Here is a 57671-nt window from a genome sequence, read left to right as displayed (position 1 = left end):
CAGATTGCTAAGAAGTTCCTAAAAGTGAAGGAGAAGGAAGCTGAGAATAGAGCTGAATTACTAGCAAAAAGAGTGGAATTAAGTAGTATAAGTGATAGAATTAAGACTCTCCTTAATGAAATAGGAGAGAAGAGGAAGCTTATCAGTTCTTTATCTCAGGAGAGAAAAAGACTAATAGAGGAAGTTAATTCTATAAATAAAGAAATAGAGGAGATTTCTAACCAAATAGAAGATATAAAGGCTAAGATAACCCAGGCTAGAAATGAACGTGATAAATTAAATCAACAACTGAAGAGCATGAAAGAGGGACTCTTACCTAAGTTACCTAATAAGGAGATTCTAGAGAAGAAGAAGAAAGAAGCTGAAGAGAAGCTTAAACAGAAGAAGAGATTATCGTTTGAAGAATTTTATATACTTTACGGGGAAATAGATAATACAGATGGTAAGGACAATAGTGATTTACATTGATATAGATGATGATATAGGAGAATTAGGTTTCTCTACTCCAGTTATAGGAGAAGAGAAATGTAAGGTCGTAATAGATAAAGCATCTACTATGATTCCTACTGATTCGGATTTTAATTCCATGGTAGTGGCTTATAATGTATATAAAAGCCTGAAAAATAAAGGTGAAGATGCAGAGATAGTTTTTATAACTGGCTCTAAGCAAGGTGGTTTGGAGGCTCAAATTGAATTTTCTAGAAAATTAGACGAAATAATCTCCGAGCTTATGCCTCAGAATGCAGTGGTCGTTTACGATAGCCCTGAAGATGCTAGTGTTATACCAATAATTCAATCTAGACTTAAGATCTTAGCTACTCAGCAGGTTATAGTAGAGCAATACAGGGGGGTTGAAGAGACTTATGCATTACTAAGTAAGTATATAAAGAAGGCATTAACTGAAGAACGTTATGCAAGAATCTTCCTAGGAGTACCCGGTGTAATATTAGCATTAGCTGGAATATTGTCAGCATTAAATCTCTCCGTTTATATAGAACCTGCTGTTTTGATTATTTTAGGAGCAGCTATGGTATTAAAAGGCTTGAAAATTGATGAAGCGATAGAGAATTGGTGGGAAAATTCTACCATAATGGTAATTAGTGCCACTATTTCTATAGTAGGAATTTTAATAGGCTTTATAAATCTATATTTTCAATTACAATTTAACAAGTTTTCCCTCCCAGTGATTGAGGCAGCATTCATAATACTGCAACTATTACCTTACGTAACATTTTCTGCTATAGTCTTATTTGGAGGTAAGGCTATTTCTAAGGCTTTAGAAAGAGATATTAAAGTATGGCATGATATAATTAGGATCATAAATATAATATTTATATATTTTGTATTGTTTAAAGTAATTAACAGCATAATAAATGATAAGTATTACTTAATTACACAGTCTCTTTATACGCTCATAATAGCATCAATTGGAATAATATCGGTATATATAACGCTTAATACGTTAGAAAGACACGGAATTTTAGAAAGAGTTATAAAAAATAATTAGTTATTTTATCTCTAACTTCAATGGGCAAATTATCCAGTTTAACTATTTCTACGTTTCTTGGTCTATATTTCGTAACGAATCTGGTTAAAACATATCTATCTGGTGAGTTCTCATCTCTGCTCTTAAGCACTCTAACCTTCAAGTATTTATTTCCTAGGTCTACATAAATATACTTTCCATGCTTTAGCATCGTATTGCACCAATTTTTATGTGAATTATTCCCTTATATTATTTATGGAGTATCTTCTAATAGATGCAGGTGGTACGTCAACTAAAGTATATTTTTATGATGGAAAAGAAATAAGTAAAGAACATAGGTTCCCTCCAGCGAGCGTAGCAACAGTAGGTATTCATAATTCCGTTTCACGACTTACTAATATAATATCTTCATTTAATAGAAAATTTGATGGAATTGCCATCTCATTGGCAGGCATAGATACCAATACTATAGCCAGACAAGTTAAAGGAATTCTATACAGGAACTTATCAGATTATTCAGACAAAGTAATAATAGAACATGATGCCCATGTAGTTCTATTATCTAATGCTCCAACTGGCTGTATAGTTATCTCTGGAACTGGAAGCATAGTTTATGGATATGATGGGAAGAAGAAGATAATAAAAGGAGATAGAGGTTGGTTAGTAGGTGATATCTGCTCAGGATTCTGGTTAGGTAGAGAGTTCCTAAGATACGTTCTGAACGAATTTCAAGGACTATCACGTAGAAGTTTAATTCCTTACTCTAACTTCAAAAATGAGGAGGAGTTGGTCAGATTTCTGTACGAGAACTCTTGTGATCAGGCAAAAATAGCTAATTTTTCAAATAATCTACTAAAAGCTGTAGAGAATAATAATAGAAAGGCTATCAATATACTAAGTAGTTGTATATCATCACTGTCTAGTATTGTTAGAGTAGTTTGTAATTCTGTTCATTCAAACACTGTATATTATTTCGGCGGGATGTTTAATTCAGAAATTTATACTTCATTCTTCACTAGAGAAGTTGAAAAAAGAGGTATAAAGGGGGTTAAGAGCAAAAATGTAGTAAACGGTTTAATTAACCTACTAAAGCTCTAATTCTTCTTCCTCTACCGGTTTTATACAGTCAAGTTCACTTAATCTGTCGAAGATTCTTTTTACAGCCTTGGATACTTCGTCTTCTCTCTTAGCCCCTGTAATTACCATCTTACCGCTACTGAATATTAATAGAACAACTCTGGGTTCATCCATTCTGAATATTAAACCGGGGAATTGTTCTGGTTCATACATATTGTTCTCTAGCAAATAGGCAGCTTTATCTAGGTTTACGTGAACATGTAAGTTAGCTGAGGCTACGATATTTTGTATTTGTATCTTAGGCTTACCTATAATTTTTATACCATATTTCTTGAGAGTTTTTATAATTCTTTTTACAGCTTTTATTAACTCCTCTGTACTCTTGGCTCCAGTAACTACCATTTTCCCTGACTTAAATATTAACGCAGTTACTTTAGGTTGTTCAAGTCTGAAAATTAATCCAGGAAATTGATCCGGATCGTATTCTATATTTGGAATGCTTCTTTCCATGGCGTATAGGTCTAGATTTTGTTCCAATGTCACCGTGGCTACAATATTTTCAATATTGACGATAGGCTTATAGCTAGGCGATGAGTTTGAGATATGGAATCACCTTAAAAACTTTTTTATTCTAAACTTATAAATCCCTCTTTTAAATAAGTATGTTCTTGAGAAGCCCTAATTCAGGGAATTCCATTATGCCTTCTCCTTCTATTATTACGTAAGGTTTTGCTTTTTCTAATATCCCGTGCTCTTTTACCAAATTACTTAAATAATTAGAATGTATTAGTGATATATCATTTCCAGCTTGATAAATCCCAATCGCTGGTAAAACTAGGATTTTAGAATTGACTTTTTCTTTTATTGGCATCACTAAGAAGGACTGAAACTTTCTAGCAAAGCCTAACTTATCTCTAATAGATATTCTAGGATGTTCATGACCTATAATATACGTAGTTTCCTCCCTTGGTTCTATCTGCTTATGACCATGTGTGATAAAGATTTCTCCTAAATCTATATCTTCAACTAAGTCAACATTATCAAACTTCTCTGTGATAAGGCTTATGTAATTATCATGATTACCTTTGACTATTCTCACATTAATTTCATTTTCCTTTAAATAAGTTAGAATTTCAGTTAATTCATCTCTCTCTTGTCTAGTTAGCCTTTCGAATGTATGCTTAAAATCTCCATTTATTATAAGGTTTCTCGCTTTAAACGTAGATATCGCTCTATTTAGAATATTCAAAAATCTCTTCTTCTGTATTCTAGGTATATATATTCCCTTCTTTGCCATTTCTTCTTCATAACCTATATGAATGTCTGACATTACTATACTGTTAATTCCTTTAATGTATATTACCGGTAAATCTTCTGCTATATAAACATCTTTAACTATCTCTAACACTAATGTTAAATGGATTATGGCATATATTATTTTTTATGGGAGTGTTGAATTTAGTTGGTTTAGGTCTAGCCAAGAAGTTTATTACGAAAAGTGCAGTGGATGCTCTATTGAATTCTGATTTTATATTTTTCGATAGATATACTTCTAAGTCTTGTGATATAAATACAGATTCATTGAAAGAGATACTAAACGGCAAAGATGTCATTGAGGCTAATAGAGATTTATTAGAAAATAATTCCAAAATCATGCTTAATTACTTAGATAATAATTATAAAGTAAGTATCGCAACAATAGGAGACGCTTTAATAGCCACTACTCATGTATCTTTAGCTTTAGATGCGAGGAAGAGGGGTCATATAGTTAATGTTATACCCGCAGTATCAGTTCATTGCTATATTGTATCTAAGTCATTCTTATCTTCATATAAGTTTGGGAAATCGGTTACAGTGACATTTCCGTACGATAATTTCATAGATTATGGTCCTTATCATGTTATTAGGGATAATAAAGAACGTGGACTACATACAATTATTTACCTTGATTTAAAAGATGGTAAAGCTATGACAGCAAATGATGCATTAAATATATTGTTATCGATGGAGGATAAACATAGGATGAACGTGATATCTAAGTCAAATATTGTTATTGTAGGTGCTAGATTAGGATGTGAAAACGAAAAAGTTATAGCGATGACGGTGGAAGAGGCCCTTAATTATGATTTTGGCGATACTCCTCATATTATAATAATCCCGGGGACTCTTCATTATATGGAGGCTGATGCTATAAAATGGATGCTAATGACTTGAGAACTCGTATAGAAAAATATATCAAGGGTATGGAAGAAAGATTAAAGAATATAAATATTAATGACGAAAAATATTCTAAGGTAATAGAGTTAGCTAAGCTTTATACTGAAGATTCCAAATATTATTTGGGGAAAGGTGATTATATTACTGCTTTAGTTGATATAGTATACGCTGAAGGTCTTTTTGACTCAATTAACATTATTAACGAAAAGGAGTTCAAATCAGATGTTTCCAAGAAAGTTTTTGTAGCTGGAACTTTTGATATAGTTCATCCTGGACATATTGAATTTTTGAAAGAGGCATCTAAGTATGGGAGGGTCTATGTGGTGGTAGCTAGGGATTCTAATTCCGAGAGAATTAAAGGTAGGAAGCCAATAAATGATGAAAATGTTAGATTAGAAGTGATAAAAAGTATAAGGTATGTTTATGACGCAATATTAGGTGATAAGGAAGATTTCTTAAAAAGCGTTGAAAGAGTAAACCCTGATATAATCTTCTTAGGACCTGATCAAAACGTAGATGAGAAGAAGTTATCAGAAGAGCTTAAGAAAAGAGGTCTTTCTCCGGAGATAATAAGGTTAAGAGAAAGAATTAAGAAATGGAACCACTCAAGTACTACAGATATTATAAACGAGATTAAAAAAAGATATTGTAATTCATAAATAATAGGTTAGACATATGCTTCTATTACTATTTCGTCGCCATCTTTAAGATTAAGTTTCTCTCTAAGATAATACGGTGATATTATTTCAACTACACTTTTTGGATGTGTAGTCCTTTGTGGGATAACTACCGCTGCTGGTTTTAGAGAATTTACGGATGCAGGATATAATTTGACTGCCCCTAACACTCTATCCTTGTATTTATATTCTGGTACCAGTAATGGAGGAGATGATTCAAGCATTAATCTGTTTTCTATAGACTGCCTGTCATAAATTACTACGTTTAACGTTCCGGGATATGGTTCGAAGCCAAGTAATTTACTTATCTGAGTTTTATAATATTCCATCGATAGAAATATTCTTCCTTCCCCTAATCCCGAAATGATTTTACCTTTGATTTGTATGGTATGCAATGTTAATATCGCTTCTTTTAAATCACTTAAGCAAGAATTTAAGATCTTTTCTCCCTCTTCACTAAGCCGAATTATTTCTCCTTCTTTAGAAATTATCCTAACTATTAATTTATCTTCTTCCAATTCCCTAAGTTTTCTCGAGACAGTTTGCTGAGAAAGGTTTAATATCCTTGCTAATTCAGACTGCGTAATGTAGGATTTTTGCTTCGAAAAGGCTAATATTTTGGCTAAAATACAAACGTTTGACTCATCTTTTCAAGTTGATCCCTCAGTACATCCTAGTTCTGCTTCCTTATATTCTCCGTTTATATCATCTTCTATGTCAACGGTTCTCCAATCCCATCTTTCATTCCATGCGTTTCCTATCTTAATTGGCTCATCTAACTTACTTAATAACACTATTCTACTAGGTACGTGTTCTGAAAGTATTTTATAGCCAGTATAGTTTGAGAGAAGTTTTGCAAATTCTCTTATCTCATTATGTCTAGGCATCGCATCCTTACTTAACCTATACGTGGAAGGTCCAACATGCATATAAGCTTTAACTTCAATATAGGTTGGCATAGCTATTTGGAAAAGTTTTGCAAACTCTTTAGCGTCTTCATCACTCATATTATACCCCTTTATCATTGTAAGCCTAATCACAGTTGGAGAACTAAAACTTGGCAGTATCTCTAGGGTTTTCATCAACAATTGCCAAGAATTAGCTACGACTGGCCTATTTATCATTTTATGCTTGATCTCATTTGGAGCTTGTAGAGATACGAAAAGCTGAGTAGGTTCTTCCTCAAGGCTAGCTAAGATATCTGGTCTTATTCCGCTTGTCACTAAAAATGTAGTTAGTCCTCTCTTATGGTATTCCCTAATTAACTCACCTAATTTCTCATATAAAGTTGGCTCTCCAGTCAAGCTGATTGCTACGTGAGCCGGTTTCATCGCATCTTTAACTTTTTCTAGCTTAACACCTTCCCTCCCAAAATAACCAGAAACTGCCCTCTTATGTTCCTCAATACTTCTCTCAACTATGTATTCCGGATCATCATATGCTGGCATTTTAGTATCGTCCCATTCTAATCCTATATCCTCTGGTTCTAGTCTCCAACAATGGATACACCTAAACCAGCACCATGCAGCTGTAGGTGTCATTTGTACACATCTGTGACTTTCTATCCCGTAAAACTTTCCCTTATAGCAGGACCTATTCGTTACTAGTGATTCATGAGTCCAATGGCATTTTTTATATGCACTATGCGTCCCGACTATGTGGTATTTCTCTTTCTTCAACTCCTTGTAAATTTCGCTTAGGGTGTCAATTCTAATATTGCTTTGCATTGCTAATATCAGTTTACTTAACCATGTTAAGATTAAAAATTTAAGCACTTATAGTCGCGGTTAAGTCATATAGTTTTGTTACGTTCTTCTCTATATAAGACGCTATCTCAATTATCTCTAAATCAGATAAATATTTTCCCATAATTTGCAACCCTATAGGTAGGTTATTGTAGAATCCAGCTGGCATCGATAATGCCGGTATGGCCGATAAATTAGCTATCACTGTATTAATATCCATAGCATACATTTTCACTGGGTCATTTATTACCTCACCTATCTTTGGAGGGAGGATGGGCATTGTAGGCGATATTAAAATGTCATATTTTTCAAAAAGACTATCAATACTCTTTTTGATTAAATTTCTTACTTTTAAAGCTTTAATATAAAATTCCTCATAATAACCCGCACTAAGTATGAAACTACCTAACAATATTCTTCTCTTGACCTCGAGGCCAAATCCCTCACCTCTATTTTTAGCATAGACTTCTTTCCATGTACCTTCCATATACTTACTAAATCCATACCTTACACCATCATATCTAGCTAAATTAGAACTAGCCTCTGACATTGCTATAATGTAGTACGCTGGCAAGGCGTATTCAGCATAACCAAGCTTAGTATCCTCTACTATAGCGCCTTCATCACTCATTTTGTTTAAAATATCTTTTATGGCTGAGACAATAACCTTATCAGAAGCTTCTACAATATCACTTAGCACACCTATTTTCAGTTTTTTGATGTTCTTTTCATCAAAAGTATTTAAAGGATTAAACTCTATGGTAGTAGAATCTTTATCATCTGGCCCGGCTATTATAGAATAGAGTATTCCTAAATCTTCAGCGTTTTTAGCCATAGGCCCTATCTGTTCCAGGCTGTTCGCATAAGCCACTAAACCGTACCTACTGACTGTTCCATATGAAGGCTTTAAGCCAAAACTAGCTGTATAAGCTGCAGGTGCTCTTATAGATCCTCCCGTATCGCTTCCTAATGCTAAATCGACGTAGCCAGCAGCCAGTGCCGCCCCACTTCCTCCAGATGATCCGCCGGGGGTTCTATCTAAATCCCATGGATTCCTTGTTGGTCCAAAATAACTTGTCTCTGTTGTTGATCCCATAGCAAATTCATCCATGTTAGTTTTGCCTATTATTACTGCACCTTCCATTTTTAGTCTCTCTACTACTGTTGCATCATAAGGGGGTATGTAGTCTTCTAACATCTTTGAAGCACAGGTAGTTCTGATGCCCTTAGTAGATATATTGTCCTTTATAGCTATTAATATTCCAGATAGTCTCCCATTATTATTCTTTAATTTTTCTTTTACTTCGTACAAAACTTCATCTTTGTTTCTAATAGTTATGAATGCATTAACCTTTTTCTCTAGCCTGTAAATTTTTTCAAATGTTTTTTCAACATATTCAGTAGGATCTAAATTACCGCTTCTTAGACTGTTTACTAGGTCTTTAATCATTCTAATCACCATACGTTTTTGGACCAACGATATATCCTTTTTCCTTTCTCTTTACATTGCTCAGAGCGTCATCATTGCTTAAAGGTTCTCTAGGCACATCTTTTCTTAATTTACCTTGAGAAAGGGGATGGAACAATGGTTCAACATTGCTTAAGTCTAGCTCATTAATTTTGTCAAAAAAATTCAGTATTGATTGTATACTCTCCTTTATTATTTTCTCTTCATCTGATGTTAGTTGAATTAAAGATAAATCTTCTAAATGTTTAATTAGCTTATCATTAACTTCTATCTTCATCTTTATAACACATAGAGAGTCATAGCTTATATTATTCACTCTATCCTAAAATCCATAGTATTCTGCTAATAGACAGTTTTATATCATTATCAGTGTTTTGTTAAAAAATCAATTAGCACACCTAATATATTAAGATATATTTCTGAGTATGGAAAAATTTACGTCTAGATACTCTTACTTGTTCGTGAATGATTGTAAATATTTTTAACTTTTTCTCTCTTATTTGACAAATTTAAATTAACGTTTAGATAAATATTATATAAAAACGATTAATACAAATATAATTCGATTTCGGCTGTTAACTGTTAAATTGTAATTCGTAGTTATTAGAATCTAACTAAAAGAGCTAAACTACGTGATTTATCTTCCCGTGTTGGTTCTAGTTATAGCGTAGATGATATAAATTGGGTTCTAAATATATGTTAAGTGTGAATATTGATACTCTCATAAAAAGTTTACCCTGGTACGGGTTGAGAGAAGCCTTAGAATATGGTATTTCAGAGGCGGAGACACTTGGTAAAGATCTTTTAGGTCTCACTTTAGATAATGGAGATGGATTAATATTGTATATTAATCCTTATAATGCAAATATATACCAAATATTCATGATGAGTAAAGCAAAATATAATTTGAGATTGATAGGTAATTTCACTAGATTCGATGGTAATACCTTTTTTATTTACGAAATAGATAATCCTTCAGAGCTTATAAATACATTTGGTGCAAATGTTAGGGTTGAGTACGTTGAAGTGATTAAGGATGTACTCGAGGACTTTCTACATCAAGCAATGGATAGATGAAGAGGATTTTAAAAGATTGTTATTGTTTTCTCGTTATTTGGGAAGAGATACTAATGGATCTCAATTCATGATTGATTTAGAAAGGGCTAAGAGAAATAGGATAAAACTTGATGATATTGTGGAAACATTGGAAAGTTTGAATGTAAAACTTTCACAAGAAGATTTAAATAAATTAAAAGATAATTTAATTGATGCTAGATTTGAAATAGTCGGGGATAAAATAGTATTAAAGCCATATGTATATTTAGCCGATATTTTAAAAAATTTTGTAGTAAAGTATGACAAAGCTAATAAGAGGTTTATTATAAGACCTATGGACTATTTCGATATTCTAAAAAAATTGAAAGAGAATGGATTAGAAGTGATGGGATTAAATCTGGCATTCCAAGATTTTGATATTGAATTCACCGGTAATTTAAGGTATTATCAAGAAGAAGCAATCAAAAGTTGGGTTGAGAATAACTATCGGGGAGTAATAGCACTGCCTACTGGAGCGGGAAAAACTATTATAGGCGTTAAAGCCTTAGAGTTAGTTAGAAAAAATTCAATTATAGTTACATTTACTAAGGAGCAGATGTTTCAATGGCGAGAAGCTATAATTAGGTTTACTAAAAATAGGCCAGAAATAGGCTTATATTATTCTGAGGAGAAAAAGATAAGACCGATCACTATTACTACGTATCACACGGCTTATAGACACATTTCTGAATTGAAGGATAAATTCTATTTACTTATAATCGATGAGGCACATCATTTACCTGCGGATAAGTTTAAAGTCATCGCTGAAAATATCGTAGCACCTGCTAGAATGGGTTTATCAGCTACTCCCTACAGAGATGATGGAAAACATGAAGAATTATTTAAGATAATAGGTGGAGTAGTTTACTTCAAGTCAACTTACGAGTTAGTGAAGCAAGGGTATTTAGCTTCGTATGACATAATTCAAAGAAAAGTGAAGTTAACCATTGATGAGAGGAAAAAATATCTAGATTTATTAAATAAGTTTAAGAAACTGTCTAATGGCAGGAAAGTTAGCGAATTAATTACTCTGGCTAAGCAAGGTAACGGAACTGCGATAGAGGCAATGAAAATTTATAATGAAATTAAGAAAGTAGTTAACTTTGCTTCAGGAAAAATTAAGGAATTGGAAGAAATACTTAAAAATGAAAAGGGAAAAATATTAATATTTACGCAGTACGTCGACCAGGCGGAAGAGATTGCGAAGAAGTTCAATACGTTACTGTTAACTGGAAAGATGAGTAAGGAAGAGAGAAAAAGAGTTTTGAATACTTTTAAGAATATGAGCAGTGGAATTTTAGTATTAACCACTGTAGGGGATGAAGGAATAGATATACCAGATGCTAACGTAGGGATAATTGTTACTGGTACGGGTTCAAGGAGGCAATTCATTCAAAGACTAGGGAGGATATTACGACCTTATGATGGTAAACGAGCTAAGTTATATGAGATAATCGTTAGTGGAACTTCAGAAGAGTATCAAGCAAGGAGAAGGAAGGAGACTGAAATTTTGAGCTTTGATCAATCAGATGAACTGGATGACATGTAGTACAATAAGGAGTAACCAAATAATCTAAACAGAATATCTTCATCGCCTAATAGTCTTATTCCGATGTATACTAAACCATTCCTTATACCAACTATGGGTATTTTATTTACATTTATTATTGGAACACCTTCCGCTTTTATAATCTTAGCCTTTCTCAACTTTTGCCCCAGAAGGCTCTTAAGTGTATACGCTGAGGCTACTTGGGGCTCTAAAATTTCAATGTCATTAAACTCAATATCCTCTTTCGGGTCTAAATAAATCACTTTATTAATAAGCTCATCATCAATTCTTATTCCTTCTACCCATGTTAAGGTTCTTATTATGTGTTTACATTTTTCACTTATTAACGAAAGTGGAGGAAAAGTAAGTATTCTTCCATCGATATTTAACGTTGCTGGCTGTGTAACTATTATATCTCCTTTTGCTATATTTTTTACTTCATTAGGTCTGCAAATTCTGCTATTCTCATCAACGTAAGTCATATAAACTAACCTATGTTAAACATATATTAAAGATGAATGCACTTGTAAGGTCTGATCTCTGATGAGTAACCAGGCTAATGAGGTAGTATAGATGAGATGGTTAAAGAAGAGAGAGGTCATAATCTATTTCCTACTATTTAAGAAATTCAAATATGATAAGTTTAACCTCGGCGAAGCTTTAGACGTTTTAAAGCCTTATTTTTCAAAGAAAGTATCTTATAATAGTATAAGTTACATGAGTAAAATAGGTTTAATAACTAAGTTAGGTAGTTTCGAGTATAAGCTAAATCCTTTTGAGGACTTTGTTCTGATTTTTTTAGGCAAGAGTTATCTAGATAGGAGACTTACTCTTCGTCGTAAAACTCAATAGTAATTTTTACTTTAACCTCCTTTTTAGAAAGCGGTGGTATTTTATCACCGAAATCTACTCCTACGCTTATCGGATTCCCCATTGAGTCAGTGAATTTAACATCAGCTACATAATGTATTTCTTGTCTTTGATTTAGCATGTTCATTAGCTCAGAATAAATTCTTGATAAAGCCATTTGCAATGCTAAGGGACTCGAAAAATCCTCTGGTCTTAACTGTATTGCTTTAAAGTTTCCCATAAGCTCTCCTATTTTTGCTTTTCCTTCGAATTCTACTTTAACATTAGGCTGTGCCATATAATAATATACTACGAATGCCTTATTAAAAGTAGTGGATGGCAAAAGAAAGATCTAAAAAATTATATTATCGTTACTTTTTCCTTATTGCTATTTCGATTGTAGAAACTCTTGATTGTTTGCCATCTTGGCTTGTTACTACTTGGCTGCCAATTCTTATTTCCTTAATTTCGATCTTGTCTGGTAAGAATCTGTTCCTTACTATCTCTACTGTATCAACAGCTTTACTAATAGCTCTTCCTCTAGCTTTTATTACTATTTCGCTAACACCTTGGTTTAGCAGAGTTAAAGCTGCTAATACATAATTCATTACTGGTTTCTTTCCTATTAACACTACATTACTTGGAGTTGGAGTTGCGCTGCTCATCTTTTCCACCTATTTGGTCTCAAATACACATTAATATGAAGCTAAAAAAGTTAACCGAAAATAGTAACACTCTGATAACTATTTTAAAAGATCTTACCAGTCTAATTATTCTTTTAGCTATGATTAATATAAAGTATCTTAACGCTTGTCCTAACTGTGGTAATGAAATATCCTCCAGCAGATTAATCAAAGGACTACCTTGTGATAATTGTTTGCAAGATGTTAACCATATTGATATACAAGATCAATTAACAAAAATAAAAACCATATATGAAATATTAATTAATAATGGAAAAATTATAAACTATTGGAGTTTATACTATAATGTTTCACTATACGAAAAGGTATTTGAGTATTTTAGGAGAAAAACGGGCTATCAGCCTTGGTCACTACAGAAATTATGGTTAAAGAGGCTCGTAGATAATCAAAGTTTTACATTGTCAGCCCCAACGGGGTTAGGAAAAACCACGACATTAATGGTATATTCAACATACTTAAATGAAGACGTAGTTTACATTGTACCTACTAAATCATTAGTGGATCAGGTATGCGAAAGACTAAGAAAATTAGGGGGAGAGGTTTCATGTGGTAAAGTTGAAGATCATAAGTTAAATGTAATTACTGTAAGCTACTTGAATAAGAACTCCGATACTATCACTGTTAAGCCTAAACTAGTTATTATAGATGATGCCGATGCAGTAGTGAAAAGCGGTAAAACTACAGATAGACTAGTTTCGTTGCTTGGCGTACCAAGAGAAGTGTACAATAGTGCGATCCAGCTGACTAGACTAAAACAAAAGTTTCTACTTAATAGCGATAATGATGAGATTAAGGAGAGAATAAGGGATTTAGAACTAAAGATAGCAAGTTTTAATGAAAAAATATCTCAATTGGTTGTAGCAAGCGCGACTATAAGACCCAAAGGCATAAAACAGAAAGCATTACGATTGTTAACTGGATTCGAACCGGCTTCTGTTCAACTCTATGCCAGAAATATCATAGATTCATATGAGGAAAATCTGGATTTATCGATTATCCAAAAATTGGGAAGCGGCGGTTTAATTCTAGTTTCCAAAGAATTAGGAAGAGATATGATGAAGAAAATAAAGGATGAAATACAAGAATTTGGTTTAGAGACAAAGCTAGCGATAAGTGGTAGGAGGTTCTTGGATGAGTTCTCTAGTGGTAAAGTAGATGTCTTAATCGGTTCAGCTTCATATTATGGTGTAGCTGTAAGGGGGATTGATGAACCTAAGAAATTAAAGTATGTGGTATTTTATGGAGTTCCTAAGACAAGAATTAAGTTATATAACGCCATATCTAATCCATTTACCCTACTTAGAGTAGCTAAGGTTTTAGGACTCGATGTGTCAAGGATACAGAATGATGTTCTATTTCTTAACTATTCTGAGGCACAGCTTATAAGATACTCTATACTGAATAATGAAGATATAAATAATGAGAAATTACAAAGAATTAAGAGTAATCTATTAGAATATATATCGTTAATAAAAGATAAATTAAAAGATATAAATAGTAGTACAATAATATCTGATAATTTTGTAATAAGTTATGAAAATTCAAGTTATTATATGACCTATCCTGATGTTATAACTTATCTTCAAGGTTCGGGGAGATCAAGTAGACTATATAACGGTGGTCTCACTTTAGGTCTATCAATTGTTTTAATTGATAATAAATTAATATTTGAAATTTTGAAGAGAAGGTTACAAAGGATGTTACCTGAGATAGCATTTAAGGAATTATCAGAATTGAATCTAGATATGGTTAAGCAGCAGTTAGATTCTTCAAGAAGAGACGAAGGAGAGAGGACGCAATTTAGTATAACTACTGGATTGCTGGTTGTAGAATCTCCGACGAAAGCTAGGACAATTGCTAAATTGTTTGGAAGACCGTCAATTAAACTATATAATCGTATTCCCGTCTATGAGACGATTATAGTAGATGGTAAAAACATATACGTAATGAATATTGTAGCTACTAAAGGTCATATAACCGATTTAACTACTGATAAATTAGGCTATTACGGAGTAAAGGTAGATGATAGTGATATAATACCTTATTATGTACCTTTATCACGCTGTTTAGATTGCAATAAGATTTTCTCCTCAACTAATTATGACAAATGTCCATATTGTGGATCAGAGAACGTTTATTCTTCAAAAGCTATTATCGACTTGCTCAGGCATTTTTCACTATTTGTTGAAAAAATTTATATAGCCAGTGATCCGGATGCAGAAGGCGAAAAGATAGCTTTTGATGTGTCTTCACTGATTTCTCCGTATAACTCTGAAGTATATAGGGTTAAGTATCATGAGATAACTAAGAACGCTATTCTTAATGCGTTAAGGAATCCTCAAAAGGTGGACGTAAATCTGGTAATGAGCCAAGTTGCTAGAAGAGTAGAAGATAGATGGATAGGGTTTGAGCTGAGTAAAATACTAAAGAATAAGTTTAACGACTTTAATCAAGGGGCGGGCAGAGTTCAAACGCCGGTCCTAGGTTGGATAGTTAACAGAACTATGAATTACAAGAGTAATCTAGGTTACATCGTTTATATAGATATCAATGGCTATATTATTAAAAAATATTTTAAGGATAGAAAATCTGCTGAAGAGTATTTGAAAAGTGTAGAAAAAATTAGTATAGAGAAGGTCAATGAACAAAAGATCCTTCTATCTCCATTACCCCCATTTACCACTGACAGTTTACTGATAGAGGCTAACTCGAGATTTAAGTTTACCGCCAATTTAACTATGAAGATCGCTCAAGAACTGTTCGAGGCTGGTTTAATAACATATCATAGAACTGATAGTACTCATATATCTTCAGTGGGAGTAGCTATTGCTAAAGAGTACTTAGAAAAGCACGGATTATCCTTAGATTTCATACCTAGAAATTGGAGCTCTGATGAGGAAGGGGCACATGAAGGAATAAGACCTACCAGAGCAATCGACGTTAATGAGTTGGTTCAAGAAATCGAGGAAAACCCCTTTAGATATCCAATAAGGTTTACCAAATATCATTTCATGCTGTATGATCTAATATTTAGGCGATTTATAGCTAGTCAGATGAAGCACTCTATTGGAATTAAGACTAAATATAAAATTATAATGAATGAAAATGATTATATTGAAGCAGAACTTATATCCAGTACTATTGGTGGTTTTGCAAAAATATATGATATAAAAACGCATAACTTGCCAATAGGTGAAATAAACCCAAGAATAACGCTAAGCAGAGGGTCTAGTGAGCAATTGCCTACGTATTCCGATATAATATCGTTAATGAAATCCAAGGGTATAGGAAGACCTAGCACATACGCTAAGACTATCGAGAACTTATTAAGGCACGGATATGTTATCTCTAGCAAGAAAAGATCCTATCTGATAGCAACCCGAAGAGGAATTAATGTTTATCAGTACCTCAGCTCTAAATTCCCTCATCTCATATCAGAGGAGCGTACTTCAAAGCTGATGAGTATACTAGACGATATATCATTAGGCAGAATCAATGCTTCTAATGTGCTAATTGATGTTTATAGTGAGATATTATCTTCAGTAAACTCTCTTAAGCTTGAGCAAGATGTATGAGATTCTTCTCCTATCTTTAACTTCACTTCCAGTCTCTACTCCTAATAATTGTACTCCCTCTCCTAATCTATCCTTTAATGTATTGTAAATGTCGACTGCCTTTGAAATTTCTTTACCTACTCCCTTAAGTTTGATTTCATTCAGACCTTGATTGAACATTACTATTATATCTAAAACATGGTCTTCTACACTTTTAGATCTTCTAACTATTACTTCATTTATTTTCTCTGACATTTTATTCTCACGAGACCAAAATAGGTTTATAAAAATAAATCTAACCCATATTATAAGTTATGATAAGAAAGGTAGTTTTTCTTATTCTATTATCAGTAACACGGGCCTTTATCACAGATCAAATGGAAGGGCTTCATCACTCATTTCTAAAAGTAATTACTAGGAGTATTTTAAGTTTTGTAGATATGCTACTGCGTTTAACATTAAGTATATTATTATATCCTTCTTAACGTTATAATATTTTTGGTAAACTTGATATGAAGTATCTATAGCTTCTTTAATCTTAATCTCATCCACGTCATTGAATGGTATTTTTCTTAATATCTCGTCTGAACTATTCAACAAATCTTTTGGCTTAAATAATATTTCTATCTGATTATCACCAGATCTTAGTGTAGCCAAGAATATTTCATTTAAGTTTAAAGGTGCAAATGACGAATAATATTCTTCTGAATTAACTATATTAACAAAATCCTCATATAAACACCATCTAGTTTCCCTGCAATCAACGTCAATAAAGTAAGTAACTCTGTACTTGTTTCCGCTTTTTCTCATTTGTTTAAGCTTATTCTCAAGGCTCTTATTAGGAATGCCTAAAACTTCAGCTAATTCATTAATCGTATATGCTCCACCTTTTAACGCGTGATATATGGTTACGTTTAGGTCAAGTAGCCACGGCCTTATCTGAACATGTGATGAAACAGCATTTGCAAATGGAGTTGGTTTATCTATGTAAACAATTTTTATCTCGCCTCTTTTGACCTTATCAATAAACTTTAACGTTCTTCTAATGTTAAAGTATTTATTTAGCGTTTGCCTTAGCGCCTCCTTGATAAGGAATTTATCTTCCTTTATATCAATTTTTGAAATTTTTCCAAAACTTGCTCCAATCTCTTTTAATGTCGCTATAAAGAAAGGTGATCTCCTTATAGATCTAACTATCATTTTCTTAATCTTATCCTCTTCTATAGTTGAAATCTCCTTAAGTAAATCCGTGGGAGAACCTCTTATCGCGAACCCATATATAGAGCTTCTAGCGTAAGCGTTTAATGTATACTTCTTTATCACCAAATATAAAAGTAAATGGGCTAAGGTGTTAGACACTTTTTCATCGATTAGGGTGCTATATATCCATTCGTTATCCCTTTTTTCCACTATTATGGTATTTTTAATTGGTATTTCAATTCCTTGCGTAGCGTAATCGTTAATTATTCTAAATAGTGCTTTCCTAGATTCCTCATCAAGGATTTCATCTATTAGAGAATTATATTTTTCAATATTATTGAATAATTTTCTTATAAATTTAACTATAATTGGTGATTTAGATGTACTTTCTCCCTTCCAAATAGGTATTTCTCCTTCTACCTCATTTGCGGGTATAACGTCTATTGTAGCTTTATTCATATTTATTTTAACTACCTTCCAGAACTTGCCACTAATTCTTATGACATCATTAGACCTAACATGCTTGAAAACATAGATTGAGTCAATTTCACCTATAGTATTTCCGTTGTATTTAAGAGAAAATGTATCATTATTATTTATCAGAGAGAAAAATTCAGCAAAGTCTTTACCCCATGCTATCTTAGAATCTTTATTAAATCTCCATATTTTAAAGAAATTTGCGCCTATTTTCAATTCATCCCCTTCTATCTTTATTATATTATTCTTTACTAAGTAGTTTATTAACTGTAAAAATTCGGAATAAGTTAGATTATTATAAGCGAAAGCTCCATGTATAATGTTATATGCTATTTGTAAGTTGATTTTTTGATATTGCAATAGCATTCCCAGTAATTCCCTTGCGACTATATCAAGGCCATTATCTATTAATGGTCTTTCAATTATTCCTCTTCTAGCTGCTTCATATAGAGCTAGACCTTCTATTACATCATAATCATAGTAACATATGATATCACCTTTAGGAGTACCTTTAACTATATGGCCACTTCTACCTAATCTCTGCAAGAAAGAAGCTACTGACGTAGGAGGCCTCAGCATTATAACTTTTTTTATATCTCCAACATGTATTCCTAACTCTAAAGTTTTTGTGCAAACTACTGCTTTAGCGTTCCCACTTCTTAGCCCATCTTCAGCCAAATTCTTTAAATCTCGAGATACAGAAGAGTGATGGACGTAAATTTCTGTGTTGCCTAACTTCTCCAGCTCTTCATGCAATCTCTCTGTTGAAAACCTAGAGTTTGTGAAAATTAAACTAGGCTTTTCTATTAATTGGTTAATCTTTTCTGCAGCCTTCTTCCATAGCATTTGGTCACTATCGACTTTATGTATGTTTATTTCGAATTTTCTAGCTTCATCTAATTTAACAATTGCAGATGGCCTCTTTGATGAGCCAAAGAGGAAATTAGCTACCTTTTCTGGATCACTAATGGTTGCGGATAAGCCTATTCGCTGGAAGTCGTATTCTATGAAGTACTTTAACCTTTCTAGCAGAACTGATAGTTGGGTTCCTCTTTTAGAACTAATTAATTCATGAACTTCATCTATTATTATCCATTTAACGTTCTTGTAGTGTTCTCTAAATCTACTAGCCCAATCTAAATCTATTTCTAATCCTTCTGGAGTAGTAACTATTATATGGGGAATCTTCTTTAATCTCTGATTTTTCTCCTTCTGAGGTACTTCACCATGTTTTCTATTTACTAGGAATCCTAATCTTGAAGACCACCATTCAATTCTATATAGTAAATCATTAATTAGAGCCTTTAGTGGCGTAATATAGATTAGACTAACTGGTTTTGCGTTTTCGCTTATCATTTTATTTAAGATAGGTAATAAGGCAGCCTCTGTTTTTCCATAACCGGTTGGAGCTATAATTAGGGTGTTTTTTCCTTCATCAATTGGTTTGAAGGACATTTCTTGAATTTTATTTAAGCCACTCCATTGTTTTTCCCTAATCAGATGCTTTAATCGCTGATCTAGTTGATCTGGCATTAATTATCACACCAAAATTGTTGGATAGCAACATTTACCGCTATTTTTAAAAATATAAAATCAACGTTCAATCTATGGATAATAAATATATCTGTAGTATTTGTGGTAGAACTTTTCCTGAAGGGCAAGGTATAAAAATTGAAATTGTAGGAGAAAAGTTATATTTTCATAGTAAGTCTTGTGCATATAAGTTTCTAAAAGAGGTAATCTTGAACTCAGATTCAGATTGTATAGGCTCATCAGTAAAGAATATACAAAGAAAATATAAAGAAATTCTTGAAGATAAGGCAAAGAAGGCGCAAAAGAAAATTTAAAAATATAAATTGACTTTAATTGGAATATCTATTTTAGATTACTAGTAAATTAAATTTCTGTATTTTTCCTCCATTATCTCCGAACATTATTAGGTATAAATTTATTTATTTTACGACGTAATTATGGATGGATCGAAATGCAGATTAACCTTGTTAGAGTTAGTCCGTATGAATGGAGGATAAATAAAGGTCATCAAGCTTGCATGAAGGTTCCAGTTACCGTATTTGCCGATGACATATTAATAGAAAAAATGAAACAAGACTTAACGTTAAATCAAGCAGTTAATGTAGCCTGCCTACCCGGCGTTCAAGAGTCTGTTTACGTACTTCCTGATGGTCATCAAGGTTACGGTTTCCCAATAGGTGGAATTGCTGCCACAGCCATTGATGAAGGTGGTGTAGTAAGTCCAGGTGGTATTGGATATGATATAAATTGTGGAGTTAGATTACTTAGAACTAACTTAGATTATAGTGATATTAAACCTAAATTAGCCGATCTCGTAGAAGAATTACATAGAAATATCCCAAGTGGAGTTGGAAGTGAAGGGAAGGTTAAATTAACTTCTCAGCAACTAGATCAAGTTTTAGCTGAAGGTGTAGCTTGGGCAGTAGATAAGGGGTTTGGTTGGAAAGAAGATATGGAACATATGGAGCAGCATGGAAGTTGGGAGATTGCTGACCCGTCAAAAGTCAGCGTCATAGCTAAACAAAGAGGGAGTAGTCAGCTGGGCACATTAGGTGCGGGAAATCATTTCCTTGAGGTTCAAGTAGTTGATAAGATATATGATGTAGAAGTTGCTAAAGCGTTAGGGATTACTCACGAAGGACAAGTAATGGTAATGGTTCACACAGGATCTAGAGGGTTAGGGCATCAAACTGCTAGTGATTATCTTCAAATAATGGAAAGAGCCATGAAGAAATACAACATACAATTGCCAGACAGAGAATTAGCTGCAGTGCCATTCGAAAGTAGGGAAGGACAAGATTATTTCCACGCTATGGCTTCAGCTGCTAATTTCGCGTGGACAAATAGACAGTTAATTACCCATTGGGCTAGAGAAAGTTTTGGCAGGGTATTTAGAACAGATCCTGAAAAATTTGACTTACATATAATATATGATGTCGCCCATAATATTGCTAAAATAGAAGAGTATGTAATTGAAGGGAAGAGGAAAAAAGTTTTAGTGCATAGGAAAGGTGCTACTAGAGCATTTCCGCCTAATAGTCCAGAAATACCAGCAGATCATAGGAATATAGGCCAAGTGGTTTTGATACCTGGTAGTATGGGTACAGCCAGTTATGTAATGGTGGGAATTCCAGAAGGAAGGAGAACATGGTTCACGGCACCTCACGGTGCTGGTAGATGGATGTCTAGGGCTGCTGCAGTTAGGAGTTATCCAGCTAACAGTGTTGTAGAGACCTTAGCGGAGAAAGGAATTGTAGTAAGAGCTGCTACAAGAAGAGTAATAGCAGAAGAAGCTCCTGGTGCATATAAAGATGTAGACAGAGTAGCTAGGACAGCACATGAAGTTAAAATAGCTAAATTAGTGATTCGTTTAAGACCAATTGGGGTAACTAAAGGATGATAAATAGAGATGAATTATTGAAGGAACCTATTGAAGACCTTAACTTAAAGGATCTGAGAAATTATGCAAATATTATTTCAGACATTTTTGAAAAAGTATATGGATTCAGCAGTGAGGGAATAATAAGAGCATCTCAAGTGCTTAAGGAAATGATGAGAGAAGCTGATCTTAGATTTTTATCATTTACAGCAAATTTAGTATCTACCGGTTTAAGAGGTTTGTTTGCTGACTTAATAAAAGAAGGATACTTTAACATTATAATAACCACTGGTGGAACCGTAGATCACGACATTGCTAGAAGCTTTGGTGGCAAGTATTATAAGGGGTCATTTGATTTTGATGATTCAGTTTTAAGGGAGTTGGAAATTCATAGACTAGGTAACGTCTTAGTTCCTTTTGAATCTTATGGAAAGGTAATAGAGGATGTTGTGAGGAAATTTATACCCGAAATAGTTAAGGATAAGAAGGAAATATCCGTTTATGAACTTCTGTGGGAGTTCGGTGAAAGGATCTCAGATTCTAACTCCATTTTAAAAGCTGCATATGATAAAAAAGTTCCAATAATTGTACCGGGGATAGTTGACGGTAGCTTTGGTACGAATCTTTTCATACAGTCGCAGTTTTATAATTTTAGAATTAATTTATTTGAGGATATGAAATTAGTTAAAGATTTGATTTTCTCTTGTAAAAAGAGCGGTGCTCTTATCATTGGAGGTGGTATTAGCAAGCATCATACAATCTGGTGGAATCAATTTAAAGATGGTTTAGATTATGCTGTATATGTCACTACAGCACAAGAGTATGATGGTAGTCTGAGCGGGGCCAAGCCTAGAGAAGCTATCTCATGGAATAAAATTAAGCCTGATGCAAAAAATGTTACAATTTATGGTGATGCTACAATAATATTACCTATTTTGTCTGCGTCTTTATTAAGCTAAACTGTTCTATATATAAGGTGTAACACTTATGTCGGCTAGTAAGGAAAAATTTACCAGCTTATCACCGGCAGAATTCTTTAAGAGGAATCCGGAATTAGCAGGATTCCCTAATACGGCTAGAGCTCTCTATCAGACTGTTAGAGAGCTAGTTGAAAATGCTTTGGATGCGACTGATGTTCATGGAATTTTGCCTAATATTAAGATAAGTATAGATTTAATTGATGCCAACACGCAAATATACAAAGTTAATGTAGCAGATAATGGTATAGGAATACCACCTCATGAGGTTCCTAACGCGTTTGGAAAAGTTCTCTACAGTTCTAAGTATGTCAATAGGCAAACCAGAGGTATGTATGGGCTAGGTGTAAAAGCTGCGGTTCTGTATAGTCAAATGCATCAAGATAGGCCAATAGAGATAGAGACTTCGCCAATTAACTCAAAAAGAATTTATGTTTTTAAACTGAAAATTGATATAAACAAAAATGAACCAATAATAGTAGAAAGAGGATCTGTAATTAATGATAAGGATTTTCATGGCACTTCAGTAGCAATATACATACCAGGGGATTGGACGAAGGCTAAGTCTAGGGTATATGAGTATATAAGGAGAACCTATTTAATAACACCTTATGCTGAGTTTATATTTAAGGATCCAGAAGGTAACGTGAATTATTTCCCTAGGCTAACTAATAAAATACCAAAACCTCCACAAGAAGTTAAACCCCATCCATACGGTGTTGATAGGGAAGAGATTAAAATAATTGCCAATAACCTAAAAAAGGACTATACAATTAAAGAATTTCTCATAAATGAATTCCAGAGTGTAGGTGAGATAACTGCTGATAAAATATTAGAGTTAGCAGGGCTAAGAGGTAATAAGAAGGTCAAGTCATTAACTGAAGAAGAGATAACTAGGTTAGTAGAGGCTTTCAAGAAATTTGAAGATCTTAGACCGCCTAGTGCTGATTCCTTGTCTGTAATAGGGAGTGATTTAATTGAGTTAGGCCTTAAGAAAATCTATAACCCCGAATTCGCAGTTGCTGTTACTAGGAGACCTAAGTCTTATCAAGGTCATCCTTTCGTTGTAGAGGTAGGGATAGCATATGGCGGAAATATTCAAGCTAGCGAAGAGCCTATCGTATTAAGATATGCTAATAAAATCCCATTGATATATGATGAGAAGTCTGATGTTATATGGAAGGTAGTAGAGGAAATGGATTGGAAAAGATACGGAATTGAGGGAGAGCAATATCAAATGGTCGTCATGGTTCATTTATGCAGCACTAAGATACCTTATAAGAGTGCTGGAAAGGAGAGTATAGCAGAAGTAGAAGATATAGAGAAAGAAATAAGGAACGCTTTGATGGAAGCAGCAAGAAAAATGAAGCAATTCTTAACTGAGAAAAGAAAGGAAGAGGAAGAGAAAAAGAAATTATTAACTTATCTTAAATATATTCCTGAAGTGAGTAGATCTTTCTCCATATTTATGTCAGATGGTAATAGGGAGGCAGCTTTAAAAATTCAAAATGAGTTGGAGAATGAGCTGTTTAAGCTTATCTCAAGGAAGCTAAATTTAATTAACATTGAAGAATATAGAAAATTGTATAGGGTAGATAGTGAATGAGCTCAGAATTAACATCAAAAGTAGATAAAGAAGCTAGAAGGAAAGCTGCTAACGTTTTAAAGGGAAGAATTTTGAATGTTTTAGAGCAAGTTAAGAAAGGAGAACCATTAGTTATGGAAATACCTATGCGAACATTATCTAATACAATTTACGATGAAAAAAGGAAGTTATTATTACTAGGTGAGAAGAAGCTTAAGCGAAATTTCCTTGACCTAAACGAAGCAAGGAGATTTATGCAAACTTTATTAATGTCCTCAATAATTTATGAAGCTCTAATTAATGATGAGTATCCAACTATACGTGATTTATACTACAGAGGTAAGCATTCACTTTTATTAAAATCTATCAATGATAACAAAATAGTATCGGAGGAGAATACGTGGGATGAGCAAAAGGAGTCAGACAGTGTAATAGCTGATATAGAAGTGTTCACTTCTCTATTGAGAGAAGAGATGTTAATATTAAGCAAAGAGAAGGGTAAAGTGGTAGGGAATTTAAGAATAAGAAGTGGTAATGATATTATAGATCTCAGCAAAACAGGTCATGGTGCGTATGCTATTGAACCTACTCCGGATTTGATAGATTTCATAGACATTGATGCAGAATTTGTTCTAGTCGTGGAGAAGGATGCGGTATTTCAACAATTGCATAGAGCAGGATTTTGGAAGCAATATAAGTCCATTTTAATAACCAGTGCCGGACAACCAGATAGGGCTACTAGAAGGTTCGTTAGAAGACTAAATGAAGAATTGAAACTCCCAGTGTATATTCTCACCGATGCTGATCCTTATGGATGGTATATATTTAGCGTATTTAGGATAGGCTCAATAACGTTATCTTATGAGAGTGAGAGACTAGCTACACCAGAAGCCAGATTTTTAGGTGTTTCCATGAGTGATATTTTCGGAAGTTCTAAGAAGAAACCATATCTTAGTGATGTTGAGAGGAGGAATTACATAATCAGAGCTAAGGATGCAGATATTAAGAGGGCTGAAGAGATTAAGAATTATCAATGGTTTAAGACTAAGGCATGGCAGGAAGAAATTAATACTTTCCTCCAAAAGAAGTCAAAATTGGAAATAGAGGCTATGGCTAGTAAGGGTCTAAAGTTCTTAGCTTTTCAGTACCTGCCAGAGAAGATAAAGAGTAGTGATTATATTAGTTAATTCAGCCGAGACAGGTTATTTCATCTTTTTGTCAAAATAGCTCTCTCATCATTATTATTCGATATAACCTAATATTTCATTAAAAGTGTTTCTCTTGCATGTGTTGCAATAGATATATATGCTTTTTTGAGAACTTATGTCAAAACTGATATTAAGTAGTCTTTCCGTATTGCAGTTTGTACACCTTACCTTCCATGGCATAGTTTAATAATGGGATCAGTATAAAATAAAATTGCTGTGAAGACCTAGCTAGGGCTGAAGTGTGATGAAGGGCCAAAGCTCGGAGCGTAAGAGTTTAAAGTTCAACTGTTTTATATCATTAAGGGTTAAAAATGAGCATAACTTACACGACAGTTGGTGAGTTAAAAGAAGGTAGTTACGTAGTAATAGATGGCGAACCTTGTAGAGTTGTCGAAATAACTAAAGCTAAGACTGGTAAACATGGCAGTGCTAAGGCTAACGTAGTTGCAATTGGTGTTTTTAGTGGCGCTAAAAAAACCTTAATGGCTCCAGTGGACCAACAAGTAGAGGTTCCAATCATAGAGAAGCACGTTGGACAAATAATTGCAGATATGGGGGACAAAATACAAATTATGGATCTAGAGTCTTATGAGACGTTCGAAATGGAGAAGCCAAATGAGGACGAACTAGCATCAAAAATAAGACCAAACGCAGAAATAGAATATTGGGAGATTATGGGAAGGAGAAAAATTGTTAGGGTCAAGTAATAATGTTAGAGAATTTAAGGGACGCGGTTAGAAAATTTCTCACTGGTTCTACACCCTATGAGAAAGCAGTAGATGAATTCATAAAGGATCTTCAAAAGGCTCTTATTTCAGCTGATGTTAATGTTAAGTTAGTTTTTTCATTAACTTCGCGGATTAAAGAAAGATTGATTAAAGAAAAACCTCCATCTATTTTAGAGAGAAAGGAGTGGTTTATATCTATAGTGTATGACGAATTATCTAAGTTATTTGGAGGAGATAAGGAGCCTTCTGTTAACCCTACAAAGAACCCCTATATAATAATGTTAGTTGGAGTTCAAGGAAGCGGAAAAACTACTACTGCCGCAAAGATAGCATATTTCTACAAGAAGAAGGGATATAAAGTGGGGTTAGTAGCTGCTGATACATATAGACCTGCTGCATTAGATCAATTAGTGCAGTTAGGCCAACAAATTAATGTTCCAGTTTATGGAGAAAGGGATAATAAAAATGCTGTTGAAATAGCTAAAAATGGTATCTCAAAGTTCAAAGATAATATGGATATAATAATAGTTGATACTGCGGGTAGACACGGGTATGGAGAAGAGAATAAGCTATTAGAAGAGATGAAAGAGATATATGAGGCTATTAAGCCAGATGATGTAATATTAGTTATAGATGCATCAATAGGGCAAAAAGCATATGATCTAGCCTCAAGATTTCATCAAGCGAGTCCAATTGGGTCAATTATAATTACTAAAATGGACGGTACTGCTAAAGGTGGTGGAGCTTTATCTGCGGTAGCTGCTACTGGAGCCACAATAAAATTTATCGGTACTGGAGAAAAAGTAGATGAGCTTGAAGTATTCAATCCAAAGAGATACGTTTCACGAATTCTTGGGATGGGAGATATAGAGACAATCCTAGATAAAATTAAGGGTATGGAAGAATATGAGAAGGTCCAGAAGAAGATGGAAGATGTCATGACAGGAAAATCTAAATTAACTTTGAAAGATGTTTATGATCAGCTGATAGCACTAAGAAAAATGGGACCATTGTCTAAGGTTCTTCAGCATATACCGGGTCTAGGCGTCATGTTACCTATGCCAGATGAAACTCAGTTAAAGATAGGTGAAGAGAAGATGAAGAAGTGGATCTCGGCACTTAATTCTATGACATACAAGGAGTTAGAGAATCCAAATATAATTGATAAATCTAGGATGAGAAGAATTGCTGAAGGTTCAGGGTTAGAGATAGAAGATGTAAAAGAGCTTTTAGAATGGTATAATAATATGAACAAGTTGCTAAAGATGGTGAAGAGAAAGAGGGGAGATTTTGAGAAGTTCTTCAAGGGAAAGATCTAGTATAATAGATACAGTTATTAAAATCTTATCCGAGTATCCATTATGTGATAACTGCTTAGGTAGGTGTTTTGCTAAATTAGGTTATGGGTTGGATAACAAGGAAAGAGGAAAAGCAATAAAGACGTTTCTTATTTTATATCTTGATCATAAAATAAAGAATCACGAAATTGAGGATCTTTCTATAGTAAAGGAGATTTCTCAGAACATGGGGGAATTATCTAAAAATTGGTTCAATTTATATTTTTCATCTGATGAATTTCAAACTAAGAAATGTTATATTTGTGCTAATAAGATTGAGGAATATAAAACAGATTTTCTGGATAAATCTCTACAGATAATTAAAAGTAAACAAAGAAAGTATGTGCTTGGGGTAGAATTAGATGAAGAAATTAAGATGAAAGAGAACGAAATAATGAATAAATTCAATCTATTTTATATGGAAAGTATTAAAAATGAAATAAAAAGGGATGTCGGGAAGAGGTTAACTCAACTTGGTTTTCCTCCGGATATCGATAATCCAGATATAGAGCTAATATATACAATTTCTACGAAAGAGGTTAAAATATTGGAGAAACACATTAAAACTCTATATGTTTATAATCGCCTAACAAGAAATTTACCTATTTCCTCGTGGTTCTCTAAAGATAAAGAGGGTTTAGATAATCTACTAGGTAAGAAAATAATATTAGCTTTTTCTGAACCATCGGATGTAAGGATAATTACAGAATATCCATTAATTATAGAAGATGAGGAAAGGGAAAAGATAAACATTAATGGTTATAATATTGTAAAAATGATGAGCGTTGGAAAGAAGGAGATTGAGAGTATTTCAAATCTGAAGCCATCAAGGAAAAAATATAGAGTGACAGTATATTCTCAAACTAACCCTCCAGATTCTTTTAAACTGTTCGATAATATTTACGATATTTTTATTGACTGCAAATCTTTTAATGAATTAAAAGAGAAATTAGATAAGATGAAACTTGAAAGTAACATGATAGTACTATCAATAGATTTGATAGATGTGGAAGGTAGGATTAATAATTTAGTAGAAACATACATTAAGTAGGATTTAAGATATAAAGTTATGAAAATAGGTCTTATCGGACTAGGTGTAATGGGATATAGAATAGGGGCAAATCTAGCTAAAGCATCTAAATTAGATTTAGTATATAATAGAACTCAACAAGTTGCGGATAAGTTCTCAAAAGATTATGGGGTAGCTAAAGCTTCTAGTATCGAAGAATTGGTGAAAAAATCTGATGTAATCCTCACCATGTTAGCTGATGATAAAGCTGTGAGCTCTGTAGTTGAGCCAATAATTCCGCTTATGAAGGGTAAAATACTTGTTGATATGAGTACTATAAGCCCTACGCTTAGTATAGAATTGGCTAAGAGAATATCTGAAAATAATGGAGTTATGTTTGATTCACCAGTAATAGGGACTTCAACGTTTGTTGAACAGAAGAAGTTAGTAGTGTTAGTAGGCGGTCCTAAGGATAAATTTGATATAGTTCATGATATACTGAAGGAGACCTCTTCGGCAGTAGTTTATATGGGTAACAATGGAATGGGTCTATATGCTAAACTTGTTAATAACTTACTATTAGCCTCCTACGTGGTAGCGATTGCTGAAGCATATAATTTTGGGTTAAAAGCTGGATTAGATCCTAAGCAAATCTCAAATATACTAACTAATTTAAGTAGTGCTAGATCACCTACTACTGAATTAAAGGCACCTAAGTTAGTTAATGAAGACTACTTAGTTCAATTTGCTACAAAACATATGAGAAAGGATCTAGAAATTATTATTAGAGAGTCTCAAAATTTGAAAGCAATTACTCCGCTTTCCTCAATTTCATTGCAGCTGTATAGAATGGCTGAAGCTTTAGGCCTCTCTGAAAAAGATTTCATATCTGTAGTAGAAGTCTTCAAAAGCCTTTCTCCCAAATAGTAAACTATGAATATAAACATTTCAGGTAAAAGGGTTCTAATTACAGCCTCCACAGAAGGTATAGGTAGGGGGGTTGCTGAAGCCTTTTTGCGTGAGGGTTGTAATGTTGTAATATCATCTAGGAGTGAACAAAAACTTAATAAGGCATTAGCGGACTTAAGGCAAATCAGTCCGTCTATATGGGGCTTCATATCAGATCTAACTGTTGAAAGTACTTTAGAAGAACTCGTTATGAAAGCAGTTGAGGTGATGAAAGGAATTGACGTGCTCGTAGTTAATTCTGGAAATCCTCCAAAAGAACCTTCTTTTTTCTTTGAAAACTCAATGCAAGATTGGGAATATTCAATAAGATTATACTTGCTTAGTGCGATAAAACTTGTAAATTTAGTTTATCCATATATGAGAGAACAAAGATGGGGTAGGATATTTTTCTTATCGTCGTGGACAGTAAAGGAACCTCAAAGATTGTTTTCTTTAGCTGATATAACTAGAGCTCCATTAATTCAAATGGCTAAGCTCCTAAGTAGAGAGCTAAGTCAATTCAATATAACAACTAATGTTATTCTGATGGGTAGCTTCGATACTGAAGGCGCTAGAAGATCGTTAAAGAAATACGCTGAAAAGGTAGGTCAACCTGTGGAAGTGGTATGGGAAAAAGAGGTTTTATCTCAAATACCTCTACGTAGATCTGGAGATATTAAGAATGAGTTAGGATCTCTGCTAATTTATCTCTCGTCAGATTATGGAAGTTATGTTAACGGTTCCTATATATTGATCGATGGTGGGATAACTAGATCAGTTTGAAAGCTAATGGAAATCTTTAATATTACCCTTGAAGGACTGAAGGTATTATACCTCACATAAGTCATGGAAAGGTTTATAAAATTAGTCCTATAACATTACTATAGATAGAATATGAGCTCAAGTAAGAAGTCTGTAAAAGTTAAGACGCCTAATGGGAAAGAGATAGAACTAGTGCCAGAGAAAGCTTGGGCTTTAGCACCAAAGGGTAGAAAAGGAGTGAAGATAGGACTTTTCAAAGATCCAGAGACTGGAAAATACTTTAGGCATAAATTACCGGACGACTATCCCATATAACTTTAAAATCACTAACTTTTTTCCCATATTGATGAACATTATTTTAAAGATAAGTGGAAAATTTTTTGATGAAGATAATGTAGATAATTTGAGATTGTTAAAGGAGAGTGTTAAAGAACTAGTAGAACAAGGCTATAGAGTAGGAGTAGTAACTGGAGGAGGAAACACTGCAAGGAGATATATAAAGTTGGGGAGAGAGATTGGCATAGGCGAGGCTTATCTTGACTTATTAGGAATATGGGCGTCTAGATTAAACGCTTATTTGGTAATGTTCACCTTGCAAGATTTGGCATACATGAAAGTTCCTCAAAGTTTAGAGGAGTTTATAGAAGCTTGGTCTCATAGTAAGGTAGTTGTTACTGGTGGCTTTCAGCCAGGGCAATCTACCGCTGCAGTAGCATCATTAGTAGCTGAGGCTTCTTCATCAAAAATTTTAGTGATGGCTACCAATGTAGACGGTGTATACGAGAAAGATCCTAGAATTTATTCTGATGTTAAACTAATACCTCGTCTAAATACAATGGATTTGAGGAAGATTTTAGAGAATTCTCAATCAGTTCAAGCTGGAACTTATGAGCTACTCGACCCACTAGCTATAAAGATAGTGGAGAGATCGAAGATAAAGGTAATAGTTATGCACTACAAAAGATTGAACAAAATAATTAATATACTGAATGGAGAGGAAATATCATCTATAATAGAACCAATGTGAGTCTCATGTCAATCTTAGAAGAAGAAGAATTTAGAAAATTAAAAGGGTATAAAGGGAAAATAAATTATAATGCTCTAGCTAGAATCTTAGATGAAATAGAGCTAGATTTGAAAAGTAGCAAGGATATTAAGACCTCTATAATCTATATTTACACTAATCATTTGGAGGAAGTTAAGAAAAATAAGGAGTTCTATGAGTTAGTAGCTGAAATATTGCAAAAGTATTATCAAAAGATAGGTATTGAGAATGTTAATCAGTTGATACTAAGCATTCTTAAATAATTCTAATTTCGAACCCCTCTTTACCGAATTTATTATATATCCTTTACTTAATCTCTTTTTCCAATGATAAAAGTTGGTATATTAGATTCAACTCTTAGAGAAGGTGAACAAACTCCTGGTGTTGTATTTAATATTGATCAAAGAGTCGAAATAGCTAAGGCTTTATCTGATTTAGGAGTTTCTATGATAGAAGCAGGACATCCTGCAGTCTCTCCAGATATTCATGAAGGGATAAAGAGAATAGTAAAAATGAAAAAAGAGGGTATAATAACATCTGAAATAGTTGGTCATAGTAGGGCGGTTAAAAGGGATATAGAAATTGCTGCTGAATTGGAGGTTGATAGGATAGCAATATTTTATGGGGTTAGTGATATTCATTTGAAAGCAAAACATAAGGCGTCTAGAGAAGAAGCGTTAAACGTTATAGCAGAGACGATAAGTTATGCTAAATCTCATGGGGTAAAGGTAAGATTTACAGCAGAAGATGGTTCTAGAACGGATCTAAACTTCTTGACGATAGTATGTAAGACGGCAAGAGACTCTGGAGCAGATAGGGTAAGCATAGCGGATACGGTAGGTATCTTATATCCTTCAAAAACTAAAGAATTATTTAGCTATCTAGCAAGAGAAGTCAAAAACTTAGAGTTTGATATACATGCTCATAACGATTTAGGACTAGCAGTAGCCAATTCGTTGGCTGCAATAGAGGGCGGGGCTACAATAATTCACACAACCGTTAACGGGTTGGGGGAAAGAGTAGGCATAACTCCCCTACAACAGATTGCAGCTGCAATAAAGTATCATTTCAATATAGAGGTAGTAAAATTAGATAAATTGCAATATGTATCTAGTATAGTCGAGAAATATAGCGGAATTCCTATGCCACCAAACTATCCAATAACTGGGGATTATGCTTTTGTGCATAAAGCTGGAGTTCACGTAGCTGGAGTTTTAAGCGATCCAAAGACGTACGAGTTTATGCCACCAGAGACTTTTGGCAGGTCAAGAGACTACACCATAGATAAATATACTGGTAAACACGCTTTAAGAGACAAATACGACAAACTAGGAGTAAAACTAAGTGAGATCGAATTAGATCAGATATTAGCTAAAATCAAATCTAATCCAACCATAAGATTTTACAGAGATGTAGACTTGTTAGAATTAGCTGAGGAAGTGACTGGGAGAGTACTAAAGCCTAGACCACCGGAACATATAGAAGCTATGATTTCAGTTAAGTGTGATTCAAACGTTTATACCACTGCAGTAACTAGACGTATATCAGTTATTCATGGTGTAAAAGAAGTTATGGAAATCTCTGGCGATTACGATATTATAGTAAAAGTGGAGGCTAGAGATTCAAACGAATTGAACCAAATAATCGAGAGTATAAGAGCAGTTAAGGGTGTTAGGTCAACTTTAACTTCTCTAGTGCTTAAAAAGATGTAAAATCTTTTAAGGCTTGAAAACTAAGATTTTTATTGCGGGGGTGCCCGAGCTGGTCAAAGGGGGCGGACTCAAGACCCTTATGTAAGAGATCCGCTGGCGAAGGCCTACGCGGGTTCAAATCCCGTCCCCCGCACCTTTATGAACATGGTATTTCTAAGTTTTTGTTACAATACCGTGTTGAAATCTGGTGTTTCAGCACATACTAACCGATTAGGCTTCCTTAGCCTATGCGTTTTTACCTCATATACATAACCCGATATTTTAACATCCATAGTTATTAGAGGATGATTTCTTAGGATTCCCACGTTTTTAATCGCCATTTCGTCAGGAGAGTTTACACCTAAATCCTGATAGAATTTAAACCATTTTATGAAATCTTCTTCTGAAGAGAGTCGAAACGCAGGTAATAAGGGGTCTAATTGAATCTCTGTGGGCTTTATTCCTTTTCCTTTAAAGTATTCAATCGCCCTCTTTTCCAGTAAACCTAAACATTCCACAATCAGTATGCGTTACTACAATTATCTCCTTAGTTCCGAAGAAATTTGTAGTTAACGTGACAGATCTTATAGCGTCATCAGTTACTATTCCACCAGCGTTTCTGAAGATATGTGTATTATCAGGCTGTATGCCTAAAGCTTGTTCTATATGAACTTTTCATCCATGCACGTTAATACCCATAATCTTCTATTATTTGGAATGCCTTTCACTCTTCTTAACGCATGGCCTTCAAGTCTCTCTAATTCCAGTTCTATATATTCAGATACCATCAATTAATAATGCCGATTACTATTGTAATATGTGTATCCTACGAAACCTTTATATTCCTAAATCAGTTTTTATATCAGATATCATAAATATTGTATTTATACTAAAATCTTTTTAATTTTTCCCATTACTTCACAGAGTTTTACTGTATCACCTACTATCTATTAACTGACTTCCTCCCTGCCCTAAAGGGTGGTGATTCCCTTAGCGCGTCTCATTGGTTCCCTTATTGATTCGGAATTACATCTCTCATGTGAGGGGCAGTCGAGAGGCTCAGAGAATCCCTCTCGTCTGCATATAGAATTGGCTTCAAGAATTTTTCCATTCCCGTCATTAAGGATTAAGCTTTCCTCACTTTTGTAATCTGCATTATCAAGAATCAGCGATGTATGAGCTCTTATCCTTATTTACTGCTATTATCATCTTAGAATATCTTATACTCGCTATATGTTGAGGTTGCCCCAGAGGTTCTTAAGGCTATATATAAATGGGCCTTATCCTAGATCTAGATAAACCCATTCTTGAAGATACATTATATTTATGATTATATCAAAAAGATAATTAAATTGCCGTTCACATGAAATTGTTGAAGAATTGAGGAGATGGGTTTCCAATTTAATATAAAATTGATTCTAGCTCATGAATAATTTTTATATTAATAATAAATGTAAAGAAATCTAAAGTGAAATTTATATTAGATTTTTGAATAACAAGATGGCTGAACTATTTAGAGGTGATTTGGTATTGGGGGATTAAGTGGGTTAAAGGTCTGAACTCCTTACTATTTCTTCTATTCTTCCATTTTCATCAGCTATTATTACTTTATCGTATAAGTCTTTACAAAACACTCCAGTTTCAACTATACCCGGTATCTTTTTAATTATTTCATTAAATTTACATAACTCTTCGGCTTTTACTACAACATCTAATATTGCGTTTCCGTTGTCGCTTATTACCGGACCAATCTTTCCAGAGCCTTCTCTATACTTAACGGCGTATCCGTTATCTTCTAAGTATTTCATAATATAATTTATACTCACGCTAATAACTTCCACTGGTACTTCATATAATTTATTCCTTTTCATTTTATTCGAATCTCCAATAAAAATTCTCTTTTGTGAAAAATAAGTGAGAAGTTTCTCCCTAAATAGTGCTCCTCCTCCACCTTTAATTAAGATTCCATCTTGCGTTATTGTATCGAAGCTATCAATATATACTTGGGGTCTTATTCCAGAGAAGAGCGTAATTACATTAAAATTGTTTTTAGACAATTCTATTTCAGTATCGATGGAGCTAGCAACGAATAATTTATCTTTCTTTAAATCCTCGTGCTTGCTCATGACTTCTATTAGCTTTCTGATAGTCTTACCTGTACCTAATCCAATTATGTTAATATCCTTCACATACTTTATACTATATTCTGTTAAAACTTCCTTTGGATCCATAGGTAGTGTATTATAAGATTTGATTTTAAAGCTAAAGGGAAAGGTTAAAAACATTAGAGTAAGAAACAGTAAATGGATTAGGTTATGCGTGCTTTCCGCAGTTATCTTGAAGTGGAGTTATTCTCATATCATCTTCATAAGAGATTATACAAATGAATTCAAAATCCTCATCATTTTCATTTATTAATTCGTGTGGAACATCAGAATTTATGAAGACGAAATCTCCGTATTTAACTTCCCTCGCATCACCGTTTGCACATACTTTACCTTTTCCTTTTAGAATTACTAGAGTTTCCGTGTATTTATGTTTATGATGGGCTATAATTCCTTTAGGCTTAATAATGAAGTGTCTTACGGCATACTTTTCGTTACCGTGCTGTCTTGTTATGAGCCATTGTATGTATGCATCTCTTGATCCTCTTACTTGTACTTCCTCTATTTTAACATCCTTAAAGTTTCCGAAATAATAATCCATATTTACTCATTATTTTCCTCTAAAACCGATTATTAACTTTTATTCATACTGATATTCTCCTAGCCCTACAAGGGCAAGGCTTATCCTCACTTTGTCAGTTCTTGCAACCATTTGCTCATCAATCACTGAGCCTGGAAGTTCATCATTTAAAAAATTAGCTAATAATTTTGATAATGATAAAATTAGTTTTTCCTTCCTCTTGCTTAGGATCCCCACCGACAATTACAACCTTTTTATAATTACCGTTTTTAGCGGTCTCAAGAGATTTTTCAACTATTTGATCTAATGTGTCAACTTTTTTATCAATTACAGCTGGAACTACAGCATAACATAATTTAAACCTCCTAGCTAGTTTATAATTAGGGCATATGCCTATGATTTCTTTTTGTGGTCTCAGCCTAGATATGCGTAGGATTGAGTTACCTGATCTACTGTAAACTAATATCGCGTCAGCCTTAGAAATTTTTGACGCATTTACTGCTGCTAATGCAATAGCATCATCTTCATTATTTAGGGGTCTTATTGCTCTATGTTTTACACTCTTTTCCACGTTGGTTATAATGTTATGTAACACTTTTACACTCTCTATGGGATAATTGCCAATTGCAGTTTCATCGCTTAGCATAATTGAATCTACTCCTTGGATTATAGAATTCGAAATATCGATAATTTCCGCTCTAGTTGGTAGTTGATTATTTATCATTGAAGTCAAAACTTGAGTGGCTAATATGACTGGTTTACCGAAAGTTCTAGCTACTTTTACAATCTTCCTTTGAACTAATGGTAGGTTTTCTAATCCTATCTCCACACCTAGGTCTCCTCTAGCTACCATTATCCCATCTGAAACCTTTGTTATATTAACTAAGTTTTTCAGAGCTTCACTCTTCTCTATCTTAGCTATTACCCATACATCATCCCCTACAATCTCCTTAATCTTCTGTATATCGTTTTCACTGATGACAAAAGACAGACCTATGTAATCAGCTCCTAAATCTAATGCTTTCTTAAGTAGCTTTATATCGTTTTCCGTAATTCCAGATTTGAGATTCACATTAGGTATGTTTATTCCCTTTCTAGGCATTAGGATTCCTTCTTCTTCTACTATTCCCTCTACCTTGTTTTTACTCACTGAGATTATTTTAACTCTTATAGTACCATCGGCTATCAGTACATACGATCCCTCTTTTACTGCAGAGTAAAACAGTTCATCACTAACTGGTACTCCCTCATTTTGCGAAAATATTATTCTGTCTCCTTTTTTCAATTCTATTGGTTTTTTAAGATCTCCTATCCTTAATTTAGGTCCAGGCAGATCAGCTAGAATGCTAGAATTAGATGCATAATCTTTTAATAGGTCAAAATACTTTTTGTGAGATTCTTCATTACCATGAGCTAAGTTTATCCTGAAAACATCAACGAAAGCACTCAATTCATGAATTTTATCTTCTGATGAAGGTCCTAAAGTGGCAACTATTTTTGTCTTTCTCATCACATTACCTTACTTATTATATCTTTAATATTTTCACACGCTTCTTTTACACCACTTTCACATATCTTTTTAATTATCTCATTAGATTCTTTAATAGCTCCCAACTTTTTATATGCATTTGCAATCTTTATTAAAAATTCAGCACTAACGTTCATGTTTATAATCTCACTATACAATTTGTCTAATTGATCTTTTTTTCCGGACGAAATTATTGCCTCTAATGCTAAATCTACGTTTTCACTTGTTTTTTTCAGAATCGCGTAACAGTAAGGTATTCTCTTAACATTAGCACAAACTGATATATTGAATATCTTCCCTAAGGAATCTAAAACACTCACTACCGCTTTACATTCTGCCGCGTCTATTATGTTACAAATAACCCAGTTAGACTCCTTAATATTTTCTGAAGTTATGGTCTTAGATAATAAATCAATTCCCTGTTCTACAAATCCGTCTAGAATCAACTTCTTAGCTTCAATTAATTTTCTTCTAAGTTCTTGCGAGTCGCTCATCAATAATACTTTATCTTCTAATGGTTTAAATTATTTCATATAACCGGATCTCTAATTTTTTGGAATTAAAGAGAGAGTTGACTTATATTAACTATATATCTAGAGAAATAATCTATATTACTAATTTTATTTAACGCTAAGTCTGTCACATATCTTCCCATAGCTGGTCCATAACTCCATCCTAATCTGCAACCTCCAGTTGCTATTATAAGATTCCCTTCTTTCCCAAGTATAGGAAAGCCATCCGGTGAACATGGTCTAAATCCCATTTTAAGATCCATAACGGAAGAGATATCGATCAGATTTTTTACCCTTTTCAAAAATAATTCTGCTCTGTCAGAATTATATGAGAAATCTGCATCAAATCCTCCAGTAATTTTTATGTGATCGCTAAGTGGAGAGACAGCAACTCCTTCCTCAGCTAATACAAAAGCTTTACTTATTTTAGCTACTCCTTTAATTCTATAACCATATCCCTTAAATGCCGTTACCGGTAAATTTAGGTTCTTAGTCCAAATTCCAGCTGAAACAACTACTATATCGTATTTTTCATCATCTATATATCCATTTCTCGTTACCTTCTTAACTTCCTTATTTATTACTCTTATTTCTTTGAGTTCTCTTCTCATTCTTTCTATAAATTTCTCTGTAGAAATTCTACTTAATTCTGGGAAGAAAATTCCACCGACAAATCCTTCTACTTCAGCTACCTCAAATTTAGGTTTAAAAGGGCTTCTCTTCTCATCCTCTATGCCTTTTTCAAGTTCCTTTTGATTCTTATAAACCTCTAGTAAACCATCATCGTGATAATCAAAATCATTTTTCTCCTCAGCTAGCCTTTTGTACTCTTTAAGAGAAAAATCAGCCATTTTCTTAATCTCGCTCCACACATAGTCAGGAGGGCTTTTATTCAGATTTCTTAATAATTCTACAAGCCATGATTTGTTAACTTCTTTTATTTCAGTAGATTTATAAATTTTATAATTTATCATTTTTATAATCATACTTGTAGTATTTATTCTATCAAATCTATACGGCTCAATCAACCCTGCAGCATGTATCGACCCAGCTCCTAAGAAATTTTTCTCGTAGATAGTGATATCGTCTAATCCCTCTTTGAGAAGATAATAAGCAGAGAATAAACCGGTTATTCCTCCACCCACAATACCGATTTTCAAGTTAAGTCTTTAATTAATTTTTCAGCTAACTTTTTAATTTTACTTTTTCTTAAGGTAAGCTCTTCGAGATATTTTCCGTATGCCTTTAATTCTTCTTTTGATATGAAGCCAGTGTTAGTCAATTCAAGAGCCGCTCTCCACGCATATATCCTTATATTGGCTTTTCTATGTTTCAAAAAATTAAGAAATCTCTCTTTATCTTCCGTAGAATAAAATATTCCTTCCTTAACCAAAGTAACGAACATTCTCCAAGCTTTCTTTCTTACAGTAGAGTATCTACTTTTTAATAATCTCCAATACGAATTTCTGATTGATAACACTATACTCCTTTCAACTAACCCTAAGTTTATTAGCTCTAAGACGTTACTCCACGCTGACCATTTAATCTTATCAGAATTCGCTTTCAGAGCTCTCTCTATTCCTTTAACATTAATTGCCTTATAAATATTCAAATTTTTCCACGCATCATCTCTAATGTTTTGATAGCTATTCCATAATAATGATCTTAAATATCCCTTATATTTTTCTAATTTATTTGAATTTCCACTCTCTATAATAAAGTTTATACATTTCCACGCGATATCCCTTTTCTCCTTTCTTTTACTCCTTAACATTCTAAGGATTTCTCTCAATGAATCCAGAAGTGTTAAAATATCTTTTCGATCTAGAGCTTCCTCTATATTCATATTGACCTCCTCTCTAACTTCGTCCTCCTTTTATCAAGGCCCCTAAAATGACGCCAGAGCTCTGTATTTAGCCATCTCTAATGCTTTTTTGTAGCATTCAGTAAGGGAATTTATCACGGCTTCCCATCTAAATTTACTATCAACCCTCTTAATGGAGTTTTCCCTAACCTTATTCCAATAATTCACATCCTTTATCTGTATATAGTCTTGAACTTTAGTTAAAAGATCATAGTTATTATTTTCCGAGGCTTCTGATAGATATATTGCAACTTTTATAGCCTTGGCCAAGTCGTCAATGCTCTCTGGCTTCACCAATATTCCAGTTCCATGCTCTAAATCTTCTCTAATGTCAACTACCGTTTCCCTTAAACCACCAACGGCATAAGCTATAACTGGCAATCCTAACGACATTGCTTCTATTGCATTTATTCCGAATGGTTCCCATCTTGAGGGTATTACGAACACTGAGGATGCATAATGATATATCTTATATAGGTCTGGATCAATTCTCCCTAGTATCAATCTTACATTGTCTTTAATTTCTGACGCTCTATCTATAATGTCCCACAATAAGTTATAATCTCCGGAAGGTATTCCGAGCACAATAAGCCTAGCATTGCTGATCTCATTTACTACTAACTTCATAGCTCTTAATAATAGATCTATCCCTTTCTGATACACTATTCTTCCGGTGAACAACAGCAGAGGGCCTTCTCCTAAGTTGTCGTAAGTCCAATCGTCACGTATTCCAATCCTGTTTTTATTATTCCATAGAATATTTCCAGTTGTGTAATCATCTGGTATAGCCCTCAATGCATTCAAGGAAGATAGAAGCCTTCTTCTAAGCTCTCTCCTATTTTTTGTCTCATAAAATTTCATTATTTTATTTTCTATCTCATTAACGTCCCAATCAGTGCCATTGTACGTTATGCAAGACTTATTAGCTATCCAGCTTCCTACTAGATTGAAAACGTCGAAAGTTAGATAACTATAACTTACAGTTGTTACTACATCAGCTTCATAGCATCCAAATTTCTCAATATATCCATTAGATAATGAGTCCCAGACATAGGAATATTTGTAAAGATTATGCTTAGAAACCATCCAAACGTAATGATTACAATCTTCAATACCAGACCAGTCTTGAGAAGCATAATGCCAAGGAACATCCACTTTATTTAACAAATGAATTGTATACACTAATGGTACAACGATCTTTCTCTCTTCCAATATTTGTTTAATCCTTACTGCTGGTACAACTGCATGCCAGTCTTGAGCATGTATTAGATCTGGTACATCATTAGGTAGTTTGCTTAGTATATATCCCTCTAATCCCCTAGATAATAAGGCAGATTTTTCTAGTGTATTATCATAAATGTTCCACGTGTCTAAGATTCTGCCAGTCGTTTGATCTAAACCTTTAACTAATATAACCTTAAAATTATCTAAGGTACCTTCTTCAAATCCTATTTTATAAGGATAGTAGTTATTATCAGTACCTTTTCTATATCCTTCGACTCTAAGATCTATATAATTTAGTTTTAATATTGATCTATAATACTCGCTTAAATGCCTACCATGGGATGGCATGAAAATAGTCACATTATAACCTTTCTGAGCCAAATGTTTAGCCATGTTATATACTGCATTACCTAATCCACCTAAGCTTGCGACCTTTTGTAGTTCAAAAGTTATCATCCATACGTTCTTGACATTCTCTGGAAGCCATATTGATTCTATTCTCTTCATTTCCTTAACCACTCCTTTAAGTATTTTAAATGTTCCTTAAATTTCTCGTCTCGCATAATTACTTCCATGAACTCTTTCTCATTCCAAGCTATTGAAGACCTCTTACCATTTACCATAAAAATGTAGGGTTCATTTTTAATGTTCAGCTTAGCTAATTCCTCATGGAGAAATGTTAATATAGCGTAAAACTCATTTATAAAGGCGTCAATAGGAGAACCAAATGAGCTAAAATATGAATGAACCTCTGCCGGTCCTCCTGAACCCAAGAAAAGATAATAGTAGTTATCACTGGTCGTGAAATATCTCCAAACCTTTAAGTAATCACTCCCCAGTTCCCTAGACGGCATTTCAGCTCTTCTTACGGCATCGTCATAAGCCCATTGCATTATATTTCCTAACCAACTCTTCTCGTTCTTTTCAATATCAGCCCATGATGAAGTTTCAGTTATGTCTATTTCGTTATAGGCATCGTTATGAACTTCCTTAGGTAGAACCATTTCAACTCCCCTATTATTTAACTCCTTAGGTAGCCATTCTAAAAATTCTAGAATGCCAGTATCAGCCTTGTGATGCTCTCCAAAAGTCTCATAATCAATAAATATTAGTCCAACGTTACCTTCACTCATACTTATCCAGTCAGCAAATTTAGAGGCAGTTAAGGGATACTGATCCCATTTCCTATTTGAAAATCTAAAAGCAATATCATCACTTAATCTATAATTTCTAAATAGAATTGATATCTCGTGTCCTTTCAATCTGTAGATGTAATTAGGGCTTCTCCCTTTCAAATTACTTTCGGTTCCCTCTAGGACGATGTTCTTGAAGCCAAATTTCTCCGCTTCCTCTATTATACTCTTATTGGTTATTAATTCAGTATTTTCAAAGGTTACTGGTGTCTGTTTAAAATATGATTCTATTAACTTTTTATGCATTTTTACTTGTTCTCTCCACTCAGCTTTATCTTCCCATAAACCAGTCACAGAGTGAAAATATGTTTGTGAGAGAAATTCTACCTTATGGGTATAAGCTAGTTGTTGAAACAATTCTATAACCTCCTTCCCCCATCTCTCCGCTTGTTCTAAAAAGGTTCCAGACAACGAGAAGAAGTACTTCACATCTCTTCCTTCCTCCTCAGCATGCTCTATTGAATTGAGAATAGTTGTAGTAGCTGGAATGTAACAATTTCTCTTAATTCTTTCAAAGATTTCTCTATTCATCTCTGTATCGAAAAATCTATCCTCTAAACTTTGTCTAAATCTGGGGTTCCAGAAGAAGTCTCTCCTAATTCTAAATGGTTGATGTATTTCAAAACCTATTATAATCCTTTTCATTACATTTTATAAGTGAATAAAGGGTAATATTATTTATGAGTAATTGGAGCCTATCGGATGTTAAAGTAATAATACCAATAGGGGGAGAGGCTACAAGATTGAGACCATTAACGATAGAAACATCTAAAGCTACTGTAAGGCTCCTAAATAGACCCCTAATTGAATATACTATTCTAGAATTGGCTAAACAAGGAATTAAAGAATTCATATTTGGTGTCAGAGGTTATGTAAATTATAGGTCGCTATTTGATACCTTTAAAGAGGGAATAGGTTTCTCGGCAAGGTATAAGATTAAGCCTAGAGTACACTTGAAATATCAGCCCAGAGTTGATAGTATAGGAAACGCCGACTCAGTTAGGATAAATATAGAATATTATGATATAAATGAACCAGTAATTGTTGTTCAAGGCGATAATATATTTAAATTAGATATAAAGAAAGTATTAGAGTTTCATGAGGACAGAGGTGCAACGATGACAATAGTGTTAAAGAAGCATGAAGGCGACCTAAGTGAATTTGGCGTAGCTGATATCCAGGATGACTATCGTATAAAAAGGTTTGTTGAAAAACCAAAGAAAAGAGAGGATGCTCCATCTGACCTAATTAACACGGGAATTTATATTCTATCTCCAGAAATTAGGAAGATCTTCAAGAGTCAAGAAATAATGGAAATGTATAAGATGGGTAGAATGGACTTTGGAAAGGATATAATACCATATCTAATAAACAAGGGTTATCCAGTTTACGGATATCCTATGAACGATATTTGGTTTGACATAGGTACACCTGAGAGATACCTCGATGCCATGGTGACTCTACTAAATTCTCTTCCAGATAATGAAATCGGAGGGAGGAGGATAGATCCGAATAGGCGTATATTTGTTCAAGGTACCAGTCCAGATTCGAGAAAAAGAAGAAGAATAATCCAGAGAAAATTTAAGGAGGGATCTATAAAGATAGAAGGAAGTGTGTTGATAGGAAGGCATTGTCAAATAGGAGATGTAACGTATATTGAAGAGTCAAACATTGATAACTTTACTATTATAGGAGAGGGTGTGAAGATAATAAGGAGTGCCATAATGGATAGGAATTTCATAGGTGATTATGCATATATTGAAAACTCAGTTATAGCTAGGCACGTTGAGTTGAGGTCTACAAAGGATAAACCGGTCAAAGTTATAAATAGTGTTATAGCTGATGACGTTATAATAGGCGAGGGCAGTGAAATAATTAATTCTAAAGTTTATCCTCATAAGGTTATAAATGCCGGTAGTAAGTTACATGAGACTATTTTAACCTAGAGCGATCAATTATGAGAGTTTCGTCTGCGGGCAATGGCAGAATCTTAATAAACTTCGATGAAAAAGGAAGGATAATAGACCTCTATTATCCTTACATAGGAATGGAAAATCAAACTGCTGGGAACCCTATTAGGTTAGCTATTTGGCATGATGGTAAACTGTCATTAGATGAGGAGTGGAAGACTGAAGTATCTTACCTAGATTACACGAATATTGTGGAAATTAAGCATACGATTGATAAACTTAACCTATCAATAACATCATACAACTTTGTAGACTTAGATGAACCAATTTTTTATTCAATCATAAAAATCTTAAATGAAAGTAACTCTGAGAAGAACGTTAAATTATTTTTTATTCATGATATAAACCTGTACGCTAACCCATTTGGGGATACTGCATTTTATGATCCTTACACATATTCGTTAATTCATTATAAGTCCAAGAGGTATCTGGGTTTTAGAGCATTCACAACAACCTACTCATTTTCAGACTATACCGTAGGTAAAGGTGACTTAGTTAGTGATCTTTATGATGGTTATTTAGGTAAGAATAGCATTGAAAATGGAGACGTTAACTCTGCTTTAGGGATCGAGATAAAGATAGATCCTAAATCGTTTTCAAAGATATACTATGTTATCGTAGCAGATCGAAACTTAGAGAGCTTAAGACGTAATATGAGGAAGATTAACTTTGCAAACGTGGAATCTTCTTTCACATTAACGTATATGTTTTGGAGAAACTGGCTTAGAAACCAAAGAGACCTCCATTTACTAGATAACATAAGAAAAATTTATCAGGTAAGTGTGTTTACTATTAGGAATCACATGGATGTAAATGGGTCAATAATAGCCTCTTCCGACTTCTCATTTGTTAAGCTTTATGGGGATTCATACCAATATTGTTGGCCCAGGGACGGGGCTATTTCCACATACGCCTTACAGTTAGCTGGTTATAAGGAATTAGCTCTAAGGCACTTCAATTTTATTTCGGATCTGTTAAGTTCAGAAGGATTCTTATACCATAAATATAATCCGAATAGAACGCTAGCTAGTTCATGGCACCCATGGTACTTAAGGGGAAAGGGAATATATCCAATACAAGAGGACGAGACAGCGTTAGAAGTTTGGGCGATAGGAAGCTATTATGAGAAGTATGGAGATATAGACGAGATAGCTAAATTATATAAGAAATTTGTAAAGCCCTCATTAAAATTTATGATGAATTTTATGGAAGAAGGTCTACCTAAACCATCCTTTGACTTATGGGAAGAGCGATATGGCGTTCACATTTATACAGTCTCAACAGTTTATGGAGCTTTGATAAAGGGTTCTAAAATAGCTCACGACATGGGTGATGAAATTTTGAGTGAAGATCTTGTAGATACAGCAAATACGCTAAAGGAGGTAACATTAAAGAAGATGGTTTATAATGGAAGATTTATTAGAAGAATAGATGAGGATGGAAATACAGATTTTACCATAGATTCAAGTATGTACTCTCCAATGTTCTTTGGAATGATAGAACCAAATAGTCCTATCATGAAAAACACTATTCAAGCAATTGAGAGCAAATTAAAGGTAAATGGTGGTATAATTAGGTACGAAAATGATATGTATCAGAGGAGAAAAAGTAGTCCTAATCCATGGATTATTACGACTTTATGGATAGCTGAATATTTTGCTGATATTGGTGATAAAAACAAAGCTCTTGAATATATATCATGGGTGGTAAATAGAGCATTACCTACCGGTTTTCTGCCAGAACAAGTAGATCCAGAAACTTTTGAACCTACTTCAGTGACTCCTTTAGTATGGTCACATGCTGAGTTTATAATAGCAGTTAATAAGCTATTAGAGTAAATATGTTTAAGTCATGTTTACAGTAGAACAGTGCGAGGAGAGAGAGTGGATAATACCTACTAGAACTGGTGGTTATTCTTCATCTACTCCATGTGGAATTAATGCTAGGACTTATCATGGGTATCTAATAGTGCCATTGAATCCTCCGCATTTAAGGTATTTAGTCTTATCTAAGTTTGAAGATTTTATAATATTAAATAATGAAGAGTACCCTCTCACTACTAACCATTACCTACCTGATACTTATTATCCCCAAGGATATAAATATCTTGAAAAATTTGAAAAAGGACGTAAAAGTGTAACTTGGGTATATAACTTTGGTTACTCTGAAGTTAAGAAGACACTTTTAGTTCACAAAGGCTATGATGCAATAACAGTCAAATACACGGTAACGAAAGGAAAGATCAAAATATGTCCATTTATAACATTCAGAAGTCATCACTTAGCTAGGAAATCACCTAATACCTTCTTCACTTATGATACGACTCCTTCTAATCATATACATATATACCTTGAAGGGAAGAAGATATTAAACTTTGAAATAGAAGGAAAATACGAATTATTAAATACAAACTTTTGGTACTATAATTTTCTTTATAAGAAAGATCAAGAGTTAGGAAATAATCATGTAGAAGACCTCTATAATCCATTTTGTATTATTTCTCTATCTAATTCTATTACCGTTAACGCATATATAGGTCAACCCCCTAAGTTTCATGCTATAACTGATGAAACCTCTGAGGATTCTCATGATATCCTAGCTCTTCTATCAGACGCAGGAAAAGATTTCGTAATAAAGAGCAAAGACGGTTGGCATATAATAGCAGGTTATCATTGGTTTGATGAGTGGGGCAGGGATACTTTCGTATCTTTAGAGGGCTTACTACTACTCGATAAACTATATGAGATAGCAGAGAACATCATACTTCGTTATCTAGAATTAATGGATAAGGGAATGTTACCTAATCACTTCATCAGTTATAACAGTGAACCAGTGTATAAAGGAGTTGATATATCTCTCTTAGCGGTAAACGCAATATATAAAACTTATATATACTCCAAAGATAAGACCTTCCTTCAGAAGGTTTATCCTAAGGTTCTAGAGATAATAGATTGGTATAGTAAAGGTAATGGAATAGTTTATAACGTAGATGGTTTGATTTTCCATAGAGGTGCCCCTAGAACATGGATGGATGCTTCATATGATACCGTAATAGTAACTCCTAGGGAGGGGGCTGCTGTAGAGATTAACGCGCTTTGGTATAATGCTATAAAGATAGCTGAATTCTTCTCGAGGGAACTAGATGAAAGAGCAGATGATTTAAGCGAGAAAGCGGAGAAAATAAAGAAATCATTCATAGAGAAATTCAAAGCAGATAAAGGTCTTTATGACTATATAGACTGGGACTTTAAACCCAACTTGAGTATAAGACCTAATCAAATATTTGCAATATCCTTACCGTTTCCAGTAATAAATGAAAATGATAGCTACTTTAAAGAAATATTATCACTGATAGAAAATAAATTATTAAGGCCGTATGGGTTAAGTACTTTAGCTAGGGATGACCCAAATTACATTCCAGTTTATAAGGGGGATAGATGGAGTAGGGATAGAGCATATCATAATGGACCCATATGGCCTTGGCTTTTAGGGCAATACATTGATGCTAAAGTTAGAGTTGAAAAAAATCCCATAGAAATTAAGTTATTATTTGAGCAATTTAGACCACTGATTAATTATGCATTAGATAATCAAGGTTTTATACCAGAGATTTTTGAAGACATACCCCCTTATAGGCCAAGAGGTTGTATAGCTCAAGCTTGGAGTAACGCCGAAGTTTACAAGATGTTAGTTAAGATAGCTAATATTTAAAATATGAACTATAAGTAGCTTAACTTGATAGATAAATTTTTTAGGGATAGATAAGTTACTATATCCTATGAAATACAAGATACTCACATTAACTTCAATATCTCACTTCATAAACGATGGCAACTCTTGGTTCTTGCCAGTATCATTCACTTTTTTGATAGAGTACTTAGGCGTTTCAAAGTTTTTAGTAGGGATATTAGGAGGAATATTCTTCGGTATATCAGCATTAACATCACCATTAGTTACTAGAATAGTTGACAAGACAAACTCTTACTCTAAAGCTATGGGGCTAGGAATATTGTTGTGGGGTATAGGGTTAATTCTGTTTGGTTATTCTATTAGTTTAGATTCCTTACCATTCATAATATTTTCCGTAGCTGTTACCGGTTTAGCCTCTACCTTCTATCATCCTTTAGGTGCAGCAATGTTGTCAGTAACATATAAGGGAAATGCAGGTATCGCTTTAGGGATTAATGGATCGATGGGTAGCGTAGGAAGAGCATTATACCCTACATTAACACTAGTGATTTTTGCCTTACTTCATAAAAACATGTTCTTAGACTCTGTAGTCTTAGGTATAGTTTCAATATTAGCTTCAATTCCCTCTCTGGTAATAAATGTCAATTTAGAAGGCAAGAAAGGGGAAGACACACTAACTCCTACCCAAACTAAGGCTCCAATGATGGCTATAACACTTCTAACAATTTCAGCGTTTCTAAGGAGCGTATTTACACAAGGCATCTCACAATTCCTGCCTACGTTACTGGTTGAAAACTTTAATTATACTTATACAGCAAATTTAGGGGAAGCAATAAGTATAGCGTTATCAGCTGCAATTATAGGACAACCAATATTAGGCTTATTATCTGATAAGGTGGGAAGGAGGCTAATCTACGGCATTTCAACTGCAGGTGCGGTAATAGCTTTTATACTGTTCTTAAGGTTCCCCAATATAGCGTTGCTATCGATTTTTGGTCTTTTCACCTTCAGCTCTTTCCCATTAATGCTCTCGTTAGTAGGAGATTTCGTGCCAAGGAACTCAACTGGTTTTGCCAATTCATTGGTCTGGGGTTTAGGAGTTACAGGTGGAGGCGTAATAGGACCTATAATTGTAGGTTCCTTATCCCAAATAACTAGCCTAATCTATGCTACTGAAATTACTAGCTTGATCGGAATATTTTCAGCTGTAATCATCCCACTTATACCAAAACCCCCGAGGAGAGGTAAAGTTCCTCTGTTTGGATAAACTTTTTATCCGTAAATATCTAATGGTTTTATGCGAAAAAGAACTGAGCGTATATTAAGGGGAGTAATAACGTTGTATATCTTAAAGTCATTAAACGATGGACCTAAAAATGGTTATGAATTGGAAAAAATTATAAATAGTAAGTTAAATTATGAATTACCAGATGGATCTATATATGTATTGCTAAAGTATATGGCAAGAAAACAGTTAATAAAATATGAGGAGTTAAAAAATAGCAAAGGACAGACTGTAAAGAGATATTACATAACAGACAAGGGTATAAGTTTTCTCAAATCTCATGAAAAACCATTAATGGCTGTTAGAAACGTAATAGATGAACTGATAGAAACTATTAACAAGTTAAATGGATGAAATAATATTCTCCATTACAGCATCTATTTTAAGAGCGATTTCGTTATTAGATAAACCGTACTCTTCAGCAATTCGGCTAGGTTTCTTATAGCCCACGTAATTAACACCATTACTTTCCCAAACAAGTATCCTTAATGGTAATTCATATGCGATTTCTCTATTAATTTGCATTAACAATGTTCCTACTCTAGGATTACCGAAATATATTACAACTGTCGGATCTAAATTAAGACCTACTCTCCTAGCGTTATTAGCGTGATCAACTATACCAAATATCTCCAATCCTAGCTTGGAAATAACCTCTTTAACTTTCTTTACACAATCATCAAAAGTACCATTACAAACCTTATAAGATAACATGGGTCTACCTACTTATGGAACTTTTTTAAGATTTTCCCCAAATCCTTTCAACATCCAAAGATAAGTCAATTGATTTGTAACTATGCGTGATATAACCGCTAGAAATTACATCAACTCCACTCTTGGCGTAATCTACTATATTATCCAAATTAATTCCTCCAGACGCTTCTAAAATTACTTTACCTTTAAGTTCATTAACAATGGGAATTATCTCATAAGGTTTCATATTGTCTAAAAGAATAGCATCAGCGCCAGCTTTATAAGCCTTGATTGCGTTTTCAAATGATGAAACTTCAACCTCGATCTTCTTTGTAAAACTTACACTTCTCTTTATTTTCTGTATAAGTTCTTCAAGATTCCCGTAAAGCGTAATATGATTATCCTTTATTAAAACAGCATCATTCAAATTATATCTATGAGGATCTCCTCCTCCAACTTGAATAGCATATTTCTCAAATATCCTAAATCCTGGTGTAGTCTTTCTAGTTCCAGCAATTCTAACGTTAGGATTCACTTCTCTAGCCTTTTTAACCATCACATTAGTTATAGTTGCTATGCCAGAAAGTCTACTCAGAATATTTAATGCTAACCTTTCAATGCTCAACAATTTATCAGCGTCTCCAGAAAATTCTAAGACTATTTGATTGCTATAGATCTCTTCGCCATCTTTCTTGTAATTTAATACGTTAAATCCTAAAAAATTAAGGAAAGGTACTATGAACCTATTTCCTGCCAAAACTCCCCTTTCCTTAACTCTCACAACACCTTTAGCCTTTATTCCCTCTAAGGCTGACGAAGTTATGTCTTCTGGTAATACATCCTCTTCTAAATATTCTAAAAGTCTTTTAATATATACCTGCTCAATCATTGTCTTTCACCTTAAAGTATATTCTTCTTCTCCAGATATCTCTCCTTTTTGGAAAATCCGTTCTATAGTGACTTCCCCTACTCTCTTCTCTCAACAAAGCAGCTTTAACACTTAACAATGAAACTAAACTTGCATTAGCCTCTTGAGTAATCGAAGAATTATCTATTGCCTCATATATTTCTAAAGCCTTCTTCAACCCTTCCCCATCTCTGAACACTCCCAAATATTCCCAATTAATTTTTCTTATCTCATCTAATCCCAAACTCTTCCCACTTTTAATCAATCTAACATAATATACTTCACCATCACTAATTTCATTATTACCCTCCCATTTATCAATGTATCTAGGCATATTGATCCCAAAAACTAGTCCCTCAGCTAAAGAATTACTAGCTAACCTATTTGCTCCATGAAGACCACTATCTGAAACTTCACCTATCGCATACAAATTCTTAATATTGGTCTCACCTCTAATATTTACCCTCAAACCACCAATTGTGAAATGCGCTCCAGGAAAGACGGGGACTTTACTCTTATCTATATTATTCTCTCTCAAAAACTTAATAACTGCAGGGAATTTATACTCTAGATCCCTTATCTTTGATAAATCCATGAAAACCTTATTTCCCATTAAATACTCGTTGTATATAGCCCTAGCCAAAACATCCCTAGGGGCTAGCTCACCCTTCTCGTGGTAGTTAAAAGCAAATCTCTGCCCCTTATCGTTATATATAATTGCTCCCTCACCTCTAAGCGTTTCAGTCAATAGGAAATGATTCACAGTAACTGTAGGATGAAACTGGATAAACTCCATGTCCGAAACCAACGCCCCAGCTCTAAAGCCAATTGCTATACCATCTCCCACACTAGTTGCCGGATTAGAAGTATACGTGAATAAGTACGCATAACCTCCAGTAGCTAGAATAACCTTAGAATCATCATAAAGGTCAACAGAACCCCTCTTCTCAGTGACAAAACCCCTCACAACCCCATCCATAACCTTTAGGGCTAACAGCCTATCTTCTACAATATTAATCTTATCCTTAATTGCCAAATTATGTAAAAAGCTGAAAATCTCCCTACCGGTCTCATCAGTTTTATGAATCACTCTCCTCCTAGAATGACCTCCTTCTAACCTTAAATCTTCGTCAAAATTAAACCCCCAATCCTTTAAGGTTCTTACAGCGTGACGAACCTCAGTAGTAACGTAATTTACTGCCTTAATGTCACACATTCCATCCCCTACAAGTATAGTATCCTTAGCGTGAATTTCTGGAGAATCGTTTTCACCTAAACTCACAGCTATCCCTCCCTTAGCCCAATAAGTTGATCCCCCATCTATCTTCTTAGAAATTATCGTAACGTTATAGCCACTTCTCTTCAAACTTATTCCCGCAGACAAACCCGCAATCCCAGTTCCGAAAATGTAGATCATATATCGAACATGTGTTCGATAATATAAAAAGTTATTTTATGAAAAAAGTTTTTATAGCTGTTCTAGTAAAGAACACATGTTCGGAGAACATGGCTAGGTTAGAAGAATTAATAAATAAGATTAAAATATTAAAAAAAGAAAAGAACGCAATAATATTAGGTCACAATTATATGGACTACTCAGTACAATTAGTCTCAGACTTCACTGGGGACTCTTACGACTTAGCTAAAAAGGCTATGAATACAAATGCAAGCATAATAGTATTTGCTGGCGTTTATTTTATGGCGGAACAAGCTGCAGCATTGAATCCGGACAAACTAGTACTATCTCCAGATCTTAATGCAGGCTGTTCCTTATCAGACTCATTAGATGTAAAGACATTAGAAAAATATAAAAAGGAATATCCAGATGCTCCCGTCGTACTATACATTAACACTAGCATATATGCTAAAGCCCTAGCTGATTATATCGTAACCTCATCAACTGCAATAAAAGTAGTAAAGAAGCTTAACGCAGATAAAATAATCTTTGGTCCAGACGCTAACTTAGCTAAATACGTAAAAACTAAGACTGGCAAAAACTTAATAATAGTTCCACCAAACGGCAGATGCATAGTTCACGCAAATTACACAAGACAATTAGTAGAATTGGCTAGAAAGAAGTATCCTAACGCGTTGTTAATCGCACATCCAGAGTCCCCGTTAGAGATTTTACAAGCAGCAGATTTTGTAGGCTCTACTAATCAAATGATTGAGTTTGCAAAGAATAGTTCAAATAAGGAGTTCATAGTTGCCACAGAAATAGGCATGATAAACGCTTTACAACTACAAGTGCCGGACAAAAAATTCTATCCAATAGTTACTACTGAAGCATGTGCATGTGCTAGATGTCCTTATATGGCTATGATAACTATTGATAAGATAAAGAGATCATTAGAGGAAGAAATATATCCAGTTAGAGTCCCGTCTGATATTGCTGAGAAAGCAAAACAAGCTTTTGAGAGGACTATTAAGTTAATTGAAAGATATTAAATGAAGATTATTTACCTCTGAAATGACATGGAAAAGCCTCTAAATTAGCCTAGTTAAGCTGTCAGAATCCCCACATACCCTTAAGATTAATCTATAGTACTATATATTTTTCATTTTTTATATACAAAAGCCTTAAAAATTGGTTACAAATACACATCACATGGAAAGTGGAAAAGCTAGAAAACTCCGTGGACTATTTTTCTTACTTCTAATACCCATTTTTATTTCAGTTATAACTAGTCTTCCCACAACGTCCTCTAATATGATAACACAGACTCCAATAAAACATGTAGTAATAATAATTCTGGAAAACCACGCCTTTGACAGCATATTTGGAACTTATCCTTTTGGATACCCTCCAATAGTGAACAATATAACCTTGTCCCTCATGAGACCCGTAAATTACATCTATAATCTATCCTTACTTCAACTTCTTCAACAAACTAAGGGTAATATAACCTGGATTTCCTTCCCATATAAAGGCGAAATCCTTCATCCATATTACGCTAATACCACCGTTCTCATAGATCCAGTTGAAGGTAACAACAATTACTTCACCGATTGGAATTACGGAAAAATGGATGGCTTCATTAACGGGTCTGGTACACAATCATTAGCATACATCTCTTATCAACAAGCGCCAGTTTTATGGGATTACGCTGAACAATACGTATTATTTGACAATTACTTTAGCCCAGAATTATCAGTAACAGTACCTAATAGAGTAGCTTACATTACCGGATTCCCAACATTTGTGAATAACGACTCGCCACAGTTCAATGAACTACCGTTAAACGAAACAATAGTATACCAACTGTCGCAGTACAACATTAGCTGGGGATGGTATGAGTATGGATACTCCCCAGACTTTCAAATACTCAGTCCAGATCTATATTTAGGTTATAACAATACAGCACCCCTACCACTAAGCTTATTTAAGGGAGCAAACGAGCTTAACGATCATTATTTTGATTTAACGTCTTTTATACAACAAGCTAAGGAGGGCAAATTACCATCTGTCTCATTTGTGATGTTTACCGGACCAGCTGGATACGATACTCATATACCAGGCTACGACATGCATCCACCATATAATACTACCTTAGCTATGTTAGCTTTAACTACGGTAATAAATTCTATAATGGAAGGACCTAATTGGAATTCGACGGCAATCTTCATAACCTTCGATGAAGGCGGAGGTTATTTTGATCAAGTCCCGCCTCCTATAGTTAATGGTTTAGCACAATTTGATACTCTACCCCAAATGCCTAATTACTTCATATTAGGGCAAAGAATACCATTAATAGTAATATCCCCATATGCCAAAGAAGGGTTCATAGACAATTATACATCCTCTGGCTACTCCATTCTAGCCTTCATAGACTATAACTGGCGATTGCCATATCTAAACCCTATCGTGAATGAGTTTGGTCCAAAAGCGATACTTGAAGCGTTTAATTTCTCTCAAACGCCAAGAAAACCAATAATATTAACTCCAGAGAACTGGAGTTATCCTCTACAATTGCAATATCCAGTACATTACGGGTACATAGCAACTATAAATAATAACTACACAGCGTATCAAATGTTGTACAAGTTAATGGATAAAGGAAACTATAGCCCTCCACTCTTCTTTAAAGTTGCAAACGCTGAAACACCTAAAGGTAGTTATTCTACCGATAATTTAATGATAATAATTATAGTGATCTTCGTAGTAATCCTATTTAGCGTGTATTTAGTAATGAAGAAAAGATAAGGATCTTTTTACGTTTTTATATAATTTCCACACAAATTTCACCCGCCTTTATAATTACATCATATATTTCCAAGTTAGACGTCTCCTTCCATTTCCCATAATCATTAACGTAAGGTATCATCACTGGTTTCCCTGAATTCAGATCATAAACGTAACCGTGAAGATAGCATCTAATCTGATTATCTCCAATAATATCACCGTAAGCCAGATCCCCACCTTTATGTGGACACCACCTTGAAAAACACTTAAGCTTTCCCCTTATATTTGTGATTATCAAATCTTTTCCTCCTATTTCAATAGTCTCCATTTTACCTTCTTGTATCTCACGCAGTCCAGTGCATATTATCAAACTATATTCACCTTCTACTTAGACTAACTTTTAACTAAGATAGTATCTTATTTAAAATTAACTTTAATTTTCCCTCACACTGTGTGGTAACAGCAGTTCATTTGAACTAACTCCTAATTTAAAGTAACTTTTAATTAGAAAGCTTTATAATCTAGTACTAGAATCTATTTAATAGGCGAAAAACAAATGAGTCAAAACGAAATAAAACCAGTTGGAGTAGAAATCCTAGAAAAATCTGGGTTAGATGTGAAAAAATTAATAGATAAGTTAGTTAAAGCCACAGCAGCTGAATTCACAACCTACTATTACTATACTATACTAAGGATGCATCTGACTGGAATAGAGGGTGAGGGACTAAAGGAAATAGCCGAAGATGCAAGACTTGAAGATAGACTTCACTTCGAACTAATGACACAAAGGATATATGAGTTAGGTGGATCTCTTCCTAGAGATATAAGGGAAGTAGCAGACATTTCAGCTTGTGCAGATGCTTATTTGCCACAGAACTGGAAAGATCCAAAAGAGATTTTAAAAGTATTATTAGAAGCTGAACAGTGTGCAATAAGAACTTGGAAAGAAGTATGCGACATGACGTATGGCAAAGATCCTAGGACTTACGACTTAGCCCAAAGAATACTGCAAGAAGAGATCGAACATGAGGCATGGTTCCTAGAACTACTTTACGCTAGACCATCGGGACACTTCAGAAGATCATATCCTGGTGAAGGTCCTCAATCCAGAAAGTCTAAATTCGAGTAAAAAATTTTTTAATTTCTTTTTACTCTAATATTCCCGTATTTTATATATTTGTGTTATAAAACTTAACAAGAAGGGTTATCTCATGAGTAGAAGGGAAGTCGCACGACTATTTGGTCCTGCATGGATAGCATTACTTGCTGATGCAGATGCTGCTAGCATAATAGGAGGTCTAATTACGGGAAAACAATATGGTTTAGGTCTCGTGTGGTTTGTCCTACTCCTCGCACTTCCTCTATTCATCGTCCAAGAAGCTGCAGGAAGAGTATCAGCAATTACTGGTAAAAGTTTAGGAGAGATAATTAGAACTCACTACTCCAAAAAAATCGCAATACTAGCTACCTTTCCCATATTTTCCATAGACGTTTTTACTTACATTAGCGAATACATTGGAATAGCTTTAGGGAGTTACCTAATAGGAATTCCCCCATTCATAGGCTTGATAACATTCTTCATCCTCCATCTTCTCGTCATAATAACTAAAAATTATGAGAAAACAGAGAAGACACTAATATTCATCTCGTTTTTGCTAATATTGTCGTCTATTGTAGCTATAATCCCAAAATCTCCTCAACTACACTTTTCAGCATATATATCTACTTCAAACAATTTTCTAACATATTTAGCAATTAACATAGGTGCAGTAGTGACTCCACCTTGCATGTTAATTTACCAATCCTCTGCTACATCGTTAAAATATAACAGAATAAACGAGATAACAGTTAAATACAAACTATCATGGATAACTAGAGAAACAGCATTAGGTGCAATAAGCACCGAACTAGTAATCGTCTTCGCCGAGGCGATAGGAACTGGATTAAACAACGTAGATCCAACTAACACTTTTCAACTTTCATCCGTCTTAAGATCAATCTTCAGCGTCCTGCCTATGATCTTTGGGATACTCATATTAAGTGCCGGTTTCCTAGCTCTAATAGTAGTATCATTAAGTAGTGCTTGGGGCGTATTAGAGGCTCTAGGAAAGGACAATCACATAAGAAATTTGCTGAAAATATACTCTTTAGAGTCAATTCCAGCTATCATAGTAGTTTATTTGTATAGCTACAACTATTCTGAGGTCTTACAGTTCGCCACAACCCTTTTGACTTTAGCTCCTATAGTTTTCACAGTTATTGCAACAATCTTAGGAATACTTGTCTCGAATAAGAACATCATGAAAGAACACGCATACTCGAGACTTAGAATGTCTATTTACTTCTTAACTGTAGCGCTAATTTTCATAGGTGGAATCATTGGAGTAATCAGCATAACCTAGAAGTGGAACGCAATATGAAACTGCATACAAGCTTATTAAAATGGTTTATCTTAAGTGTTGATGAACTTCAGAAAAATACGTTTTATTCAACTTTATACTTAATATTTAGCACACTTTTGAAGGCATATAATAAGCTACAAAGTGTGTATATTGTAAATTTAAGAAAATTAGTTCATAAGTTGGTAGAGACTGATTTTTATACCCATGTAACTCTAAGTGTTAACGAAGTATAAAATGAGTTTTAATCTTAGGGAAGTCTATTGACAGTAACTTTCCAATAAATTCATGAGATTGCTCATTAATCTTCTTAATTCTTGTTTCACAAGCGTAGATATTCGTGTAAAAAATGATAAAAAGAACGGCAAACTTAGCCTTTTAGTAGGAGGAGGTCAGCCACTTAACGTTATAGACAAGTTACTTTTTAAAGCTCTGGTTTTGTTTACTCCTCCTTAACGTCTTAACCTTAATAACTACAGTATCTTCACACACTTACGTTTTTACCACCATAAAGCTTTATTAGGAAAATTCATTCCGTTATATATTCACTTTAAGCACATACTACGTGCAGTATACTGACTTCTTTAGAGGTTTATGAGAAGTGATTTTCATACTCAGTTTAATTTTTTGCTTGCCTCCTTATATATTGGATCTAAGAATTCGTAATCCTTTATTATACTACTTTTCTCTAGATTAGTTATTATGTTGTCCATTACACTACTAGATATAGTGCTTCCT

At 34.1% G+C, this 57671-nt stretch carries 60 protein-coding genes and 1 tRNA gene (2 of these 61 running past the window's edge); 33 read left to right on the top strand and 28 right to left on the bottom strand.

From position 1 onward, the window contains the following. Both BFU36_RS01700 and BFU36_RS01695 read left to right on the top strand, forming a co-directional pair. On the top strand, positions 1–468 hold the 3' portion of the coding sequence (locus tag BFU36_RS01700; protein WP_069281742.1) for a coiled-coil protein. It extends 438 nt beyond the left edge of the window; only the last 468 of its 906 coding nucleotides appear in the window; its start codon lies beyond the left edge, outside the window; its stop codon occupies positions 466–468. Beyond that, positions 440–1507, top strand: a complete 1068-nt coding sequence (locus BFU36_RS01695; RefSeq protein WP_069281740.1) for a DUF373 family protein — start codon at positions 440–442, stop codon at positions 1505–1507. The genes BFU36_RS01700 and BFU36_RS01695 overlap by 29 nt, the downstream gene beginning before the upstream one ends. Here BFU36_RS01695 and BFU36_RS01690 read toward each other — a convergent pair. Then, entirely contained in the window at positions 1491–1697 is a 207-nt protein-coding gene (locus tag BFU36_RS01690; RefSeq protein WP_069281738.1) for a DUF5622 domain-containing protein, read from the bottom strand. The genes BFU36_RS01695 and BFU36_RS01690 overlap by 17 nt on opposite strands. Before the next feature lie 44 nt (positions 1698–1741). Here BFU36_RS01690 and BFU36_RS01685 point away from each other — a divergent pair, with 44 nt between their 5' ends. Then, positions 1742–2584 carry a BadF/BadG/BcrA/BcrD ATPase family protein gene (locus BFU36_RS01685; protein ID WP_069281737.1) on the top strand — a complete coding sequence of 281 codons (843 nt, stop codon included), beginning with the start codon at positions 1742–1744 and terminating at the stop codon, positions 2582–2584. Here BFU36_RS01685 and BFU36_RS01680 read toward each other — a convergent pair. Together BFU36_RS01680 and BFU36_RS01675 are read right to left on the bottom strand one after the other, a co-directional pair. Further along, positions 2573–3136, bottom strand: coding sequence for a TATA-box-binding protein (locus BFU36_RS01680; RefSeq protein WP_083216337.1), 564 nt, complete (start codon positions 3134–3136; stop codon positions 2573–2575). The two genes, BFU36_RS01685 and BFU36_RS01680, sit on opposite strands and share 12 nt — an antisense overlap. 79 nt (positions 3137–3215) lie before the next feature. Further along, a complete protein-coding gene (locus BFU36_RS01675; protein WP_069281734.1) occupies positions 3216–3971 on the bottom strand; it encodes a metallophosphoesterase in 756 nt (251 codons plus the stop codon). Between the two features lie 35 nt (positions 3972–4006). Between BFU36_RS01675 and dph5 the strand changes: the two genes are divergently transcribed. Together dph5 and BFU36_RS01665 are read left to right on the top strand one after the other, a co-directional pair. After that, the gene (gene dph5, locus BFU36_RS01670) at positions 4007–4777 is read left to right on the top strand and encodes a diphthine synthase (RefSeq protein ID WP_069284537.1); all 771 of its coding nucleotides are present in this window, start codon (positions 4007–4009) and stop codon (positions 4775–4777) included. After that, on the top strand, positions 4759–5439 hold the full coding sequence (locus BFU36_RS01665; RefSeq protein WP_069281732.1) for a DUF357 domain-containing protein: 681 nt from the start codon (positions 4759–4761) through the stop codon (positions 5437–5439). Before dph5 ends, BFU36_RS01665 begins: the two co-directional genes overlap by 19 nt. 8 nt (positions 5440–5447) lie before the next feature. Here BFU36_RS01665 and BFU36_RS01660 read toward each other — a convergent pair whose 3' ends face one another. Genes BFU36_RS01660 through gatC form a run of 4 tightly spaced genes read right to left on the bottom strand, consistent with a single transcriptional unit; the run spans position 5448 to position 8947 of the window. Further along, positions 5448–6074: a DUF120 domain-containing protein gene (locus tag BFU36_RS01660; protein WP_083216336.1), complete on the bottom strand. Its 627-nt coding sequence runs from the start codon at positions 6072–6074 to the stop codon at positions 5448–5450. Between the two features lie 33 nt (positions 6075–6107). After that, on the bottom strand, positions 6108–7193 hold the full coding sequence (gene twy1 / locus BFU36_RS01655; protein ID WP_156770100.1) for a 4-demethylwyosine synthase TYW1: 1086 nt from the start codon (positions 7191–7193) through the stop codon (positions 6108–6110). Between the two features lie 31 nt (positions 7194–7224). Beyond that, complete coding sequence (gatA, locus tag BFU36_RS01650; RefSeq protein ID WP_069284535.1) at positions 7225–8652, bottom strand: Asp-tRNA(Asn)/Glu-tRNA(Gln) amidotransferase subunit GatA; 1428 nt, start codon at positions 8650–8652, stop codon at positions 7225–7227. 1 nt (position 8653) lies between these two features. After that, a complete protein-coding gene (gene gatC / locus BFU36_RS01645) occupies positions 8654–8947 on the bottom strand; it encodes an Asp-tRNA(Asn) amidotransferase subunit GatC (RefSeq protein ID WP_069281728.1) in 294 nt (97 codons plus the stop codon). A 428-nt stretch (positions 8948–9375) separates the two neighbouring features. Here gatC and BFU36_RS01640 point away from each other — a divergent pair, with 428 nt between their 5' ends. Further along, on the top strand, positions 9376–9747 hold the full coding sequence (locus BFU36_RS01640) for a hypothetical protein (protein ID WP_069284534.1): 372 nt from the start codon (positions 9376–9378) through the stop codon (positions 9745–9747). Next, positions 9707–11314 (top strand): DEAD/DEAH box helicase, encoded by a 1608-nt coding sequence (locus BFU36_RS01635; protein ID WP_069281726.1) that lies wholly within the window; start codon positions 9707–9709, stop codon positions 11312–11314. The genes BFU36_RS01640 and BFU36_RS01635 overlap by 41 nt, the downstream gene beginning before the upstream one ends. Here the strand turns inward: BFU36_RS01635 and BFU36_RS01630 are convergent. Continuing rightward, positions 11287–11796, bottom strand: coding sequence for a hypothetical protein (locus tag BFU36_RS01630; protein ID WP_069281724.1), 510 nt, complete (start codon positions 11794–11796; stop codon positions 11287–11289). The two genes, BFU36_RS01635 and BFU36_RS01630, sit on opposite strands and share 28 nt — an antisense overlap. A 91-nt stretch (positions 11797–11887) precedes the next feature. On the opposite strand from BFU36_RS01630, the gene BFU36_RS01625 reads away from it, so the two are divergent. Continuing rightward, entirely contained in the window at positions 11888–12166 is a 279-nt protein-coding gene (locus BFU36_RS01625) for a hypothetical protein (protein WP_069281722.1), read from the top strand. On the opposite strand, the gene BFU36_RS01620 is transcribed toward BFU36_RS01625, so the two are convergent. Together BFU36_RS01620 and alba1 are read right to left on the bottom strand one after the other, a co-directional pair. Beyond that, positions 12141–12461: a hypothetical protein gene (locus BFU36_RS01620; RefSeq protein WP_069284533.1), complete on the bottom strand. Its 321-nt coding sequence runs from the start codon at positions 12459–12461 to the stop codon at positions 12141–12143. The two genes, BFU36_RS01625 and BFU36_RS01620, sit on opposite strands and share 26 nt — an antisense overlap. Before the next feature lie 73 nt (positions 12462–12534). Beyond that, the gene (gene alba1, locus BFU36_RS01615) at positions 12535–12828 is read right to left on the bottom strand and encodes a chromatin protein Alba1 (protein WP_069284532.1); all 294 of its coding nucleotides are present in this window, start codon (positions 12826–12828) and stop codon (positions 12535–12537) included. Between the two features lie 119 nt (positions 12829–12947). Here alba1 and rgy point away from each other — a divergent pair, with 119 nt between their 5' ends. Then, positions 12948–16442 (top strand): reverse gyrase, encoded by a 3495-nt coding sequence (gene rgy / locus BFU36_RS01610; RefSeq protein WP_069281717.1) that lies wholly within the window; start codon positions 12948–12950, stop codon positions 16440–16442. Here rgy and BFU36_RS01605 read toward each other — a convergent pair. Together BFU36_RS01605 and BFU36_RS01600 are read right to left on the bottom strand one after the other, a co-directional pair. After that, entirely contained in the window at positions 16407–16676 is a 270-nt protein-coding gene (locus BFU36_RS01605) for a ribonuclease P subunit p25 family protein (RefSeq protein ID WP_069281713.1), read from the bottom strand. The genes rgy and BFU36_RS01605 overlap by 36 nt on opposite strands. A gap of 159 nt (positions 16677–16835) precedes the next feature. Beyond that, positions 16836–19631: a DEAD/DEAH box helicase gene (locus BFU36_RS01600; protein ID WP_069281711.1), complete on the bottom strand. Its 2796-nt coding sequence runs from the start codon at positions 19629–19631 to the stop codon at positions 16836–16838. A gap of 74 nt (positions 19632–19705) precedes the next feature. Here BFU36_RS01600 and BFU36_RS01595 point away from each other — a divergent pair, with 74 nt between their 5' ends. The 15 genes from BFU36_RS01595 (at position 19706) to BFU36_RS01525 (ending at position 32954) form a co-directional block, all read left to right on the top strand. After that, positions 19706–19945: a hypothetical protein gene (locus BFU36_RS01595; RefSeq protein WP_069281705.1), complete on the top strand. Its 240-nt coding sequence runs from the start codon at positions 19706–19708 to the stop codon at positions 19943–19945. Positions 19946–20082: 137 nt separating this feature from the next. Then, positions 20083–21531: an RtcB family protein gene (locus BFU36_RS01590; RefSeq protein WP_069281703.1), complete on the top strand. Its 1449-nt coding sequence runs from the start codon at positions 20083–20085 to the stop codon at positions 21529–21531. Beyond that, positions 21528–22469 (top strand): deoxyhypusine synthase, encoded by a 942-nt coding sequence (locus BFU36_RS01585; protein WP_069281701.1) that lies wholly within the window; start codon positions 21528–21530, stop codon positions 22467–22469. Before BFU36_RS01590 ends, BFU36_RS01585 begins: the two co-directional genes overlap by 4 nt. Before the next feature lie 28 nt (positions 22470–22497). Continuing rightward, positions 22498–24093 carry a DNA topoisomerase VI subunit B gene (locus BFU36_RS01580; RefSeq protein ID WP_069281699.1) on the top strand — a complete coding sequence of 532 codons (1596 nt, stop codon included), beginning with the start codon at positions 22498–22500 and terminating at the stop codon, positions 24091–24093. Continuing rightward, positions 24090–25259 (top strand): DNA topoisomerase IV subunit A, encoded by a 1170-nt coding sequence (locus BFU36_RS01575; protein WP_069281697.1) that lies wholly within the window; start codon positions 24090–24092, stop codon positions 25257–25259. Before BFU36_RS01580 ends, BFU36_RS01575 begins: the two co-directional genes overlap by 4 nt. 332 nt (positions 25260–25591) lie before the next feature. Further along, a complete protein-coding gene (locus BFU36_RS01570) occupies positions 25592–25987 on the top strand; it encodes a translation initiation factor IF-5A (RefSeq protein WP_069281695.1) in 396 nt (131 codons plus the stop codon). A gap of 2 nt (positions 25988–25989) precedes the next feature. Beyond that, a complete protein-coding gene (locus BFU36_RS01565; RefSeq protein ID WP_069281693.1) occupies positions 25990–27327 on the top strand; it encodes a signal recognition particle protein Srp54 in 1338 nt (445 codons plus the stop codon). Continuing rightward, a complete protein-coding gene (locus tag BFU36_RS01560) occupies positions 27299–28396 on the top strand; it encodes a pseudouridylate synthase (RefSeq protein ID WP_231961213.1) in 1098 nt (365 codons plus the stop codon). Before BFU36_RS01565 ends, BFU36_RS01560 begins: the two co-directional genes overlap by 29 nt. Positions 28397–28414: 18 nt before the next feature. Further along, entirely contained in the window at positions 28415–29281 is an 867-nt protein-coding gene (locus tag BFU36_RS01555) for an NAD(P)-dependent oxidoreductase (protein WP_069281689.1), read from the top strand. 6 nt (positions 29282–29287) lie between these two features. Next, a complete protein-coding gene (locus tag BFU36_RS01550; RefSeq protein WP_069281687.1) occupies positions 29288–30085 on the top strand; it encodes an SDR family oxidoreductase in 798 nt (265 codons plus the stop codon). A gap of 111 nt (positions 30086–30196) precedes the next feature. After that, positions 30197–30379 (top strand): chromatin protein Cren7, encoded by a 183-nt coding sequence (locus tag BFU36_RS01545; RefSeq protein ID WP_069281685.1) that lies wholly within the window; start codon positions 30197–30199, stop codon positions 30377–30379. A 31-nt stretch (positions 30380–30410) separates the two neighbouring features. Then, positions 30411–31091: a UMP kinase gene (gene pyrH, locus BFU36_RS01540; RefSeq protein WP_069281683.1), complete on the top strand. Its 681-nt coding sequence runs from the start codon at positions 30411–30413 to the stop codon at positions 31089–31091. A gap of 5 nt (positions 31092–31096) precedes the next feature. Then, a complete protein-coding gene (locus tag BFU36_RS01535) occupies positions 31097–31372 on the top strand; it encodes a hypothetical protein (RefSeq protein WP_069281679.1) in 276 nt (91 codons plus the stop codon). Positions 31373–31435: 63 nt separating this feature from the next. Next, positions 31436–32821, top strand: a complete 1386-nt coding sequence (gene lysS / locus BFU36_RS01530) for a homocitrate synthase (RefSeq protein ID WP_069281677.1) — start codon at positions 31436–31438, stop codon at positions 32819–32821. Between the two features lie 34 nt (positions 32822–32855). Then, positions 32856–32954: transfer RNA gene (locus BFU36_RS01525), tRNA-Leu, on the top strand. Between the two features lie 31 nt (positions 32955–32985). Here BFU36_RS01525 and BFU36_RS14455 read toward each other — a convergent pair. From BFU36_RS14455 to BFU36_RS01480, 11 genes are all read right to left on the bottom strand, one after another. Further along, positions 32986–33318 (bottom strand): hypothetical protein, encoded by a 333-nt coding sequence (locus BFU36_RS14455; protein ID WP_231961212.1) that lies wholly within the window; start codon positions 33316–33318, stop codon positions 32986–32988. Further along, complete coding sequence (locus BFU36_RS14450) at positions 33281–33427, bottom strand: carbonic anhydrase (protein ID WP_231961282.1); 147 nt, start codon at positions 33425–33427, stop codon at positions 33281–33283. The genes BFU36_RS14455 and BFU36_RS14450 overlap by 38 nt, the downstream gene beginning before the upstream one ends. 35 nt (positions 33428–33462) lie before the next feature. Further along, entirely contained in the window at positions 33463–33588 is a 126-nt protein-coding gene (locus BFU36_RS14445; protein WP_269465966.1) for a hypothetical protein, read from the bottom strand. A gap of 759 nt (positions 33589–34347) precedes the next feature. After that, complete coding sequence (rpiA, locus tag BFU36_RS01515; protein ID WP_069281675.1) at positions 34348–35031, bottom strand: ribose 5-phosphate isomerase A; 684 nt, start codon at positions 35029–35031, stop codon at positions 34348–34350. A gap of 82 nt (positions 35032–35113) precedes the next feature. Further along, entirely contained in the window at positions 35114–35506 is a 393-nt protein-coding gene (locus BFU36_RS01510; protein ID WP_069281673.1) for a cupin domain-containing protein, read from the bottom strand. A gap of 154 nt (positions 35507–35660) precedes the next feature. Continuing rightward, positions 35661–36995 carry a pyruvate kinase gene (gene pyk / locus BFU36_RS01505; RefSeq protein WP_069281671.1) on the bottom strand — a complete coding sequence of 445 codons (1335 nt, stop codon included), beginning with the start codon at positions 36993–36995 and terminating at the stop codon, positions 35661–35663. Beyond that, the gene (locus BFU36_RS01500; protein ID WP_069281669.1) at positions 36995–37507 is read right to left on the bottom strand and encodes a DUF1955 domain-containing protein; all 513 of its coding nucleotides are present in this window, start codon (positions 37505–37507) and stop codon (positions 36995–36997) included. Before BFU36_RS01500 ends, pyk begins: the two co-directional genes overlap by 1 nt. Positions 37508–37572: 65 nt before the next feature. Next, on the bottom strand, positions 37573–38685 hold the full coding sequence (locus tag BFU36_RS01495; RefSeq protein ID WP_069281667.1) for an FAD-dependent oxidoreductase: 1113 nt from the start codon (positions 38683–38685) through the stop codon (positions 37573–37575). Continuing rightward, a complete protein-coding gene (locus BFU36_RS01490) occupies positions 38682–39371 on the bottom strand; it encodes a hypothetical protein (protein ID WP_069281665.1) in 690 nt (229 codons plus the stop codon). Before BFU36_RS01490 ends, BFU36_RS01495 begins: the two co-directional genes overlap by 4 nt. 42 nt (positions 39372–39413) lie before the next feature. Continuing rightward, positions 39414–41120, bottom strand: a complete 1707-nt coding sequence (locus tag BFU36_RS01485; RefSeq protein ID WP_069284531.1) for a glycosyltransferase — start codon at positions 41118–41120, stop codon at positions 39414–39416. Next, positions 41117–42451 (bottom strand): glycoside hydrolase family 57 protein, encoded by a 1335-nt coding sequence (locus BFU36_RS01480; RefSeq protein WP_069281663.1) that lies wholly within the window; start codon positions 42449–42451, stop codon positions 41117–41119. The genes BFU36_RS01485 and BFU36_RS01480 overlap by 4 nt, the downstream gene beginning before the upstream one ends. Positions 42452–42486: 35 nt before the next feature. Between BFU36_RS01480 and BFU36_RS01475 the strand changes: the two genes are divergently transcribed. The 5 genes from BFU36_RS01475 to BFU36_RS01455 all read left to right on the top strand — a co-directional run bounded on the left by BFU36_RS01475 (position 42487) and on the right by BFU36_RS01455 (position 49105). Then, on the top strand, positions 42487–43752 hold the full coding sequence (locus BFU36_RS01475) for an NDP-sugar synthase (RefSeq protein ID WP_069281661.1): 1266 nt from the start codon (positions 42487–42489) through the stop codon (positions 43750–43752). A gap of 11 nt (positions 43753–43763) precedes the next feature. Continuing rightward, the gene (locus tag BFU36_RS01470; RefSeq protein ID WP_069281659.1) at positions 43764–45614 is read left to right on the top strand and encodes a glycoside hydrolase family 15 protein; all 1851 of its coding nucleotides are present in this window, start codon (positions 43764–43766) and stop codon (positions 45612–45614) included. 13 nt (positions 45615–45627) lie between these two features. Then, positions 45628–47487 (top strand): amylo-alpha-1,6-glucosidase, encoded by a 1860-nt coding sequence (locus BFU36_RS01465; protein WP_069281657.1) that lies wholly within the window; start codon positions 45628–45630, stop codon positions 47485–47487. A gap of 67 nt (positions 47488–47554) precedes the next feature. Then, entirely contained in the window at positions 47555–48733 is a 1179-nt protein-coding gene (locus BFU36_RS01460; protein WP_069281655.1) for an MFS transporter, read from the top strand. A gap of 30 nt (positions 48734–48763) precedes the next feature. After that, the gene (locus BFU36_RS01455; RefSeq protein WP_069281653.1) at positions 48764–49105 is read left to right on the top strand and encodes a PadR family transcriptional regulator; all 342 of its coding nucleotides are present in this window, start codon (positions 48764–48766) and stop codon (positions 49103–49105) included. Here BFU36_RS01455 and BFU36_RS01450 read toward each other — a convergent pair. From BFU36_RS01450 to nadB, 3 genes are read right to left on the bottom strand one after another with little or no spacing between them, the layout of a single operon-like run. After that, entirely contained in the window at positions 49094–49465 is a 372-nt protein-coding gene (locus BFU36_RS01450) for a DUF302 domain-containing protein (RefSeq protein WP_069281651.1), read from the bottom strand. The two genes, BFU36_RS01455 and BFU36_RS01450, sit on opposite strands and share 12 nt — an antisense overlap. A 25-nt stretch (positions 49466–49490) precedes the next feature. Further along, a complete protein-coding gene (gene nadC, locus BFU36_RS01445; protein ID WP_069281649.1) occupies positions 49491–50333 on the bottom strand; it encodes a carboxylating nicotinate-nucleotide diphosphorylase in 843 nt (280 codons plus the stop codon). Beyond that, entirely contained in the window at positions 50326–51768 is a 1443-nt protein-coding gene (gene nadB / locus BFU36_RS01440; RefSeq protein WP_069281647.1) for an L-aspartate oxidase, read from the bottom strand. The genes nadC and nadB overlap by 8 nt, the downstream gene beginning before the upstream one ends. A gap of 89 nt (positions 51769–51857) precedes the next feature. Between nadB and nadA the strand changes: the two genes are divergently transcribed. Continuing rightward, positions 51858–52799: a quinolinate synthase NadA gene (gene nadA, locus BFU36_RS01435; protein ID WP_069284530.1), complete on the top strand. Its 942-nt coding sequence runs from the start codon at positions 51858–51860 to the stop codon at positions 52797–52799. A gap of 160 nt (positions 52800–52959) precedes the next feature. Further along, a complete protein-coding gene (locus BFU36_RS01430; protein WP_069281645.1) occupies positions 52960–54555 on the top strand; it encodes an alkaline phosphatase family protein in 1596 nt (531 codons plus the stop codon). A 16-nt stretch (positions 54556–54571) separates the two neighbouring features. Here BFU36_RS01430 and BFU36_RS01425 read toward each other — a convergent pair whose 3' ends face one another. After that, positions 54572–54904: a Rieske (2Fe-2S) protein gene (locus tag BFU36_RS01425; RefSeq protein ID WP_069281643.1), complete on the bottom strand. Its 333-nt coding sequence runs from the start codon at positions 54902–54904 to the stop codon at positions 54572–54574. 186 nt (positions 54905–55090) lie between these two features. On the opposite strand from BFU36_RS01425, the gene dps reads away from it, so the two are divergent. After that, a complete protein-coding gene (gene dps, locus BFU36_RS01420) occupies positions 55091–55663 on the top strand; it encodes a DNA protection during starvation protein (RefSeq protein WP_069281640.1) in 573 nt (190 codons plus the stop codon). A gap of 82 nt (positions 55664–55745) precedes the next feature. Then, positions 55746–56936: an NRAMP family divalent metal transporter gene (locus BFU36_RS01415; protein WP_069281638.1), complete on the top strand. Its 1191-nt coding sequence runs from the start codon at positions 55746–55748 to the stop codon at positions 56934–56936. A gap of 611 nt (positions 56937–57547) precedes the next feature. Here BFU36_RS01415 and BFU36_RS01405 read toward each other — a convergent pair. Then, on the bottom strand, positions 57548–57671 hold the 3' portion of the coding sequence (locus BFU36_RS01405) for an ATP-binding protein (RefSeq protein WP_231961210.1). 1010 nt of this gene lie beyond the right edge of the window; only the last 124 of its 1134 coding nucleotides appear in the window; its start codon lies beyond the right edge, outside the window; it ends in the stop codon at positions 57548–57550.

Source organism: Sulfolobus sp. A20 (assembly GCF_001719125.1).
Lineage (GTDB): Archaea > Thermoproteota > Thermoprotei_A > Sulfolobales > Sulfolobaceae > Saccharolobus.
This window is presented reverse-complemented; position numbering and strand designations above follow the sequence as displayed.

Coding starts and splice junctions, on each gene's coding strand:
- BFU36_RS01550 (WP_069281687.1), top strand. CDS start 29,288: ATGAATATAAACATTTCAGGTAAAAGGGTTCTAATTACAGCCTCCACA.
- BFU36_RS01460 (WP_069281655.1), top strand. CDS start 47,555: ATGAAATACAAGATACTCACATTAACTTCAATATCTCACTTCATAAAC.
- pyrH (WP_069281683.1), top strand. CDS start 30,411: ATGAACATTATTTTAAAGATAAGTGGAAAATTTTTTGATGAAGATAAT.
- BFU36_RS01630 (WP_069281724.1), bottom strand. CDS start 11,796: ATGACTTACGTTGATGAGAATAGCAGAATTTGCAGACCTAATGAAGTA.
- BFU36_RS01620 (WP_069284533.1), bottom strand. CDS start 12,461: ATGGCACAGCCTAATGTTAAAGTAGAATTCGAAGGAAAAGCAAAAATA.
- dps (WP_069281640.1), top strand. CDS start 55,091: ATGAGTCAAAACGAAATAAAACCAGTTGGAGTAGAAATCCTAGAAAAA.
- gatA (WP_069284535.1), bottom strand. CDS start 8,652: ATGATTAAAGACCTAGTAAACAGTCTAAGAAGCGGTAATTTAGATCCT.
- BFU36_RS01415 (WP_069281638.1), top strand. CDS start 55,746: ATGAGTAGAAGGGAAGTCGCACGACTATTTGGTCCTGCATGGATAGCA.
- BFU36_RS01510 (WP_069281673.1), bottom strand. CDS start 35,506: ATGGATTATTATTTCGGAAACTTTAAGGATGTTAAAATAGAGGAAGTA.
- BFU36_RS01570 (WP_069281695.1), top strand. CDS start 25,592: ATGAGCATAACTTACACGACAGTTGGTGAGTTAAAAGAAGGTAGTTAC.
- BFU36_RS01565 (WP_069281693.1), top strand. CDS start 25,990: ATGTTAGAGAATTTAAGGGACGCGGTTAGAAAATTTCTCACTGGTTCT.
- BFU36_RS01555 (WP_069281689.1), top strand. CDS start 28,415: ATGAAAATAGGTCTTATCGGACTAGGTGTAATGGGATATAGAATAGGG.
- BFU36_RS01545 (WP_069281685.1), top strand. CDS start 30,197: ATGAGCTCAAGTAAGAAGTCTGTAAAAGTTAAGACGCCTAATGGGAAA.
- BFU36_RS01485 (WP_069284531.1), bottom strand. CDS start 41,120: ATGAAGAGAATAGAATCAATATGGCTTCCAGAGAATGTCAAGAACGTA.
- BFU36_RS01690 (WP_069281738.1), bottom strand. CDS start 1,697: ATGCTAAAGCATGGAAAGTATATTTATGTAGACCTAGGAAATAAATAC.
- nadA (WP_069284530.1), top strand. CDS start 51,858: ATGGCTAGGTTAGAAGAATTAATAAATAAGATTAAAATATTAAAAAAA.
- BFU36_RS01595 (WP_069281705.1), top strand. CDS start 19,706: ATGGATAATAAATATATCTGTAGTATTTGTGGTAGAACTTTTCCTGAA.
- BFU36_RS01695 (WP_069281740.1), top strand. CDS start 440: ATGGTAAGGACAATAGTGATTTACATTGATATAGATGATGATATAGGA.
- BFU36_RS01535 (WP_069281679.1), top strand. CDS start 31,097: ATGTCAATCTTAGAAGAAGAAGAATTTAGAAAATTAAAAGGGTATAAA.
- BFU36_RS01685 (WP_069281737.1), top strand. CDS start 1,742: ATGGAGTATCTTCTAATAGATGCAGGTGGTACGTCAACTAAAGTATAT.
- BFU36_RS01575 (WP_069281697.1), top strand. CDS start 24,090: ATGAGCTCAGAATTAACATCAAAAGTAGATAAAGAAGCTAGAAGGAAA.
- BFU36_RS01585 (WP_069281701.1), top strand. CDS start 21,528: ATGATAAATAGAGATGAATTATTGAAGGAACCTATTGAAGACCTTAAC.
- BFU36_RS01475 (WP_069281661.1), top strand. CDS start 42,487: ATGAGTAATTGGAGCCTATCGGATGTTAAAGTAATAATACCAATAGGG.
- dph5 (WP_069284537.1), top strand. CDS start 4,007: ATGGGAGTGTTGAATTTAGTTGGTTTAGGTCTAGCCAAGAAGTTTATT.
- BFU36_RS01500 (WP_069281669.1), bottom strand. CDS start 37,507: ATGAGCGACTCGCAAGAACTTAGAAGAAAATTAATTGAAGCTAAGAAG.
- BFU36_RS01600 (WP_069281711.1), bottom strand. CDS start 19,631: ATGCCAGATCAACTAGATCAGCGATTAAAGCATCTGATTAGGGAAAAA.
- rgy (WP_069281717.1), top strand. CDS start 12,948: ATGATTAATATAAAGTATCTTAACGCTTGTCCTAACTGTGGTAATGAA.
- nadC (WP_069281649.1), bottom strand. CDS start 50,333: ATGATTGAGCAGGTATATATTAAAAGACTTTTAGAATATTTAGAAGAG.
- alba1 (WP_069284532.1), bottom strand. CDS start 12,828: ATGAGCAGCGCAACTCCAACTCCAAGTAATGTAGTGTTAATAGGAAAG.
- BFU36_RS01580 (WP_069281699.1), top strand. CDS start 22,498: ATGTCGGCTAGTAAGGAAAAATTTACCAGCTTATCACCGGCAGAATTC.
- BFU36_RS01480 (WP_069281663.1), bottom strand. CDS start 42,451: ATGAAAAGGATTATAATAGGTTTTGAAATACATCAACCATTTAGAATT.
- BFU36_RS01635 (WP_069281726.1), top strand. CDS start 9,707: ATGTACTCGAGGACTTTCTACATCAAGCAATGGATAGATGAAGAGGAT.
- rpiA (WP_069281675.1), bottom strand. CDS start 35,031: ATGGATCCAAAGGAAGTTTTAACAGAATATAGTATAAAGTATGTGAAG.
- BFU36_RS01450 (WP_069281651.1), bottom strand. CDS start 49,465: ATGTTATCTTATAAGGTTTGTAATGGTACTTTTGATGATTGTGTAAAG.
- BFU36_RS01465 (WP_069281657.1), top strand. CDS start 45,628: ATGTTTACAGTAGAACAGTGCGAGGAGAGAGAGTGGATAATACCTACT.
- BFU36_RS01625 (WP_069281722.1), top strand. CDS start 11,888: ATGAGATGGTTAAAGAAGAGAGAGGTCATAATCTATTTCCTACTATTT.
- gatC (WP_069281728.1), bottom strand. CDS start 8,947: ATGAAGATAGAAGTTAATGATAAGCTAATTAAACATTTAGAAGATTTA.
- BFU36_RS01590 (WP_069281703.1), top strand. CDS start 20,083: ATGCAGATTAACCTTGTTAGAGTTAGTCCGTATGAATGGAGGATAAAT.
- nadB (WP_069281647.1), bottom strand. CDS start 51,768: ATGATCTACATTTTCGGAACTGGGATTGCGGGTTTGTCTGCGGGAATA.
- pyk (WP_069281671.1), bottom strand. CDS start 36,995: ATGAGAAAGACAAAAATAGTTGCCACTTTAGGACCTTCATCAGAAGAT.
- BFU36_RS01455 (WP_069281653.1), top strand. CDS start 48,764: ATGCGAAAAAGAACTGAGCGTATATTAAGGGGAGTAATAACGTTGTAT.
- BFU36_RS01430 (WP_069281645.1), top strand. CDS start 52,960: ATGGAAAGTGGAAAAGCTAGAAAACTCCGTGGACTATTTTTCTTACTT.
- BFU36_RS14445 (WP_269465966.1), bottom strand. CDS start 33,588: ATGGTATCTGAATATATAGAACTGGAATTAGAGAGACTTGAAGGCCAT.
- lysS (WP_069281677.1), top strand. CDS start 31,436: ATGATAAAAGTTGGTATATTAGATTCAACTCTTAGAGAAGGTGAACAA.
- BFU36_RS01490 (WP_069281665.1), bottom strand. CDS start 39,371: ATGAATATAGAGGAAGCTCTAGATCGAAAAGATATTTTAACACTTCTG.
- BFU36_RS01605 (WP_069281713.1), bottom strand. CDS start 16,676: ATGTCAGAGAAAATAAATGAAGTAATAGTTAGAAGATCTAAAAGTGTA.
- BFU36_RS01470 (WP_069281659.1), top strand. CDS start 43,764: ATGAGAGTTTCGTCTGCGGGCAATGGCAGAATCTTAATAAACTTCGAT.
- BFU36_RS01665 (WP_069281732.1), top strand. CDS start 4,759: ATGGATGCTAATGACTTGAGAACTCGTATAGAAAAATATATCAAGGGT.